50 protein-coding genes and 4 pseudogenes are annotated in these 49,926 nt (G+C 69.7%); 23 read left to right on the top strand and 31 right to left on the bottom strand.

The features are described 5' to 3' along the window. Positions 1–161: 161 nt before the first annotated feature. Positions 162–1,043: pseudogene (locus OTB19_RS27805) on the top strand (LuxR C-terminal-related transcriptional regulator); the annotation flags it as partial. Positions 1,044–1,057: 14 nt separating this feature from the next. Here the strand turns inward: OTB19_RS27805 and bla are convergent. Then, a complete protein-coding gene (gene bla / locus OTB19_RS27800) occupies positions 1,058–1,984 on the bottom strand; it encodes a class A beta-lactamase (protein WP_267801247.1) in 927 nt (308 codons plus the stop codon). Positions 1,985–2,220: 236 nt separating this feature from the next. On the opposite strand from bla, the gene OTB19_RS27795 reads away from it, so the two are divergent. After that, positions 2,221–4,209 carry a bifunctional metallophosphatase/5'-nucleotidase gene (locus OTB19_RS27795; protein WP_267801246.1) on the top strand — a complete coding sequence of 663 codons (1,989 nt, stop codon included), beginning with the start codon at positions 2,221–2,223 and terminating at the stop codon, positions 4,207–4,209. Between the two features lie 98 nt (positions 4,210–4,307). On the opposite strand, the gene OTB19_RS27790 is transcribed toward OTB19_RS27795, so the two are convergent. Further along, entirely contained in the window at positions 4,308–5,324 is a 1,017-nt protein-coding gene (locus OTB19_RS27790; protein WP_267801245.1) for a helix-turn-helix domain-containing protein, read from the bottom strand. A 268-nt stretch (positions 5,325–5,592) separates the two neighbouring features. Between OTB19_RS27790 and OTB19_RS27785 the strand changes: the two genes are divergently transcribed. From OTB19_RS27785 to OTB19_RS27775, 3 genes are all read left to right on the top strand, one after another. Continuing rightward, positions 5,593–8,328 carry a M4 family metallopeptidase gene (locus OTB19_RS27785; RefSeq protein ID WP_267801244.1) on the top strand — a complete coding sequence of 912 codons (2,736 nt, stop codon included), beginning with the start codon at positions 5,593–5,595 and terminating at the stop codon, positions 8,326–8,328. Between the two features lie 236 nt (positions 8,329–8,564). Beyond that, positions 8,565–8,999 carry a VOC family protein gene (locus OTB19_RS27780; RefSeq protein ID WP_267801243.1) on the top strand — a complete coding sequence of 145 codons (435 nt, stop codon included), beginning with the start codon at positions 8,565–8,567 and terminating at the stop codon, positions 8,997–8,999. A 143-nt stretch (positions 9,000–9,142) separates the two neighbouring features. Further along, positions 9,143–9,451 carry an SCO0607 family lipoprotein gene (locus tag OTB19_RS27775; RefSeq protein ID WP_420716922.1) on the top strand — a complete coding sequence of 103 codons (309 nt, stop codon included), beginning with the start codon at positions 9,143–9,145 and terminating at the stop codon, positions 9,449–9,451. A 31-nt stretch (positions 9,452–9,482) separates the two neighbouring features. On the opposite strand, the gene OTB19_RS27770 is transcribed toward OTB19_RS27775, so the two are convergent. Then, on the bottom strand, positions 9,483–9,677 hold the full coding sequence (locus OTB19_RS27770; RefSeq protein ID WP_267801242.1) for a hypothetical protein: 195 nt from the start codon (positions 9,675–9,677) through the stop codon (positions 9,483–9,485). Positions 9,678–10,164: 487 nt separating this feature from the next. Here OTB19_RS27770 and OTB19_RS27765 point away from each other — a divergent pair, with 487 nt between their 5' ends. After that, positions 10,165–10,791: a hypothetical protein gene (locus OTB19_RS27765; protein ID WP_267801241.1), complete on the top strand. Its 627-nt coding sequence runs from the start codon at positions 10,165–10,167 to the stop codon at positions 10,789–10,791. Positions 10,792–10,875: 84 nt separating this feature from the next. Here OTB19_RS27765 and OTB19_RS27760 read toward each other — a convergent pair whose 3' ends face one another. Then, complete coding sequence (locus OTB19_RS27760) at positions 10,876–11,469, bottom strand: TetR/AcrR family transcriptional regulator (RefSeq protein ID WP_267801240.1); 594 nt, start codon at positions 11,467–11,469, stop codon at positions 10,876–10,878. A 98-nt stretch (positions 11,470–11,567) separates the two neighbouring features. On the opposite strand from OTB19_RS27760, the gene OTB19_RS27755 reads away from it, so the two are divergent. From OTB19_RS27755 to OTB19_RS27745, 3 genes are all read left to right on the top strand, one after another. Further along, positions 11,568–12,788: an alpha/beta fold hydrolase gene (locus OTB19_RS27755; RefSeq protein ID WP_267801239.1), complete on the top strand. Its 1,221-nt coding sequence runs from the start codon at positions 11,568–11,570 to the stop codon at positions 12,786–12,788. 139 nt (positions 12,789–12,927) lie between these two features. Beyond that, the gene (locus OTB19_RS27750; RefSeq protein WP_267801238.1) at positions 12,928–13,320 is read left to right on the top strand and encodes a nuclear transport factor 2 family protein; all 393 of its coding nucleotides are present in this window, start codon (positions 12,928–12,930) and stop codon (positions 13,318–13,320) included. A 243-nt stretch (positions 13,321–13,563) separates the two neighbouring features. Then, entirely contained in the window at positions 13,564–13,758 is a 195-nt protein-coding gene (locus tag OTB19_RS27745) for a hypothetical protein (RefSeq protein WP_267801237.1), read from the top strand. 57 nt (positions 13,759–13,815) lie between these two features. Here OTB19_RS27745 and OTB19_RS27740 read toward each other — a convergent pair whose 3' ends face one another. Beyond that, entirely contained in the window at positions 13,816–15,228 is a 1,413-nt protein-coding gene (locus OTB19_RS27740; RefSeq protein ID WP_267801236.1) for a YhgE/Pip family protein, read from the bottom strand. A gap of 135 nt (positions 15,229–15,363) precedes the next feature. Here OTB19_RS27740 and OTB19_RS27735 point away from each other — a divergent pair, with 135 nt between their 5' ends. From OTB19_RS27735 to OTB19_RS27720, 4 genes are all read left to right on the top strand, one after another. Then, positions 15,364–16,032: a MerR family transcriptional regulator gene (locus OTB19_RS27735; protein ID WP_267801235.1), complete on the top strand. Its 669-nt coding sequence runs from the start codon at positions 15,364–15,366 to the stop codon at positions 16,030–16,032. A gap of 391 nt (positions 16,033–16,423) precedes the next feature. Continuing rightward, positions 16,424–17,026: a TIGR03086 family metal-binding protein gene (locus OTB19_RS27730; protein ID WP_267801234.1), complete on the top strand. Its 603-nt coding sequence runs from the start codon at positions 16,424–16,426 to the stop codon at positions 17,024–17,026. Between the two features lie 125 nt (positions 17,027–17,151). Next, positions 17,152–17,547, top strand: a complete 396-nt coding sequence (locus OTB19_RS27725) for a YciI family protein (RefSeq protein WP_267801233.1) — start codon at positions 17,152–17,154, stop codon at positions 17,545–17,547. Between the two features lie 174 nt (positions 17,548–17,721). Next, a complete protein-coding gene (locus OTB19_RS27720) occupies positions 17,722–18,225 on the top strand; it encodes a hypothetical protein (RefSeq protein WP_267801232.1) in 504 nt (167 codons plus the stop codon). 171 nt (positions 18,226–18,396) lie between these two features. Here OTB19_RS27720 and OTB19_RS27715 read toward each other — a convergent pair whose 3' ends face one another. Then, complete coding sequence (locus OTB19_RS27715) at positions 18,397–19,332, bottom strand: NADP-dependent oxidoreductase (protein WP_267801231.1); 936 nt, start codon at positions 19,330–19,332, stop codon at positions 18,397–18,399. Positions 19,333–19,422: 90 nt separating this feature from the next. Next, positions 19,423–20,172 carry a DODA-type extradiol aromatic ring-opening family dioxygenase gene (locus OTB19_RS27710; protein WP_420716923.1) on the bottom strand — a complete coding sequence of 250 codons (750 nt, stop codon included), beginning with the start codon at positions 20,170–20,172 and terminating at the stop codon, positions 19,423–19,425. A 288-nt stretch (positions 20,173–20,460) separates the two neighbouring features. Here OTB19_RS27710 and OTB19_RS27705 point away from each other — a divergent pair, with 288 nt between their 5' ends. Beyond that, positions 20,461–20,934 (top strand): MarR family winged helix-turn-helix transcriptional regulator, encoded by a 474-nt coding sequence (locus OTB19_RS27705; protein ID WP_267801229.1) that lies wholly within the window; start codon positions 20,461–20,463, stop codon positions 20,932–20,934. A gap of 85 nt (positions 20,935–21,019) precedes the next feature. On the opposite strand, the gene OTB19_RS27700 is transcribed toward OTB19_RS27705, so the two are convergent. Continuing rightward, complete coding sequence (locus tag OTB19_RS27700; protein ID WP_267801228.1) at positions 21,020–21,499, bottom strand: protein kilB; 480 nt, start codon at positions 21,497–21,499, stop codon at positions 21,020–21,022. Between the two features lie 395 nt (positions 21,500–21,894). Between OTB19_RS27700 and OTB19_RS27695 the strand changes: the two genes are divergently transcribed. Continuing rightward, positions 21,895–22,662: a hypothetical protein gene (locus OTB19_RS27695; RefSeq protein WP_267801227.1), complete on the top strand. Its 768-nt coding sequence runs from the start codon at positions 21,895–21,897 to the stop codon at positions 22,660–22,662. Between the two features lie 79 nt (positions 22,663–22,741). Here the strand turns inward: OTB19_RS27695 and OTB19_RS27690 are convergent, their stop codons facing one another. Continuing rightward, positions 22,742–23,104, bottom strand: a complete 363-nt coding sequence (locus OTB19_RS27690; RefSeq protein ID WP_267801226.1) for a DUF1330 domain-containing protein — start codon at positions 23,102–23,104, stop codon at positions 22,742–22,744. 537 nt (positions 23,105–23,641) lie between these two features. Between OTB19_RS27690 and OTB19_RS27685 the strand changes: the two genes are divergently transcribed. Then, a complete protein-coding gene (locus tag OTB19_RS27685; protein ID WP_267801225.1) occupies positions 23,642–23,770 on the top strand; it encodes a hypothetical protein in 129 nt (42 codons plus the stop codon). 196 nt (positions 23,771–23,966) lie between these two features. On the opposite strand, the gene OTB19_RS27680 is transcribed toward OTB19_RS27685, so the two are convergent. From OTB19_RS27680 to OTB19_RS27625, 12 genes are all read right to left on the bottom strand, one after another. Next, positions 23,967–24,845, bottom strand: coding sequence for a hypothetical protein (locus OTB19_RS27680; protein ID WP_267801224.1), 879 nt, complete (start codon positions 24,843–24,845; stop codon positions 23,967–23,969). A gap of 177 nt (positions 24,846–25,022) precedes the next feature. Continuing rightward, positions 25,023–25,541 carry a hypothetical protein gene (locus OTB19_RS27675; RefSeq protein ID WP_267801223.1) on the bottom strand — a complete coding sequence of 173 codons (519 nt, stop codon included), beginning with the start codon at positions 25,539–25,541 and terminating at the stop codon, positions 25,023–25,025. 284 nt (positions 25,542–25,825) lie between these two features. Continuing rightward, positions 25,826–26,791, bottom strand: a complete 966-nt coding sequence (locus OTB19_RS27670) for a serine hydrolase domain-containing protein (RefSeq protein WP_267801222.1) — start codon at positions 26,789–26,791, stop codon at positions 25,826–25,828. A 303-nt stretch (positions 26,792–27,094) separates the two neighbouring features. Next, positions 27,095–28,510 carry an FAD-dependent oxidoreductase gene (locus OTB19_RS27665; RefSeq protein WP_267801221.1) on the bottom strand — a complete coding sequence of 472 codons (1,416 nt, stop codon included), beginning with the start codon at positions 28,508–28,510 and terminating at the stop codon, positions 27,095–27,097. A 360-nt stretch (positions 28,511–28,870) separates the two neighbouring features. Beyond that, positions 28,871–30,133, bottom strand: coding sequence for a 2,4-dienoyl-CoA reductase (locus OTB19_RS27660; protein ID WP_267801220.1), 1,263 nt, complete (start codon positions 30,131–30,133; stop codon positions 28,871–28,873). Positions 30,134–30,233: 100 nt separating this feature from the next. Beyond that, complete coding sequence (locus OTB19_RS27655; RefSeq protein WP_267801219.1) at positions 30,234–31,445, bottom strand: hypothetical protein; 1,212 nt, start codon at positions 31,443–31,445, stop codon at positions 30,234–30,236. A gap of 69 nt (positions 31,446–31,514) precedes the next feature. Beyond that, entirely contained in the window at positions 31,515–32,696 is a 1,182-nt protein-coding gene (locus OTB19_RS27650) for an MAB_1171c family putative transporter (RefSeq protein ID WP_267801218.1), read from the bottom strand. Between the two features lie 40 nt (positions 32,697–32,736). Beyond that, positions 32,737–33,942, bottom strand: coding sequence for an MAB_1171c family putative transporter (locus tag OTB19_RS27645; RefSeq protein WP_267801217.1), 1,206 nt, complete (start codon positions 33,940–33,942; stop codon positions 32,737–32,739). A 2-nt stretch (positions 33,943–33,944) separates the two neighbouring features. Then, on the bottom strand, positions 33,945–34,613 hold the full coding sequence (locus OTB19_RS27640; RefSeq protein WP_267801216.1) for a toxin-antitoxin system, toxin component: 669 nt from the start codon (positions 34,611–34,613) through the stop codon (positions 33,945–33,947). Between the two features lie 102 nt (positions 34,614–34,715). Then, positions 34,716–35,327, bottom strand: coding sequence for a hypothetical protein (locus OTB19_RS27635; protein ID WP_267801215.1), 612 nt, complete (start codon positions 35,325–35,327; stop codon positions 34,716–34,718). Positions 35,328–35,640: 313 nt separating this feature from the next. After that, positions 35,641–36,555, bottom strand: coding sequence for a DUF6545 domain-containing protein (locus OTB19_RS27630; protein WP_267801214.1), 915 nt, complete (start codon positions 36,553–36,555; stop codon positions 35,641–35,643). 354 nt (positions 36,556–36,909) lie between these two features. Then, entirely contained in the window at positions 36,910–37,428 is a 519-nt protein-coding gene (locus OTB19_RS27625) for a toxin-antitoxin system, toxin component (protein WP_267801213.1), read from the bottom strand. Positions 37,429–38,301: 873 nt separating this feature from the next. Between OTB19_RS27625 and OTB19_RS43715 the strand changes: the two genes are divergently transcribed. Further along, positions 38,302–38,430 (top strand): hypothetical protein, encoded by a 129-nt coding sequence (locus tag OTB19_RS43715; RefSeq protein WP_420716921.1) that lies wholly within the window; start codon positions 38,302–38,304, stop codon positions 38,428–38,430. Positions 38,431–38,612: 182 nt separating this feature from the next. On the opposite strand, the gene OTB19_RS27615 is transcribed toward OTB19_RS43715, so the two are convergent. After that, positions 38,613–38,930 carry a hypothetical protein gene (locus OTB19_RS27615; protein WP_267801212.1) on the bottom strand — a complete coding sequence of 106 codons (318 nt, stop codon included), beginning with the start codon at positions 38,928–38,930 and terminating at the stop codon, positions 38,613–38,615. 645 nt (positions 38,931–39,575) lie between these two features. Between OTB19_RS27615 and OTB19_RS27610 the strand changes: the two genes are divergently transcribed. Both OTB19_RS27610 and OTB19_RS27605 read left to right on the top strand, forming a co-directional pair. Beyond that, positions 39,576–40,991: a globin domain-containing protein gene (locus tag OTB19_RS27610; RefSeq protein ID WP_267801211.1), complete on the top strand. Its 1,416-nt coding sequence runs from the start codon at positions 39,576–39,578 to the stop codon at positions 40,989–40,991. After that, complete coding sequence (locus OTB19_RS27605) at positions 40,988–42,049, top strand: pyridoxamine 5'-phosphate oxidase family protein (RefSeq protein WP_267801210.1); 1,062 nt, start codon at positions 40,988–40,990, stop codon at positions 42,047–42,049. The genes OTB19_RS27610 and OTB19_RS27605 overlap by 4 nt, the downstream gene beginning before the upstream one ends. A 293-nt stretch (positions 42,050–42,342) precedes the next feature. Here the strand turns inward: OTB19_RS27605 and OTB19_RS27600 are convergent. From OTB19_RS27600 to OTB19_RS27590, 3 genes and pseudogenes are all read right to left on the bottom strand, one after another. Beyond that, positions 42,343–42,819: pseudogene (locus OTB19_RS27600) on the bottom strand (LuxR C-terminal-related transcriptional regulator); the annotation flags it as partial. Between the two features lie 33 nt (positions 42,820–42,852). Then, entirely contained in the window at positions 42,853–43,323 is a 471-nt protein-coding gene (locus OTB19_RS27595; protein WP_267801208.1) for a hypothetical protein, read from the bottom strand. Between the two features lie 20 nt (positions 43,324–43,343). Next, a pseudogene (locus OTB19_RS27590) lies at positions 43,344–43,888 on the bottom strand (hypothetical protein). 359 nt (positions 43,889–44,247) lie between these two features. Here OTB19_RS27590 and OTB19_RS27585 point away from each other — a divergent pair. The 4 genes from OTB19_RS27585 to OTB19_RS27570 all read left to right on the top strand — a co-directional run bounded on the left by OTB19_RS27585 (position 44,248) and on the right by OTB19_RS27570 (position 46,668). Further along, positions 44,248–45,081 (top strand): PIG-L family deacetylase, encoded by an 834-nt coding sequence (locus tag OTB19_RS27585; protein WP_267801207.1) that lies wholly within the window; start codon positions 44,248–44,250, stop codon positions 45,079–45,081. A 99-nt stretch (positions 45,082–45,180) separates the two neighbouring features. After that, positions 45,181–45,561: an NAD(P)-binding protein gene (locus OTB19_RS43710; RefSeq protein WP_420716919.1), complete on the top strand. Its 381-nt coding sequence runs from the start codon at positions 45,181–45,183 to the stop codon at positions 45,559–45,561. Next, positions 45,470–46,123 carry a hypothetical protein gene (locus tag OTB19_RS27575; protein WP_267801249.1) on the top strand — a complete coding sequence of 218 codons (654 nt, stop codon included), beginning with the start codon at positions 45,470–45,472 and terminating at the stop codon, positions 46,121–46,123. The genes OTB19_RS43710 and OTB19_RS27575 overlap by 92 nt, the downstream gene beginning before the upstream one ends. A gap of 98 nt (positions 46,124–46,221) precedes the next feature. Continuing rightward, positions 46,222–46,668 (top strand): DUF6233 domain-containing protein, encoded by a 447-nt coding sequence (locus OTB19_RS27570; protein ID WP_267801206.1) that lies wholly within the window; start codon positions 46,222–46,224, stop codon positions 46,666–46,668. Between the two features lie 253 nt (positions 46,669–46,921). Here the strand turns inward: OTB19_RS27570 and OTB19_RS27565 are convergent, their stop codons facing one another. The 6 genes and pseudogenes from OTB19_RS27565 to OTB19_RS27540 all read right to left on the bottom strand — a co-directional run bounded on the left by OTB19_RS27565 (position 46,922) and on the right by OTB19_RS27540 (position 49,836). Further along, positions 46,922–47,476 (bottom strand): hypothetical protein, encoded by a 555-nt coding sequence (locus OTB19_RS27565; RefSeq protein WP_267801205.1) that lies wholly within the window; start codon positions 47,474–47,476, stop codon positions 46,922–46,924. After that, positions 47,473–47,853 carry an IS3 family transposase gene (locus tag OTB19_RS27560; protein WP_267801204.1) on the bottom strand — a complete coding sequence of 127 codons (381 nt, stop codon included), beginning with the start codon at positions 47,851–47,853 and terminating at the stop codon, positions 47,473–47,475. The genes OTB19_RS27565 and OTB19_RS27560 overlap by 4 nt, the downstream gene beginning before the upstream one ends. A gap of 11 nt (positions 47,854–47,864) precedes the next feature. Continuing rightward, a complete protein-coding gene (locus OTB19_RS27555; RefSeq protein WP_267801203.1) occupies positions 47,865–48,170 on the bottom strand; it encodes a transposase in 306 nt (101 codons plus the stop codon). Between the two features lie 71 nt (positions 48,171–48,241). After that, positions 48,242–49,327, bottom strand: coding sequence for an IS1634 family transposase (locus OTB19_RS27550; RefSeq protein WP_267801202.1), 1,086 nt, complete (start codon positions 49,325–49,327; stop codon positions 48,242–48,244). Between the two features lie 36 nt (positions 49,328–49,363). Beyond that, a pseudogene (locus OTB19_RS27545) lies at positions 49,364–49,663 on the bottom strand (transposase); the annotation flags it as partial. 20 nt (positions 49,664–49,683) lie between these two features. Beyond that, on the bottom strand, positions 49,684–49,836 hold the full coding sequence (locus OTB19_RS27540; RefSeq protein WP_267801201.1) for a hypothetical protein: 153 nt from the start codon (positions 49,834–49,836) through the stop codon (positions 49,684–49,686). Positions 49,837–49,926: the final 90 nt, after the last annotated feature.

Genomic DNA, 49,926 nt, shown 5'->3' with positions numbered 1-49,926 from the left:
GGTTCCCACGTCGTGCCCGGGGACGCCCACCTCGTGGTGGAAGGTGACCTGCCCGCCGGCGTACGAGGTGGCGCCGGCGAAACCGCGACTGTCCGCGTAGAACCGGCCGCTCTGGAGCCACACGACGCGGCGCGGCCGTCGCCGCCCACGCCCACAGCGGACCCTCCAACCGGGACGCCCACGTACTGATGGCACTCGTCCACACCGGCCGCTCGGACGAAGCCCGACGGCTCGCCGACGCCTTCGACCTCAGCCGTGCCCCCGAATCATGGGAGCTGAACCGCTTCCTCTACGCGCGGGGAGTACAGCGCCTCGCCGCCGGCGACCCGGCGGGCGCCCTCCACGACTTCCTGGAGTGCGGCCGCCGCCAGAGCGCCCGCGAGGTGTACAGCCCGGTCGTCACCCCCTGGCGGACGGCGGTCGCCCAGTGCCGCCTCGCACTCGGCGGCAGCCAGGAGGCCCTGGCCCTGGCCACCGAGGAACTCCGGCTGGCCCGCGTCTGGAACACCCCCCGCACCGTGGGCCGCGCGCTGCGCGTCCTCGGCGCCGCCACCGGAGGCCGCCGAGGACTGCACCTCGCCGAGGAAGCGGTCGAGACCCTCAGGGACGCGCCCGCCGACGCCGGCATGGAACTCGTCGAGGCCCTCCTCGCCCAAGGCCGTCAACTCCACGCCGCAGGCGAACGCGGACGCGCCCGCGACCGGCTCCGCGAAGCCGCGGACCTGGCCGAACGCAAGGGCGGCCTACGCCTCCTCGCCCTCGCCGAGCAGGCCCTCCGCGAGGGCGGCGCCCGCGTCCCGACCGCGTCGCGAACCGGCTCGGGGGCCCTGACCGCCAGCGAGCGCCGCATCGCGGACCTGGCCGCCGCCGGCCGGACGAACACCGAGATCGCCGACCTGCTGCACCTCGCCCGCCGCACCGTGGAGACCCACCTGACGAGCACCTACCGAAAACTCGGCATACGCCGCAGGTCGGAACTGCCCGCGGCCCTGGACCACCCCCACCCCCCGGCCGCCGACACCGCGAAAGTGACGACGCCCTAGGCAGGGCTCGTGCTCTACGTCAGCGCCTTGGTGACCAGGGACGCCGCTTCCGCGATCAGCTTGTTGTCGTGGTCGGCGTCCTCCGCACCGCGATTCGACATGATGGCCATGACGAGGGGAGCGGAGTCGGGGGGCCAGACCACGGCGATGTCGTTGCGGACCGCGTGGACGCCGCCGCCACCCGTCTTGTCCCCGACCACCCAGCTTTTCGGGACACCGGCCCTGATGAGCTCGTCGCCGGTGGTGTTGGTCTGCAACCACTTCACGAACTGTGCGCGTTCGTCCTTTCCGAGCGTGTCTCCGAGGGCGAAGGCCCGTAGGTCCTCGGCCCAGGCTCGGGGGGTGGTGGTGTCGGGTGTGGCGCCGGGGGACCATTGGTTGAGTGCCGGCTCGCGGCGCTCCACCCGGGTCGTGGTGTCGCCCACCGCTCGGAGAGCGGCTGCCAGGCCCTGCGGACCTCCGAGGGCATCGAACAGCAGGTTGGCCGCGGTGTTGTCGCTGTGGCGGACGGCGGCGTCGCACAGCTGACGCAAAGTCATCCCGGCTTCGACGTGCTTCCCGGTCACGGGTGAGTGGTCGATCAGGTCATCCCTGGAGTACTTGATCACCTCGTCCATGTCGTGCGGGGAGTGCTTCCGCAGGACCGCGGCGGCGGCGAACGCCTTGAACGTGGAGGCGTAGGCGAACCGCTCGCTGTCGTTGTAGGCCACTTCCCGCCCGGTGCCGGTGTTCACCGCGTAGACCCCGAGTCGTGCGGCGTACGTGCGTTCCAACCGCTTGAAGTCCGCCGCGGACGCCTTCCCGGCCGGAACCGGCCGCGTCGTCGCGGCGGGCGGAGTCGGTGAAGTCGGCGAAGTCCGGGTACTGCCCTGGCCGCAAGCCGCCATGGAGAGGAGGACGAGCCCGGCCAGGGCGGCGTGTCGAACACGTGCGTACTTCATCCTCGAACCTCCGGGAAGCCCATGACGCTCGGGTGCCCGCCGCGTCCCTGGTGCGAGACCCCGCTCGGCCGGGACCCGCTCTCCCGCAAGGCTACGACTTCGACGAAGGCCGGCGCCGTAAGGTGAACGACCTCCAGGGGCATCGGAAGTTGCAGCCTGGCGCCCTGCGGATGAAGACCTGTGGGGAACGGGCGAACGGCCTCGTCCGCGAGGAATCGCCGCGCGATAGTCAGGGCATGAGTCTGCCGAAGACAGTCAAGTCGTGGAACGACGTCGGGGCCGGTCGGCGTTCCTTCCTCACTGCCATGGGCGCCGTCGGCGCCACCGTGGCAACCGGCGTTCCCGCATACGCGTCGGACCACGCCCGGGACGTCCGCGACGCCGACGGCCACGTGGACGTCCAGTTGCTGAACATCACCGACCTGCACGGATATCTGGCCGCAGCACCCGGCGGCGACTCCACCATCCATGGCAACGGCGGCCAGACCTACACGGTCGGCGGGGTCGCCTACATGGCGGCCCACCTGAAGCGGATCAGGGACGGGAAGGCGAACTCCCTCTTCTTCAGTCCCGGCGACAACTTCTCCGGGTGGGAGTTCGATGCGGCCGTCTTCGCGGACGAGCCCACGATCGAAGCCTTCAACCTATTGAAGCTCGACTTCTCCACCGCCGGCAACCACGAGTTCGACAAGTCACCGGCCATGATCACGCGGCACATGGAGGAGGGCGTCCCCTTCCCGGTGGTGGGTCAGGACACGTCGTTCATCGACTCGGCCGGCCGGCGGTTCCCCGGCGCGGACTTCCCCTTCTACAGCGGCAACGTGCAATGGCGGGGAGACGGGGCCGACGTCCTCCCCGCGTACAACATCAGGTACGTCGACGGTCCCAGGGGGGAGAAGATCCCGGTCGGTTTCATCCACCTGACAGCCATCGGCACGGAGTCCTCCAGCACGGCCTACCTGCCCGCCGTGAAGACACGCGACGAGCTCCAGACCGTCAATCGGCTGGCCGCTCTCCTCAAGAAGCGCGGTGTCAACGCCATCGTGCTCAGCATGCACGACGGCGCGGTCGCGGGCGGCGACTTCAACGGGGGACTCAACCCCTCGGGCCCGGCCTACGAGCTCGCCCTCCAGGCCTCGCCCGACATCGACGTCATCGTCACCGGCCATTGGCACACCCGCTTCAACATGATGCTGCCCGACCCGAACGGGGTGCCCCGGCCCTTCGTGGAGGCCGGCTGTCACGGCCAGCTCATCAACGAGATCAACCTGAAGCTGGATCCACGTACCGGCAAGGTGGTTCGCGAGCTGACCGTGTCGACCAACCACCCCAACACGCGGACCGGCATCGCCCCGGACCCCGAGATGCGGCAGGTCGTCTCGTACTGGAACGGACAAGCGACCACCCGGGCCAACTCGACGATCGGCCGGCAGCGCGGCTCGTTCCTGCGGGCGCGGAACGCCGCGGGGGAGAGCACCATGGGCGACCTGGTCGCCGACTGGGCATTGTGGGCCGGCAGCCGGCCCACGGACAAGAACTTCAACGGCAACTGCCACCCGAACATCCCGGCGCAGCTGGCCATGGTGGCACTCGCTCCCCGGGTCGGGCAGACAGTGATCGCCGGTGACCTGGTCCACGACCCTGCCACGAACGGGGCGATCCCGTTCGTTCGCGCCTGGCGCGGCGTGGGCTACGGCGACCCGGTCGTCAGCGTCTGGGTCACCGGCCAACAGATCCACGACGCCTTGGAGCAACAGTGGACGACGAAGGAGGGCGGGGGCATACAGTACGCGCCGTTCGCCGTGTCGAAGAACGTGCGCTACAGCTTCAACTCCGGCGCCGGCGTGGGGAACCGCGTCGATCCCCGCAATGTCCACATCGACGGCAAGGCGCTTGAGCCCACGAGGCGCTATCGGCTGGCCACCCTGGCCTACACCCTCGTCGGAGCGGACGGATACCCGGCGCTGACGGACTTCGAAGAGCCGTTCACCCACCAGCGCGACTTCGAGAGCTTCGTGGCGTTCGTGAGGCAGGCGGGCACCCTCATTCCCGCGCCGACCAACCGTGTGTCCGTGTTGTCGTCGTCCGGCGCGCTGCGATCAGAACTCGGGGAGATCGTGGACCCGGTGGAGCCCCTGCTCTCCGACGGCACACCGATGTCCCGGCCCCAGGCGGCGATCGTGACCGCGGCCAGGTCGCACGACATCCCGTACCCGCCCTGCTGAGGGGCGGCGTTTCGATGAGCACCCCACCCGACACCCCGTACCCGACAACGTGACCGGAATCGACGGGCGAGGCGACCCGGGCAGCTGCCGGCCGAGAGTCAGGCCTCCGCGGCCCGGTCGAGCCAGCCGCGGATGACGGCCTGGGCGCCCGCCTGGAAGCGGGTGCCCGCGTCGAGGTCGTCGAGCATGCCGCTGATGCGGCGGCGCGCGGTGTGCACGTGAATGCCCAACCGGCGGGCAATGGCCTCGTCCTTCAGGCCCGAGGCGAGCAGACTCAGCAGTTCCCGCTGGGACGTGGTCAGATGGCTGTCGGGGTTGCCGACCGGTGTGGCACGGTCCCACAGGGTTTCGAAGAGCGGCAGGACGGCTCTGCGCAGCAGGGCTCCACCCGGTACGAGCGCGGGTTCCGCGCCGTCGCCGGCAGCGGACGGCGGCAGCAGGCAACTGTGGCGGTCGACGACGATCAGCCTCGTCGGGAGGTGGGCGCCCACCCTGGCCTGAAGGCCGCGTTCGGTCAGTGCGCCCAGGGTCTGTGGCCGGCCCGGATGCTTCATCCACTCACGGTCCAGGACGGTCCGTACGATCACGCCCCGGTCGAGCAGGTCCCCGATGGCGGGCCCGAGCGCCTCACCGTCCGGCGCCGGATCGGGTAATCCTCTGATGCCCGGGGGTCTGTCGAGGATGAGTACCTCGCTCCGGGCGGCGGCGAGCATGTGCCGCACGCGCGTCGTGATGTCCTCGGCGCCCGACAGGATCTCGGGCGTGCCCGAGCGCCCCGCTCCGAGGACGGCGGATGGCCGCTCGGCCAGTCCGTCGGCGTAGGTGCACAGGCGCTCCAGTTCCGCGGACTCCTGACGAAGCAGTGCCTGGCGGCGTCGGACCAGCAGCCGAAGGGTGGTGGCCGGTGAGGTGGCCGGCTCCGGGGATTCTCCCGGCAGCGGTGTGGTGACGACCTGTCCGGCCGGACGGGCCGGCGTCCTGTCAGGTCCCGGCTTGCCGACGCCGGTCAGGGCGTCGAGCTGAGCGGCATCGCCGGCACCGGCAACGAGGAGCGCCTTGTGGGCGTCCTCCTCGGGCCATCCGAGGCCCGGGTTGTACGGGTCGGTATGGATCATGTCGGGGATTCTGACCTCTTCACAGACTGCCCACAAGTGTGCGTGGCCACTTCTGAGGGGCGTCGAAGGCTGTGCAAAGGCTGTGGAGCGGGCTTGCATGACCGTGACGTAACGCATTGATCCAAGCACCCACCGTTGAGGAGACGTCTTGCGCAAGCCCGGCACACGTTCATCGGCACCGGCCGCAGTCGCGAACAGAGGATGGCGCGTATCGCTCCGTTCCGGCACCGGAATCGCGGCTCTGCTGGCCGCCGCGTTGACACTGACGGTGTCACCCGCGCAGGCCACCGACCCCACTGACGGAGGGTCAGGCGTCCTCTCGGGACGGGACACCGACACCCCCGTCCTGGTCGAGGGCATACGTGAACCCGTGGACGCCAAGGCGGCTCCCGCCGACGCGGCGCGTCAGCACCTCGCCTCGAAGAAGAGCCGCTACAAGATCCCGCAGGCGGTCGGTGACCTGACTCCCGTCTCGACGGTGAACAGCGGCGCGGACGAGACGGTCCGCCTGCAGCAGAAGCACCACGGCGTGCAGGTCCTCGGCGGCCAGTACGTGGTGCGGATGCAGAAGCAGGACGGCAAGCGGGTGGTCACCGGCACGTCCGGGCACTACTTCACCGGCCTCACCGCCGGCGTCACCCCGCAGGTCGGCCAAGAGCTCGCCGTCCAACGAGCGGTGTCCGCCACCATCCACCAGCTGGGCGGAGCCGTGCTCGGCAAGAGCCAGGCTCCGCGGGCCGGCGGCCACGACGCCGCCCAGGCTCCGCTGGCCGGTGAGGCCAAGGGGCTCGTCATCCTTCCCAAGGGAGACGGTGTCCTCGCCTACCGCGTCACCGTGCGCGGCAGCGCGCCCGGCACCGGGGAGCCGGTGCTGCGCGAGGTGTACGTCGATGCCACGTCGGGCTATCCGGCACTCCAGTACAGCGCCCTGAAGACGATGACGGCGCCGGACGCGGTGAGTGGCAAGGACACGAAGGACGCCCCGGCCGCGGACGGCCCGGCGGGTGACGCGTCCGGACTGTTCCCCGAGGCGGGATCGGGTACCCGGCTGAACGGCGGCAAGACCCCGCTGTCCATCGCCTACGACCAGACCGCCGGATCCTTCGTGATGGCCGATGCCGTCCGCATGCGGGGCACGTCCAAGAACCTGCTGGCCACCTGGGACGCCCGCGGCCGGTCGGTCTCCGAAGTCTCCGGCAAGTGGCCCGGCAACCTCAAGATGTTCTCCTCGCCCACCGCCGAGTTCGACGCCGCGGCGACGGACTCCGGGGCCGTCGACGCCCACTGGAACGCCGAACAGGTCTACGACTACTACAAGAACGCCCACGGGCGCGACAGCCTCGACGGCAGCGGCATGACCGTCAACTCGCTGGTCGGTGTGACGTACTACGGCATGCCGTACGCCAACGCCTTCTGGGACGGCGCCAAGATGGTGTACGGGAACGGCGACAAGGAGTACAAGCCGCTCTCCGCCGACACCGACGTGGTCGGCCACGAGATGACCCACGGCGTCATCGAGCACACGGCGAACCTCGTCTACGCCGGTCAGTCCGGTGCCCTGAACGAGGCCCTCGCGGACTACTTCGGCAACGCGATCGACGTCACCGCCAACGGGATCCCGATGACCGACCCCACCGCGGGCCTGATCGGGGAGAACCTGTGCCGCACGAAGGCGGCCGCCGACTGCGCCCTGCGTGACCTCAACGACGGCGCCACCACGTCGAAGAGCTTCCTGGGTGTTTCCTTCGCCACCGACAACGGAGGCGTGCACCTGAACTCGACGATCTTCTCCGGCGCACTGTGGGACATGCGCGAGGACCTCGGCGGCACCCTCGCCGACAAGATCGTCTACAAGGCCCTCACCGAGTACATGACTCCGGTCGACGGCTTCACCGAGGCCCGCAACGCGGTACTCGCCGCGGCGAAGTCGATGGGCGTCACCGCCGGCCAACAGAACACGGTCAAGCGCGCCTTCAACGCCCACGGCGTCGTTCCCGGCTGGGAGCAGGCCCTGGGCGTGGACAGCGACTCCCTGTTCGGCAAGCTCAACACCACCGACAGCGGCGTGGGCGCCGGCGGCGGGTGGTGGACGGTCTCGAAGTCCAACGACGACGGCTCCGAGCCCTACTCCGTCTACGCCGGCCGGATGGACGGCAAGGGCGCGGCGAAGGTGATCAGCCCCAACGACGGGCGCTTCCACACGGCGCCCGCGACCGACGGCAAGACGGCCGTCTGGACGGCCTACGGCACCACTTCCGTCGACATCCTCTCCCGACCGATCGCGGGCGGCCCGGTCAAGAAGCTCTACAGCTCGACCACCGGCGTCTCGGGCCTGCGCATCGACAAGGGCGTGGTCGTCTTCGAGGAGTACGACATCTTCGGCGGCCGCCACGTCGGCTACCAGCGCCCCGCCGACAAGGCGCCCGTCTTCGTGGACGGCCAGGACTGGGACATCATCACCGCCCTGCCGTCCGTCAAGGGCGACAAGCTCGCCTACGCCAAGCTCTACCCGCAGGACGGCACCTACCGCCTCGGGGTGGAGATCCTGGACCTGGCCTCGGGCAAGACCACGCAGGCCGAGCAGCTCGACGAGGCCGTGAGCCTGGGCCAGACCGGGGTCAACGGGAACCACGTGTTCTGGCTGAGCGACACCAACGAGGGCGACAGCGGGCAGATGACGATCCTGCGCTCGGCGCTGGACGGCACCGGGACCGTCATGGTCAGCAGCGAGCACAAGCCCGGCGCGCTGATCGCCTCCGACCTCACCGTCTCCGAGGAGGCGCTGACGGTCGTGGCCCGGACGCCCGACACCCAGTACCGCAACGAGTCGCTGCCCAAGCTGTGGCAGCTGACGACCGACGGGTCCCGCCAGGACCGCGTCTCGTGCAACCGCGGTGAACAGAGCTACCCGGCGGCGGGCGCCGGCCGCCAGGTCGCCTGGATCGACGCGACCACCGGCTCCACGGACCTCGTCGTCCGCGACCGGCCGGCCGGTCGCTGCTGACCCGACGCACTCCAAGGGGGGCCGGGGGCTCGTGGCACACGCCATGAGCCCCCGGCCCCCTCGCGTCCCGCCCCACCACACGACCGTGGGACCCGTGGCCGGTCGGCCCACGGGCGGAGCGAACCGCCCAGGAGGCGAAGTCCGGTACACCGCGCCGCGGGTGGGGCCGTCAGCGCGACCATCGGCCGGGGGCGTAGCGACGCATGCGGCCGACCCCGGGCCTCTACGATGGCCCGATGGTGTCGATCAAGCAGTTCCAAATCACTTTCGACTGCGCGGAGCCCGAGCGGGTCGCTCGTTTCTGGTGTGAGGTGTTGGGGTACGTCGTACCACCGCCGCCGGAGGGGTACGCCACCTGGGACGACTTCGATCGCGCACTGCCGCCCGAGCGCCAGGGTGCGGCGTTCGCATGCGTCGATCCCTCGGGAGTGGGCCCGCGCATGTTCTTCCAGCGCGTCCCCGAGGGCAAGGTCGTCAAGAACCGGCTGCACCTCGACGTCCGGGTCGGCACCGGGCTCGTGGGGGAGGAGCGGGTGGCCGCCCTTGAGGCCGAGTGCGCACGACTGCTCCCGCTCGGCGCGGCACGCGTGCGACTGCTGCGTGCCGACGGATTCAACGAGTCCTGCCTCGTGATGCAGGACATCGAGGGCAACGAGTTCTGTCTCGACTGACCCGCCGCGCCCGCGGCACCTTCACTGTTCGAGACCATCCGGCAGCCCCATGGATGGGAACAGAGTGCACCGTCCGTCGTGCGCCGGCTCGCGCGTGCGCCGGCGCACGCTGGGCATATGTCCCCGGACGACAGGAGACCGACGTGATCACATTCCGTACGCGCCGTCACCAGAGCGGCATCAGCGTCCTCTTCGCCGCTGCGGCGCTCGCCGCGACGTTGGCCGGGTGCTCGATGAAGGACGCCATCTGCCGTGGCGGGGAGTACCCGGTCATGACGGTCGGGGGCACCGGCTCCGCCTGCGTCTCGGACGGGAAGCCGCCGCCCGAGGGGTTCACGCGGTACCCCGACGGCAAGGTGCCCGAGCACGTCGACGACTCCTGGGACGTGTACTGGCGGACCCACACCCTCGACGACAAGGGCAACATCATCGACGCCCCCGCCCCGCGATAAGGGGCCGGTCCGGTGAAGGACGGTGCCCTCGTCAGGTGGTCTGCCTCGCGCGCAGTCGTCGCACATCGCGTACAAGCACGCAGAGAGCGCTGAAGAAGATCACGGCACCGGCCGCGATCCACACCGCCGATGCCCCCGTGCGATGCTCCCGAAGGGCGCCGACGAGCAGCACCGCGCCGGCAAGAACGCCGAAGGCCGAGACCAGGGTGTCGATGCGGCGGGTCACACGGACATCATCACCGACCATCCCGGCCGGCGGGAGTGATGCAGAGGAAATCTCCCCTCACTTCCCGGTTCCCGATTCCCGATCGCATGGTGCCCGCGTTCCGCTGCAGGACCACATCCCGGTCTCACGTCGCTCCACCAGAACAGGGGTTACCCATCGACCCGCGGGCGCCCGATGGTCGCCGCCACCCTCCGGTAGTGGTGGAGGTGGACGTCATCGTCACGTCATCGGCGTCGGCCTGCGCACGGCCCGTCCGCGACGGAGTTCCGGCTCTGCTGGACTTCCACGTTGCGTCGGGTGATGGAACGGAGCTCCAAGCGTCGTGTCATGAGGACTTGGCAGCGGCGTGGCAGCTCGTACGCGTGCGGGCAGGTCCGCCCCGGGGTTGGCGCGTCTTGGCGTCGCGCCCGAGTTCCTACATGATCATCAAGAACACGCAAGATCGCACCCCCCCGTCAGCGGTTATCGCGAGACAAGGAACCGGCCATTGAATCCTTCGCCGGCGCGCCTGGCGCGCCTACTGGCAACCCTCGCAGCGGGTGCGGCGATCGGCGCATTGGGAGCCCTCGCGGCCAAGGTCGACAACCCGGTCTTCCACGTCGTGAACCACGTGTTCTCCGGGGGTTGGTCGTGGGCCTGTTTTGCCTTTCTGGTCGGTTGTTCCTGTCAATCAAAAGTCAAGGCGGCGTGGCTGTCCTCCTCGGCATTGGCCATCGGCGTGGTCGTCTACTACCTGTGCAAGGCTTTGAGTCCCGTGGCCCCGATCGGCATGGACGGCGCGCCCGAGCCGAACTTGGGGAGTGCTTCATCGGGGATCCTGGTCTGGGGAGCGGCTGCCTTTGTCTTCGGCGCTCCGGTGGGGCTCGTCGGAAACCTGGCGCGCATACCCGGCATCGCAGGCCTCTCGTTCCGCCTGCTGATTCCGCTGATCGCCTTCTATGAGACATCGCTGCGCCTGGACGTGGAGGCGGCCACTGCGGGGCGCGTTCCCGAAGTCACCTGGAGCACGATTCGCGTGCTTGCCGTCCTCGCCGCCGTGGCACTTGTGGGACATACGCTGTGGGGTTTGCGTACTCGGCGCGACCGTCCGAAAGTCGGGGTTGAAGCAGACTGAGGGGCAGGTCGAGCCTCACTCCGGGCGCGGGCGCGGGCGCGGGCGCGGGCGTGAGGCCGGGGGAGTGGGAGTGGCCCACGGCCCTCAGGCAGGCCGCGGTGTGGTCGTGCTGCCGAGCAGGCGGTTCACGAGGAGTTCCGGGTAGCCGGAGGCCGGCGGGTCGATGCCGAAGATCGCCCGGAGGTAGAGCGGCGCGACGAGTTGGTCGAGGATCTGGTCGAGCGGCGGGGGGACCTCGCCGCGGGCGGTGGCGCGGTCACGGATGCGCTCGATCGCCCCGATGCGGCGCTCGAACTGCCCCGCGCGTTCCCCCTGCGCCGGGGCGCTGCCCGGCATCGACAGGGCGACGGCGCGAATGAGGAGTCGCCCCTCGGGCGTGCGGATGCTCGCGACGCCCGCTTCGACCCATGCCGTCAGGTCGCCGCGCAGGGTGCCGGTGTCGGCGAGCGGCCAGTCCCGTTCGAGACGGGTGACGACCACGTCGGCGAGGAGCGCCTCCCGGCTGCCCCAACGCCGGTAGACGCTGGTGTGGTTCACGCCGGCGCGCTGCGCGACGGCGGGGATGGTGAGGTCCGCGCCCTGGGGGTCGGACAGCAGGTCGATGACGGCCTGGTGGACGGCTGAGCGGACCTGCTCGGGGCTCTTGCGCAGGCGCGGGGCCGGTTGGTTCGAAGTCACGCACCCATCGTAAGCGCTAAGCACAACTATTTGCTTATTGGTGCCCGGGGGGTCTACAGTCCTGCCATACGCACAGATCTGTGCTTAAGGAGAGTGTGATGAAGCCGCTGCTGTTCCCCGGCAACCCCCAGTTCTGGTACGAGACCCTGCGCTCGATGAGCCACATCGCCTACGGCGGCGCCGACTTCGGCGAGGTCGTCTCCACCAGCGCGCGCATCAAGGAAGGCGACTACGACAGCTGGTACGAGGAGTGGACGGCGACCGCCGACCGGGTGGCCGACGAGGCACAGCGAGCCCTGGACGCGGGCCACACCGTCAGCGCCCGGGACGGATTCCTGCGCGCCTCGAACTACTACCGGTCGGCCGAGTTCTTCCAGCACGGCTCCCCGTGCGACCCCCGCCACGACCACGCCTACGACCGCAGCGTGGCCTGCTTCCAGGCCGCCGCCGCGCTGCACACGCCCCGTATCGAACCGGTCCTCATCCCCTACGAGGGCACCACCCTGCCCGGCTACCTCTACCGGGTCGACGACACCGGCAGGCCCCGCCCGACCCTGATCATGCACAGCGGTTTCGACGGCACCGCCGAGGAACTCCACTTCAGCGGCGCGTTGGCGGCCGTGGAGCGCGGGTACACCGTCCTGACCTTCGACGGTCCCGGGCAGCCCGGCCCCCGCCACCACCAGGGCATGGTCTTCCGCCCGGACTGGGAGAACGTCATCACCCCGGTCGTCGACTTCGCCGAGGCACTGCCCGAGGTCGACAACCACCGCATCGCACTCTTCGGGAGCAGCATGGGCGGCCTGCTCGCCCCCAGGGCAGCCGCCTTCGAGCACCGCCTCGCCGCCGTGATCGCCGTCGACGGTGTGTACGACCTCGGCCAGATATCCGTCCGCAACATCCCGGGAGACCGGGACCAGGCCGAACGGCTCCTGCGCGCGGACTCCGCCCCCGAACTCGACGGGAGCTTCGAGGAGATCATGGCCCAGGACGCCACCGCCCGGTGGGCGATCAACCACGGCATGTACGTGATGGGCGTCGACACTCCCCGGGCCTTCAGCGCCTCCTACCTCGACTACACCCTCGCCGGCGGCATCGCCGAGCTGATCCAATGCCCCACCCTCGTGTGCGACGCCGCCGAGGATGAGTTCTTCAAGGGCCAGCCCGAGCAGCTCTACGAGCGCCTGACCTGCCCCAAGACCCTGATGCTGTTCACCGCCGAGGAGGGCGCCGGCGCGCACTGCCACCCCGGCGCCATGCGCCTGGCCCTCGCCCGCATCTACGACTGGCTCGACACCACCCTCGCGACCGCCGCCTGACCACCCGGCCGGCCGACACCTGACACCCGACTCCCGGCACCCGACCGACTCCCGGCACCCGACCCGGCACCCGGCACTCGCGCATCCCCGTCCGCAGGCCCGGTCCTCCCGTACGACCCCACACGACAAGGAAGTCCTGATGAACCGCACCGGAATCGAAGCCGCCCTCAACGACCTGCTCTTCGACCGCGACATCACCCTGGAGGAGGCCGCCGAGCGCCACTTCACCCCCGGGTACCGCCAGCGCACCGACGGCCAGTGGGCGGACCGCGCGGAGTTCCTCGACCACATCGGCCACCTGCGGGGCATCGTCGCCGGCGGCAGGGTCGAGGTCCACGACGAGCTGTACGACGGCGACAAGTACGCCGACCGGCACACCTGCCACATCACCAAGAACGACGGCAGCACCGTCACCATGGAGGTTTACGTCTTCGCCGACCTCGCCCCCGACGGCCGCTTCCACCGCATCGAGGAAACCACCTTGATGCTCAGCGGCTCCGACGCCGACCGCGCCATCGGCAGCGCTCGCTGACCTCCCCCAGGGTGACTGCGTCGCGGTCCTCGTCCACCGCGAGCTCTGCCCGTCGTCCTCGCGCTTCGACCATGCGGGAGGGGTTGGCAGGGCCGAGTGGGCCGGTCGGGCACCCGAAGCGGAGGCGATCCAGGGCGGCCGCACCGTCGCGGACACCCGTCGTTGGGATCGGTACGAGTGCCGGCAGGGGGACGGGCGCCGCGAACGGGGCGGTTGCGCGGTTGCGGCAGCTCCGTATCGCCGATGACGCCGAGCGCCACATCGAGCCGGCGCGGGGTCCGCGCCGAGCGCGGACACCTCGCCGCCGCCCCGCTCCCGGTGGCCCCGGAGGATCTCCACCGTCGTGCTCCTGCCCGCTCGGTCAAGCCCGGGGAGGCCGAGGGCCTCGCCCCGGCGGATCGTCAGGCCGATCCGCCGACCGGGGTGACCTCGCCGTAGTGCCTGCGAGGCCCTCCACCTCCACCGGGCTCTGTGTCACGGCGCTCGGTGCGTCCCTCAGGCCGTGGCAGGAGCCGAGGCCTCGGACTTGGTGCCCGTGTCCGTGCCCGCTCCAGTGCCCGTGCCCGTTTCCGTGCCCGAGTCCGTCTCCGAGCCCGAGCCTGAGTCCGCGCCCGAGTCGGTGCCGGTCACCGGCTCGGGGTGCGGGATGCGGTGCAGTCCCCTGCGGTCGTAGAGGCGGGTGACGGCGAAGCCGAAGACCAGTGCGGCGACGAGGGCGACTCCCATGGAGGTCCACGCCCGGGTCAGGCCCGCGTCGGCCTGGGCCCCGTAGTAGAGCAGGGAGCGCAGGCCCTCGGTGATCTGGCGCAGCGGCTCGAACTCGGAGAGGCCCCGGAAGAACCCGGGCAGCGCCTGTACGGGCACGGTCGCGCCGGAGGAGGGGACAGCCATCGCGACGAACACGATGGTGGCCAGCAGCATGCCGGGGGTGCCGAAGGCGGCGAACAGGGCCAGGCTGCCGACGCCGACGACCGCGATGGTGGCCACCGAGTAGAGCCACAGCAGGCCGAGGTGGGAAGCGTCCATGTCGAGGATGCCGACGGTGGCGACCTCGACCAGGCTGCCCATGACGAGGGACAGGCCGAGCATGAGCGCGATGCCGATGGCCAGGGTGCGGACCCGGCTGGTGTGTTGGACGGGTTCGCGCTTGCGGACCGGGCCGAAGTCGGTGTGCAGGTAGCCGAGCGCGGTGTCGACCTGCGAGTTGACCACGTTGGCGCCGAGCATGCCGCAGACGACCAGTACCAGCGCGTAGTAGAAGGCGCTCAGGCCCATGGCGCTGCGGGAGCCGACGGGGTGGCCGTCGGCGACGTTCACGGTCACCGGGTCGGCCAGCTTGAGCTGGGCGGCCGTCGGGATCGGGGCCTTCTGGGATCCGACCTGCTTGAGGAGTTCCTGACCGAGCTGGGCGGAGGCGGCGTGAGCGGCCTTCTGCGCGGCCTGGGAGGACATGGAGGAGCCGATGCTGCCGGCGGCCTGGTTGGTCAGCACGGTCAGCTTCGGCGCGGTGGCCTTGCCCTGGGCTGCGGGTTGCGGGGCGGTGAGACCGGTCATGGAGGCGGAGAAGTCCGCGGGGATGACGAGGGCGCCGAAGAGCTTGCCCTTGCCCAGCCGCTTGTCGGCCTCCTCGCGGCTCAGGACCTGCCAGTCGATGCTCCGGTCGTCCTTGGCGGCCTTCTCGATCCCCGACACGACCTGCTCGCCCAGGTTGATCCGGCGGCCGTTGACGTCGGCGCCGCTGTCGCTGTTGACCAGGGCCACGGGCAGGTCGCGCAGATTGCCCTTGGGGTTGACGTTGCCGCCGACGTAGAGCAGGGCGAACAGCATCGAGACCACTGCGGCGATGAGGCCCGTTCCGATCCACAACTGGGGTCGGCGGAGCACGGACGGAGGTATGGGCTGAGGCATCGATTCTCCGGTGCGGCGGCGGCGTTCGTACGTTGGATACTTAAGGTATCCAGCTACTGGATACTGGCAGTATCTTGTTGTGGTGTCCAATCGCCGCCGACGGCCACTGGACCGCGAGACCAGCAGGGAAGCCGCATGAAGATCTCGGAGCTCAGCCGCCGCACCGGCGTGCCGGTCGCCAGCATCAAGTACTTCCTGCGGCAAGGGCTGTTGCCGGCGGGGAGAGCGACCGCCGCGACCATCGCCGAGTACGGGGAGGAGCACGCGCAGCGGCTCCGACTGATCAAGGCGCTGACCACGCTCGGCGGTCTCACCATCGCCGCCACCCGCGACGTGCTCGGGGCCGTCGATCAGGCCGAAAGCTCCGAGGGCGCCCTCGGAGCGATCAGCTACGCCCTCCCCGTGCCGGTGGCGGGTCGTCGCCCCGCGGGCGACGAGGAAAAGGCGGAGGAAGGGCAAGCCGACACGACCGTCGGGACCGAGGTCGCCGAACTGCTCGCGGCCTTGGACTGGCAGGCGCCCGGCACGTCACCGCACGTGAAAGGGCTGACGGCGGCCTTGGAGGAACTGCGCCGGCTCGACGCGCAGTACGCCCCGGGCGAGCTCGCCGCCTACGCGAGGCTCGCCGAGTCGGTGGCCCGCCTGGACCTGGAGCGCGCGGCCGGCCTCGACGACCCGGTGGCCCTGGCGGAGCGGGCGGTCATCGTGTTCGCGATCTGCGCCCCGGTCTTCGAGCTGCTGCGCCGTCTCGCACAGGAGGACCAGGTCCGACGCCGGGTGGCGGGCGACGCCGCCGAGTCCTGACCGGACCCAACCTGAGCCCCGGCCCACGTCCGGCGTCCGTGACCTACGGGCTCACGCACTGCCCGTGGGCCGGGGCCTGCCCTTGAGCCTTGGTTCGGGGCCTGCCCCTCAAACGGCCCCGACGCGTCCGAATGCGGCCCACCCGAAGCCGCGCCGCGCGCCGCGCACCCCGCGCTTCGACCGGCCCGCGGGGGTCGGTCCCGATCGTGGCGAGGGTCGTCGCCACGATCACGGTCAATCCGGCCCTTACCACGGCCGTGTCCCGGCGGCCCCAGGCGGCGACCATCGCCCCCGCCGGAGTGATCGGCAGGATTCACCGCCCGCGCGCCGATGAGTACGGCCCTCGCCGTCGGTCTACCGTTCAGACCCATCGTCCCCGGAGGAGCGACCGATGACCGAAACGACGATTCTCGACCTCGGGGCCCAGACCCGGATCCTCGCCCGGCTCGCGGCGAGCGTCCCGGACGCCCGGCTCACCGACCGGACCCCGTGTCCCGACTACACGGTCGGTGACCTGCTGGGCCACCTGCTGGGCCTCTCCATCGCTTTCCGGGACGCCGCCCGCAAGGACCTGGGCCCGACGACGGACACGGCCCCCGACTCGGTCGCCCCCTCACTGCCCGCCTCCTGGCGCGAGGACCTGCCGCGAACCCTCGGTGAGCTGGCCGAAGCCTGGCAGGATCCGGCCGCGTGGACGGGCATGACCTGCGCCGGTGGCGTGGACCTGCCCGGCGACATCGCCGGCGCCGTGGCCGCCGACGAGCTCGTGGTGCACGGCTGGGACCTGGCACGCGCCACCGACCAGGAGTACGCACCCGACCCCGCCGCGCTGAGCGCCTCGTACACCTTCCTCCTGGCAGCGGCCGGAGAGCAGGGCCGCGACGGGGGCATCTTCGGCCCCGTCGTGCCCGTACCGGACGACGCCCCGCTCCTGCACCGGGCCATCGGGCTGAGCGGACGCGCCCCGGACTGGACGCCGTCGACGCTCCGCTGACGACGGGCATCGACGGGACGTGACGGCGGCCGGCTCCCACGAGTCCGCGCGATGCGTGAACCGGACCGAGGGACCAACTTCACCGAGACATCCGAGCGACCAACCAACCGAGAGGATTCAGAACGATGAAGTACATGATCCAGATGAACATGCCCGCCGCCGAGTGGGACACCATCATGTCGGCGTACCCCAAGGACGCCATGCAGGCCGTGCTCGACCACATGGACGCCCTCAACGACGAGATCACGTCCGCCGGTGAATGGGTGGAGGCCGAAGGCCTCGGCGGTCCTTCCCGCGTCAAGACGGTACGGGCCGGGAGCGACGGACGGCCGCAGGTGACCGACGGACCGGCCGAGGCAGGGCAGAACATCCTGGCCGGGTACTGGGTGGTCGACGTCCGGAACGAGGAACGGGCCCTGGAGATCGCCGCACGGGCATCCGCCTGCCCCGGCCCCGACGGCAAGCCCGGCAACGATCCGGTCGAAGTACACGCGATCTCCGACGGCCCGCCCGAGGCCTGAGCCGGTCCGCCCGCCGCAACCGAGAAGGTGGCGAGGGGGCGGAGCCGGTCCGGCGAACGGGTCGGCCCGCAAGGAATGACGGTCACTCACATGCACTGAACAGCAGCCGACTTCGAGCCATCCGGGCACTTCCGCTCGATGCCGGGACGAGTGGGGTGTCGCTATGATCGGGTCATGGGACCCCTGAAGCCGAATCTCGTCGAGCTCATAGTCGGCCTCATCACCTTCTGTGTGGTGTTCGTCGCCCTTGCCAAGGTCCTCCTCCCCAGGATCGAGACCACCCTCGCAGAGCGTGACGAGGCCACCGCGGGCACGCTTGAGCGGGCCGAGGCGGTCCAGGCGGAGGCGCAGCGCACTCGTGCCGAGTACCAGGCGGAGTTGGCTGCTGCCCGTCACGAGGCCTCGCAGATCCGCCAGGCTGCACACGAGGAGGGGGTCGCCCTCCTCGCCGCCGTTCGCGCGGAGGGGCAGAAGGCGCGCGAGGAAATGATCGCCGCGGCCACGGTGCAGTTGGAGGCCGACCGGGTGATCGCCGCGGCCGAGCTCCGCGAGGACGTCCTCGGGCTGGCCGCCGAACTCGCCGGGCGCGTCATCGGCGAACCGATCACCGACCTCGACCGTGCGCGCGCCATCGCCGACGCGTTCCTCGACGACGAAGCGGCCGCTGCCGAGAGCTGAGTACGAGGCGGCTCCCACACACCCAGGGCCGATCGGCGCGGTGTCCCCCGGAGCCCCATTGAACGTCCGGGCCACCCACCGGCGGGAGCGCTGACGGCGGGCGGCCCGATCCGGCGATCAGGGTGCGGCCAGGGTGCACCCAGGGTGCGGCCAGGTGCGATCAGCGTGTGCTCAGGGAACGAGTACGACCGTCTTGCCGGGCAGCCGGCCCGCGCGGGCGTCCTCGTGTACGGCGGCCAGATCGGCCATTGGGCGGTGGGCGGCCACGTGGAGCCGGAGCTTGCCGGCATCAACCTTGGCGACCAACTCGGTCAGTTGGGCTCCGTCGCCGCGAACCCACAGGCTCGCGCTGCGCACCCCCCGAGCGGGATCCTCCGGGATCGGGCCGGCCGTACTGGCGGCGACCCCGCCGTCGGCGATGTAGCTCGTGAGCTGCGCGAGTTCCTCGGGGGAGACGCGTACATGGTTCACCACGACCTGGAACGGACCTCCCACGGCGGCCGGGCCCGCGCCGAGGTCGAGGGGGCCGACGACCCGGTCCACGCCGTACCCCCGAAGGCGGTCGGCGTGCTGCGGGCCGTCCACGGCGGTCACGTGCGCTCCCGCGTCGACGGCGAGCTGTACCACGAGGCTGCCCACCGCGCCCCCCGCCCCGTTGACCAGGACGGTCTGACCGGGCTTCAACCCGGCGAGCTCGAACACCGTCTGCCAGGCCGCCAGGCCGGTCAGCGGCAGCGCCGCGGCGTCGACCAGCTCGGTCGTCCGGGGCGCCGGAGCCAGGGACTCGGCCGGGGCGAGCACGTACTCGGCGGCGCCGCCGGCGGAGTCCAGGGGCAGCATCGCCACGACCCGATCGCCGACCTCCAGGCCGGTCACGTCCGCGCCGAGTTCGGCGACGGTGCCCGCCAGGTCGATCCCCGGCACGTACGGGAGAGCGATCGGGATCATCTCGGCCAGGACACCGGCGCGGATGGGGTCGTCGACGGGGTTGAACGACGTGGCCGCCACCCGCACCAGCACCTGTCCGGCGCCGGGTACCGGGCGGTCGATGTCCTCCTGGCGCAGGACCTCGCTGTCACCGAACTCATGGAAACGCATTGCCTTCATGGCACTTTCCTCCAAGGTGTGTTGATGGCGTGTTGATGTCGTCGCCCGCACATGAGGCGATCAGACGGAAGGTGAAGCGCGTCGACGCGCTCAGGTCAGCTGTACCGACCGGGTCGAGTTGCCCATCACCATGCGGTCGATGGCGCTCACGGCGCTGCCGGGGTCGTCGGCGGCGCCGACGGCGAGCAGCAGCGGGACGAAGTGGTCGGCCGTCGGATGGGCGACCGCGGCGCCGGGAGCCTTGTCGCGGTAGTCGGTGAGGGCGTCGGCGTCGCCCCGGGCGAGGGCGTCCACGGCCCATTCGTCGAAGGCCGTGGTCTCGGCGGCGAGCTCCGGCCGGCGGAAGACGGCGAAGCTGTGCGTCATGAAACCCGAGCCGAGAACGAGGACGCCCTCGTCGCGCAGCGGCCGCAGGCGTGCCCCGAGCGCGAGCAGGGCGCCGGGATCGAGGCTGGGCATCGACACCTGCACCACCGGGACGTCGGCCGCGGGATACATCGCCATGAGCGGGATGAAGGCCCCGTGGTCGAGGCCGCGGTCGGCGAACTCGTGCACCGGCGTCCGGCCCAACAGGCCGGTGAGTCGCCGAGCCAGGTCGGTGGCGTCCGGGGTCGCGTAGGGAAGGCTCTTGTAGCGGGGATGGAAGCCGCTGAAATCGTAGAAGAGCGGGGTGCCGGCCGCGGCTGCGGACATCGCGACCGGTGCCCGTTCCCAGTGGGCCGAGACGACCACGATGGCCCGGGGTTTGGGCATGGACCGGGCCCAGTCGAAGAGGTCGCCGAGCCACTGCGGATCGTCGAGGGTGAACGGGGCGCCGTGGCTCACGAACAGGCTGGGCAGCGGCCCGTCGGAGGGTTCCCACACCCGCTGCTCGCGCGCCTGTGGCAGGGCCCGGGCCAGGAGGTCGTCGTACGCCGCGGCCGGTGGTCGCGAGGGCACGGGGGACGTCAGGCCGTTCGGGGAGGTGAGGCCGTTCGGCGAGGTCAGGCTGCTCGCATGGGTCATCGAAATCAGCTCCTTCAGTTGCCCAGGCAAGTATTTTGACTTGCCCTGGCAAGTGAAAACGTAGCCCATTGAGACTTGTCTGGGCAAGTGATTCGAGTTGCCCGGGCAAGTATGATGGGGCTCATGGACACTCAGTCGCCCTGGCTCGACGACGACCAGCAGGACCTGTGGCAGGCGCTCCTCACGGTCGTCATCGCCCTCCCCGCGGCCCTCGACCGCCAGCTACAACGAGACGCGGGCATCTCCAACTTCGAGTACGGGGTACTGGCCCAGCTGTCCATGGCCGACGAGGGCACGATGCGGCTCAGCGACCTGGCCCGGGTCAGCGACAGCACCCAGCCCCGCCTGTCGAAGTTGATGGATCGCTTCGAAGCCCGCGACTGGGTCGCCCGCCGCCCCGACCCCGGCGACGGTCGATACACCCTCGCCGCCCTGACCGACGCCGGCCGGCAGAAGCTCGTCGAGAGCGCACCGGAACACGTCGCGCAGGTGAAACGGCTCGTGTTCGATCCCCTCAGCACCGCACAGCGTCGCCACCTGGAGACCGCGCTCACCCGCATCGCCGCCACCGTGCGCCGGGAACTCGAAGGCGGGTGACGAAACCGCGCTCCACCCGGACCGGGGCGACGACCCGCCGGCCGGCCCGGAGCGCATGATCGTCAGGCGACAACGCCCTTGAGGATCAATGGTGGTCGGGGGTGAGCAGCGCGGCAGCCGAGGCGACGAAGGCGACCGCAGTGGCTTTCGCGGCCCGGCGCAGCGCGTTCAGCTCCGGGGTGGTCGTGGCATTGCGCAGGGCGTACGTGGCATCGGCTGCGGCCTGGGCGGGCGCGGTCAGCTCGGGCACCAGGACCTGGAGCCGGATCAGGGGCGCGGTGATCGCCGCGCGGGTGTCGTGGGAGGTCGTCTGGGCTGCCAGCCGCGCTTCGGGGTCGGCGGCGCCGTCGGGACCATCGGTCATGCTCAGGCGCTCCCGGTGGAACATCGCTGACCGGTGGGCGTCCAGGGCGGTGGCAAGGTTCGTGACTGCGGCGAGCTTCTCCTGACGGCGGGCATCGGCACGGTCCTCGGCGCGGGCGGTCCGGGCGGCGCGATGTTGGAGGAGTCCGGCGGTCAGGACGCCGGCCAGGGTGCCGACCACGGCGACTATGGAAGACCACATGGAGCGAATGTCCTCTCGGTGAGCGACGGATCAACGCCGCACGCGGGCGCGGCCGGCCCGTGGAGAGACCGGTCCGGCTCGTATCCTCGCGGACTCCGACACCTGCCGTCCTGTCCTGGACCTGCCCGCCAAAACCTCCCGCCCGTCACCGCTCCCACCACGCACGCGGACCCACATGTCGCGCTGCCGGCCAGGGACCCGGCGCTTTCGGTCCCGATGACAGGCGCCCATCTCCAGCGCCATGCCGATGCCGTCACCACGGCGGAATCGCGAAGCCCCGTCAACGGGACTCGTTCGTTGACGGCTTGAGGAGTCGCCGCGGAGGCTCCTGCCGCGATCACCTTCACGATCACGATTACGGTCACGGTCAAGAGCCGGCTTGTCATACTTTTCGTATGGAGACGCAAGCCATGGAAGACGCGCGGCGTTGGCTCGCCGAGCGGGGCGTTGTCGAGGTCGGTGACAGGTGGGTCGACGCCGAGGCGCCAAAACGGCCCCTCACCGCCAACGAGATCGCGCACTCCTGGGCCTGCGAGGTGTTCGCCGATGAAGACATGGACACGGCCGAGCAGGTGCGGATGGCCTTCGGAATGCTGGACCTTCTCGACGAGTACTGGGTGACGTGCGAGATCCGGTTCGCGGACCGGGGCTCGGAGGGGCCGTTGCCCGCCGAGATGCTGTGGGACGGCTATCGCCGACGGCTGGAGGCGGATCGGGACGCCGAAGCCGTCACCTACTCGCTCTGGGTCGACTGGTTCGAGGATCACGACACCGCCGCGACGGCCTTCGCCGAGGTGCTGGGGAACGACATCGACCACGTCGTGGCACAGGGATCGGACGACCTGCTCCGCCGTGCCGGCCGGGTTCTGGCCTGCTCGGGCCCCGTGCCCTGGCTCATGAAGCAGAAGGCGTACGACGCCGCCGTACAGCTCCACGACCTGCACATGCCGCTGTTCAAGGGCTTACTGCCCTGCTACCACGACGTATACGGCGACCTGGAGCCGACGGCCGCACTGGCCCTCCTCGCGCGACTGCAACTCCCCGCGGACACCCGCCATCTCCCGGAACTCCGGTCCGTGCTCGCCGCAGGACACGGGAACCACTACCGGAGCCCCCACGCCTGGGACGACGCCGTGGCGGCCTCAACGGGCTCATCGGACTGAACCCGGTCGGCCTCGGGCGGGTACGGGCGGGTACGGGCCGCATCTCCTCGTCCGCCCCGGATGGCGCATCGCGTGTGGACTACGAGGTCGATTGGCTCGCTCGGCCGGCTTCCGTCTGCAGCTTGCGGGCCCGTTCGGCCGGGTGGTAGTTCGGGCCGACACCTTCGATCAGCAGCAGGTCGCCTTCGATGTGGTCGGTACGCAGGTGCAGGATGGCCCGGTAGGCCGGAGAGTCGTACCAGGCACGGGCTTCGTCGAGCCCGGGGAACTCGATCAGCACCATGCTGCCGGGCCACGTGCCCTCGACGACCTCGGCCGGCGCACCGTGGATGACGAAGCGACCTGCGAAGGGGGCGAGGGTTTCCTGGATGCGCTCCAGGTACTCGATGACGTCGGAGTGATTCCGGCGGCTGCGGAGATGCGCGAAACCGTAAGCGGGCACCACGGGGCTCCTCTTGTTCAGGGGTGTGAGCGATGGCCAGAACGTAGCCGAGGGCGCTTGGGCGGTGCGATTACCTCAGAGGTAAGGAGCCCCCTCCTGGGACGTTCTCGGGCTGGCTTGGTGCCCGCCAGTTCAGATCCCCGACCGTCCATGCTGGTCCACGTCGATCCGTCCCGCGCCGCCCCCGGTGGCCCCCCGTTTGGCTCCCGGCCCGTTGCTCCTGCTTCCTGTTGTGCAGGAAGTGACGCCCCTTCTGCCCACCAGGCGGTCCTTCTGCCAACCCCACCCCAACCAGTATCTGAGAGGCTGTCACTGGCCATTTCTGGTGACCCCGACGCCCCAGAGATGGGCCGGCCTGTCGCGCCTGCGGCCTCCGACGACTTCAACACACGGCTCCGGAGGGCATGACGGGGTGAGGCTCCGGCAGCGTCGTGACCAGCGGAAACCTTGAGACTCTCCCAACTGCTCAGACGAAACCACGCGTCGGTCACACATGGGCGCTGTGGACCAGGCCGACTGGTGTCAGTGCTCAGGCATATGGTCGCGCTTGATGGTGGCGCCACCCGCGGGATGCTGTACTACCGCCGGCTCGTGACGGACCTCCCCATCGACGAGTACGCGGTGGACGGCCTGCTGGCGATGTTCCTGGCGGCGTACGCGAGGTAGCCGAAGACCGCCCCCGGACACCCGCACAGCAGCGACGCGAGCCGGGCGGCGAGACTACGGGACGTCCGGCAGATGGCGCCGTGACCGCGACGGAGAAGGTCACCACCGGTCATGCCCACCCCGACCAACTCGTCGCCTGGGCACAGGCTGTGCACTTCGAGGTCTGGCCGCGGCCCGCTCGCAGGTTCGGCCGCTGTCATGGCCCCTTGCGCGACGGCCCAGCGTTCGTGGTCTCTCCCATCGCCGTTGATGAGCCGGACTTGTCCGGTCGATCACGTTCGGAGCCGGAGGGCGACGGCGGCTGCGGCGGGAGTGCCGAGGAAGACGCAGACGTGGCCGTGCTTGTCGTGACACAGTCCGCCACGGCTTGCGCGGCGTGGGCGATGAACGGTGCCGGCAATTCATCCGACGTCCACGGTGACCAGCCGTCCCAGGCCTGCTCGGCGATCTGTTCCACCCGCTCGGCAGCTTGGGTCGGCCTCACCCCGGGAAGTTCCAGCGCTGCCGTCGTCCAGCCGATCAGCTCGTTCACCTCGATGTACTGGTACCACTCGGCGTCGTCCCAGCCGAGCCTGTCGGAGTGCCGGGCCCACGCCCACCGCAGAGCCCCCGCAGTGGCCCGGGCAGCCCGCTGCCGCGCTGTACCCGTCGTTGTTCGGGCGGCCTGCTCGGCGTACCTCACCAGGTCCAGCGTGGACTGGAACTCGAATCTGGCGAAGAACTCCAGGTTCTCGGCGATGGTGTGACGGAAGGCCCTGCCCGGGGCGCGGCTGCGCGAGGCATCCAGCCATGTCCCCAGCGAGGGCGACCGGCCCCAGTCGTGTGGGGGACGGGGGAACACAGGGCGGATCACGGCGTCGAACCAACCCTGGGTGTAGGCGTCACGGGCGGCGACGATCGCATGGACGTCGGTGTCGGTCGCCGGTTTCTCCGGATCCACGTGGCCCCACAGCACCACAAGCGAACGTTCCACGGCGGCCCTCACCGCACTGTGAAGGCCGCCCTGAGGGGAAGCCTGCGCCCACGGCAGGAGGGCGGGATAGCAAACAGCGAAAGGATCTTGATGGTCGGACACGGGTAGAGCCTAGGTGTATCGATTCGGCCGAGCCTCGTGACGTCGACGGGGACGGGGACGTCACCGGGCCTGGCTCAGGTCGCAGCCCTCGCCTCGACGGCGGCCCGGGTACGGTGTGGCGTCGTGGGAGGCCGGCTGCACCCGCCGATAGCCACTCCGCCGGGCATCGCCCGCACGTCAGTTGTGTTCGGCGGCCATGGCGTCGAAGGTCTCCCGCATCATCCGGTCGATGGCCCCCGGTCGTCCGATCGAGGAATCGAAGAGGTCGGCGAGCAGCCACAACACGAAGCCGTGCACCAGAGCTTCCTCCGCCGGAATCTGCCCGAACCGGTCGCGCCACGCCACGGTGTCCATGCCCATCGCCGCGGCCATGAGAACGCCGGTGACCATGGGTACCTGAGCTGGGTCGGCCATCTCGAAGGTGGGGAGCCGGCGGATCACAGCGGGGATCAGATCGCTGAGCGGATCAAGCCGATCCTCACCGCCCGACTGCTCGGCGATCAGGTATCCGGTCAGCACGCCCACCAGGAAGACCGTGCCCCGGGACACCTCCTCACGCCCGTACGCGTCCACCGCGGCCTTGACCCGCTCCTGCGCCTCCTGGCGCTCCTTGTTCGAAGTCCGCTTCTCCAGGACCCGGTACGAGTCCCAGGCCGCACGGATCGCCTCATCCACCACTACGCCGTCACTGGTCATGGAGCCACCGTAGGCGAGATAACGCGCCCGCCCGGGATCCCCTTCGAGGCGCGCCACGATCCCGTGTACCGCGCGTCTGGAGGAGGCGCCCTGATCGGACGGGCGTTCCGGTGAGGGGCGCCTGAGGCGTTCGAAGCGGAGGAGCGACCGGGGCGGAGCTCAGTCGCTTCCTTGAGTCGTACGAGAAACCGCAGGTCAGGCGACAATCGCTCACCCACAGGGCGACTGTAGCGACTCCGCCAGGCCCGTGGCCCAGGCCCGGCCCCCGACCCCGTGATCGGCGTTCAGGTACCGCTCCGACGGCAGAACTTCGCCTGGAGGAGATCGGTGAACATGCCAATGGGGTCGTCCCAACCGCCGTCGCCCCAGTCCCCGTTGACGTTGATGGTGACCATCCGTTCGCCATCGCCATCGCCATCGCCATCGCGAGCGCCGTAGGCGTAGGACCACGATCCGAAGAGCGCGCCCCCCATGCCCCAGACCGTCTCCCCGCAGGGCAGTCTCACTGAGGAAACTCCCAGGCCGTAGGCCGCGTTGGAGATCCGGTCGCGGGTGGGCACGGTGGTGAACATGTCGCGTTGCTGGTGCGGTGGCAGTATCCGGCCGCCCAGCAGCGCGCCGAAGAACCGGTTGAAGTCCCCGGCGGTGGAGATCATGCCGTCGGCTGCCCAGAACATGGACGCATCGAGCTCGGTCGCGTCGTGGACCGGCGCGCCGATGTCGGTCCGGAACAGCTTGGTGTAGTGCCGGGAGTGCGGTCCGAGGATCGTCGGGTCGCTGCCGTGCGGCAGGTACGTGCCGGCCAGGCCGAATGGACGGGAGATCCGCTCCGTGATCTCATCGGCGAGCGCGCGGCCGGTGACCCGTTCGATGATCATGCCTGCGAGGACGTAGCTGGTGTTGGAATACGCCCAGCCTGAACCCGATGTGAAGGTGGGCGGATGAGACATCGCGATCTGCACCAGTGACTCGGGCGGGTGCGGCTCGCATCGGTTCAGTGCTGCCTGGTCATCGGTGTAGTTGAAGATCCCGCTGGTGTGGTTGAGCAGCATCCTGATGCTCACCCCGGCACCGTCGTGGTCATGGCCGCGGACCATACCGGGCAGCCATTGTTCCGCTGTGTCCTCCAGGCTCAGCCTGCCTTCCGCCGCCAGTTGCAGCACGACGGGGGCCACGAACGTCTTGCTGATGCTGCCGATGCGGAAGCGGTCCTGCTGTGCACGCTTGCGGCCGGTTCGGGTGTCGGCCACGCCCGCGGTCCCGAACCGGAGACCTGCGGCCAGCTCCAGCCCGCCCGCATGGCCTGCTCGACAGCGGCGTCCTCCAGTTGATCGGCAAAGCGCCGCAAGGCCACGACTGCCGCCAGGGCGTCAGCGGGCTCACGGGGAAGGAGATTGCTGCCAACAGGCATGTAAGCATCTGTAGTTGACTACGCAGTCTAGTCAACCCGGGTTGCTTATGACCGGGGCGCGGTGTGGCGAACCATCGGAGGCTCGCGATCACGGTCCCCACGTCGGCCACGGTTCGAGCGTCACCCGGGGCCGACACGGCGGTCAGGATGTGGCGGTCGGGACGGGGCGGCCACGGAGTACCGCTTCCTCCGCGGGGGTGAGGGCGGGTCCGCTCAGAGGCGGAAGGCGTGGTCCGCGGACTGCTGCGAGTACAACTCGCGGGTGGGCGAGGGACGCACCGCTCGTCTGGAGGGTCATCACGTCGCTGAGGGCCTCGACCGCGGTGAAGTCCGAGCACGAGGTCGTGATGAGGCGGTTGATGTACCTGGTGGCGAGGCGGTCGGCCCATGTGCGTGTCCCTCCGACCGCGTGGGGGAAGCAGGCGTCCTGGCTGACGGCCAGGAGCCAGGCGGCGGCCGCAGGACGGGAGATCGCTCGTTGTGCGCGCCGCGCGAATCCCTTCGACGTGACGTCGCTCTTGGAGGCGAGATCGCGCAGGGCCCGGGCACCCTGGGCCGCCGCGGACATCCCGTGCGCGTAGATCGGGTTGAGAGCGGTGGCGGAGTCCCCGAGTGCGATGAAGCCCTCGATGTGGGCCTTCTCGTAGTGGCGTCGCCGGTTGGTCGTGTTCCGGGTGACGGACACCGGTCCGAGGGGCGTGGCTCGGTCCAGATACTCGGCTATGAGCGGACTACGCATCTGGCGGGCGAACGTCACGAACTGCGCTTCCTCGCTGGTGGGTTCGCCGCCACGCGTGCCGGAGAGGACGACCATCCATTCATCACCCTCGATGGGAAGGATGGAGCCGGCCGTGCCCGGTCCGGCCAGTCGGGCGTCGGCCTGGACGTTGATGACGGGCCAGCCGGCGGTTTCCACGGGCGCCTTGTAGCGGCGACTCGCGTAGGTGACCCCTGCGTCGACGATCGTCTCGGGCACGGCCGGGAACCCCAGCTCGGCCAGCCAACTCGGGGCACGCGAGGCGCGGCCCGTGGCATCGACGATCAGATCGGCTTCGATGCTCTCCTCACTGCCGTCCTTGTGCCGTATGGCAGCACCGGTGATCCGGGTGCGCGTGCCGAGAAGGCGAACGGGCTCGGCTTCGGACCGCAGCCGTACGCCCGGAAGTGCCAGGGCCTGGGCGCGGACGGCCCAGTCGATGAGGTCGCGACTGGCGCTGATGAGGTACTGGGCTTCGGGCCAGCACCGTCGATACCAGCCGCCGGGGGAGAAGGAGATCATGCCGTTGGGTATCGACACCCGCCGCGCGTTGGCGCTCAGCCACATCTCCGTGGTTCCGGGGAGGAGCGATTCGATCGCGTCGGCACCGCCCGACCACAGCATGTGGGCGTGGCGGGCCTGGGGAAGCCCGCGGCGGGGCTGCGGGGTGTCCGGCAGGGCGTGTCGTTCGACGATGTCGATGCTGCCGCTGTACGGGGCGAGGGCGGCTGCGGCCAGGGTGCCGCTCAGCCCGCCTCCGAGGATCAGGACTCGGGGACGAGGACGGGGTGTGGCGGCCATGCGGGTCTGCTCTCTCTGCCCCGGCGTTGGCCGGTGTGGCGGAAGTCGAATGGAGCGTGGAGGGTGCGCTCTGGGATGGGATGGTGGCCACTGTGCGGTCTGTCGGAGGCCCTCTGGAGGGCACGGAGGGGATCCAAGCCACGGAGGTGACCTTGGCCGCGCACAGTGGTACGCGCGAGATCGGATGCCATGTGCGGGGCCCCGATCAGGACGGAGTGTCGGTCTACCCATGGGTGCCGATCTCGGAGGCACCGGAGCAGGCCGAGCAGGCCGATGCAGGACGAACAGGCCGATGGAGGCCGATGCCCGCGATGACGCCCTGAGAAGCCCGGCGGGTCAGCCGCTCAGAGGCCCGGCGGGTCAGTCGCTCAGGGGCGCGGGTGCCTCCGGAGCGGGGTTCTGGGCCAGCCACTGCCCGTACGCGCGGATCATCCCTCGATTGCGCAGGGTGTCCAGGACGAGGGCGAGGCGCGCGGAGGTGCGGGGACGAGGCGGCAGGCCGCGGGAGATTCGGCTCATGTGTGTCCGTACGACGGCCAGGACGCCCGCACTGGCGATGTCCCTGTCCCGCCAGTTGAGGCGTGGCGCGGCAACCTCCACGTCGTCACCCTCCGTCCAGCGTGCGGGCAGGTCGGGGCGCAGCGCGAGGGCGGTGGCGAGCCCGACCATGGCGAATCCGCCGGCCAGGACCCGCTCGGCGGATGCGCGACGACCGATGCCTCCGGTCAGCATGAGCGGCATGGGCGCGGAGGCGACGAGCCGTTCGGCGATGGCCAGGAAGTACGCCTCCCGGTCGAGTTTCCTGTCGTCGGCGGTGCGGCCCATGGTCGCGGCGCTCTCGATGCTTCCGCCGGAGAGTTCCACGAGGTCCACATCCAGGCCTTCGAGGAAGGCGAGGACCTGTTCCACCTCGTCGACGTCGAAGCCGCCGCGCTGAAAGTCAGCCGTGTTGATCTTGATGCTCACCGCGAAGTCCGCCGAGACCACGGCGCGGACGGCGCGCACCACCCGCAGGAGCAGCCTGGCCCTGTTCTCCAGGCTGCCGCCCCACTGATCGGTGCGCCGGTTGACCAGGGGGGAGAGGAACTGGCTGAGCAGGTAGCCGTGCGCCGCGTGGATCTGGACGCCGTGGAACCCGGCCTGCTCCGCGAGCCGTGCCGTCGTCGCGAACCGGTGGATCGTGGCCTGGATGTCAGCCTCGTCCATGGCGGTCGGGCGGGCGAAGGCGTTCGTGTGCTTCCCGAGGCTGACGCCGATGTCGGACGGCGCCCATGCGACACCCGGCAGATCTGAACGTACCTGCCGTCCAGGATGGTTGATCTGCATCCATACCTGGCCGCCGCCGGAGCCGGCTGCCTCGGCCCACCGGCGAAAGGGGCCCAGATCCGTTTCGGCGTCGAGCACGATCGTTCCCGGAGAAGTCAGGGCACGACGGTCCACCATCACGTTGCCCGTGATGATCAGTCCGCTCCCGCCGCGGGCCCAGCTGCGGTAGAGCTCCTCGATCTCCGGCCCCGGCAACTGTCCGGGTTGGCGGGCCAGGCTCTCCTCCATGGCGGCCTTGGCGATGCGGTTCGCGATGCGGGTGCCGTTCCGCAGTACGAGAGGTGTGGACAGATACATGGAAGTTTCCCTTGGGATGTCGTCGCGTGAGGCCCGGTTGTGCCCGCGCGCACGGTGCGATGCCCGGTCAGTGCCCGGGCCGGGCTGACAAGTTGCCAGGTCAGAGGGTTCGTGAGGGCAGCATTCGGCTCAAGGCCGCCCGAGCCCGGGAGAGATGCGTGGAAGGCTTCGAGGCGACGGGCACGTGCCGGCTCGCGCCCATCCGGCCCGTTCGGGGATCGGACCACAACCGGGTGACCTCTTCCGCGATCGCCTGCTGGGCCCTGCGGGACGTCGTCGGCCGGCTGATGCCCTGTCCGAGCGCCTCGCGCAAGGCCCTGGCCGCGGCCTCGGTCGCCAGCGGCCCGCGCGCGTCGAGGGGGCTGAAGGTCGCCAGGGCGTCGCCGATGACGACCATGCCGCGGGGCCCGCGGATGCGCTCATGGCGATGCCGGCGCAGGGGCGACGTGGGTGACACGGTCACGGCACCGACGGGCTTCGCCTCGGCGATCAGCCGGCCTACGCTCGGGTCCCACAGGTCCAGTGCGGCATCGACGAAGGCGTCCGCGCCGGCGAGGCGTTCCCGATCCGGGGAGGTCTGGGTGACGGCCCACATTCCGTTCTCGATCGGGACGAGCACCGCGCTACGGGCGCCGTCCGCCACAGCCGTGACGAGGATGTCCGCCCGTCCCTCCGAGGCCTGGTAGCGACGGCCGGCCATGAACTCGGATGCGCCGCGCGTGGTGACCGGGACGGCGGCAACACCGAGATCGCTGAGCCAGGTCGTCGTACGCGCGTCGGCGCCACTCGCGTCGACGACCAGCAGGGCGGTGATCTCCTGTTCGGTCCCGTTGTCGAAGCGCACCCGTGCGCCGAGCACCGCGGACTCGTCGCCGATGAGCCCGACGGCCTGCGCGTCATCGAGGATTGTGGTGCTCCGCTCGTGGTTGGGGTCGGCGACGACGAGCTCGCGCGGCACATCGGCCAGGAGGTCGCGGCTGCACGTCAGCAGTTCGCGCGTGCCCCAGGCCCGCGGACGTGTCCGGGTCAGGTGGTCGCCGGCGGGGAGAGGGAAGGTCCGGGCACCACGGTGCCGCAGCAGAGCCCCTGAACCGTAGGCCAGGTCGTTGACGTCCCACATGCCTCCGATGTGGAGGACCTCACCGTGCTGAGCCGGTTCGGAGCCCGTTTCCTCGGAGCGGGCTGCGGATCGCCCGCCCGCGAGCACGAGTACGTCGTAGCCGGCCCGGGCGACCACCGACGCGGCCGGCATGCCTGCGTACCCCCCGCCGATGATCAGGGCGTCGACATGCTTCGGGTGTGTCGTGGTCATGGCCATCTCTCCGTGAGTGACTTCGGTGCGGCGGACGGGAATCGGACTCTCGCAGCCTGTTCTCCGCTGTCATGCACGGTGCTCGCCCCGTGCCGTGGACTGCCGTACCAGCTCCACCCGTGGGGAGCGCAGCATGGCGGCGGACATGCTGAGGAGGTCATCGGAGTCCTCGGTGGAACTGACCGTCCATCGAAGCTCCGGCGCGACTGCGGGTGCGGCGGAACTCCTCTGCATGACTGCGCGCGCTATCACGGAGGCATCGGCCTCACTGCGGGCTCGGCGACTCTCGGAGTGCTCGGCCAAGGCGAGCGCGTAGACCGTCGCCCCGGTCGCGCGTTCGAACCAAGGCGTCAACCGTAGGACCGCGTCGAAGATGTCCCTCTCACGTTGCATCAGACGGTGCTCCACGGGCTGCCACCAGGGCATGGGCGGCGGGCTCGTGGCGGGTATCTCCGGACGGATCTCCAGCCACAGAGGCTGGAGCAGGCGAAATCGACGAAGCGCCCTGAAGCGGGAACCGACGCCTTGGCCGATGGAGGGGAGGAGGAAGCCGGCGGCAACCAGGAAGGCGCTGAAGCCGGCCAGGGAGAAGGCGACGTTGGTGCTCAGCCAGTCCCAGTCGTGGCCGAACCAACGGGCAAAGATCGCCGTGTACTTCAACAGGTCGTAGGCGAACGTGCATGCCGCGCCGACGGCGATCAGCTGTAGTCCGAGCTTGAGGGTGCCGGGGACCTTCCTCGCCCAACGCCAACTGAGGATCACCATGGTGACGGCAGCCACGCTGTGCGCCGCCAGGTAGAGAAGGATCATCTCGCGGATCCAGGGCGTGCCGGCGTAGTAGGTGTCCAGGTCACGGAGCCGCTCGACCGGAGCATTCCCCAGCGCGAACAAGACGAAGATGGCCACCACCACCGCGGCATACGTCGTCAGGCAAAGCCGGGTCTGCCGCAGGGTGACACGCGGATCGTCGTTCCCTCGCCAATGGATCAGCAGCACGATGGTGACGCCGTCGAACGTGGTCAGGATCGAGTACACGATCGGTGCGGCTATGTTCGGTATGCCGAGCGCCTCGTTGATGACCGCGAGATTCGGGGGAGCGGCAGTGACGAACAGGAGCGCGCCGATGAAGAGCGTCGCGGTGACGGCCCTCAGAAGCGGGTCTCGTGGGTTCTTTCGCAGCGCCAAGAGCTTGATGACAGTGGCGAAGAACAACCCGCCCGCCGAGCACAGGTATGCCGTTCCCGCGTTCACCGACGGTTTCCGGAAGCCTTGTGGGGGAGAGCGCGCATGGTCAGTTGCTCTCCGAGGGGACGGCGGTGACGGGCGAATCGGAGCGGTGGATCTTGGAGAACTGGACGCTCAGTCGGGCGAGACCGTTCGTTCCGGAGACACGGGTGGGAATCGCGGCGCTCGACTCCACGGCGACAGGCGTCTGTCCGGACGCCGGCACCCGGGAGCCCTCCGCGGCGAGCAGCGCCGCATGAATCGCGGCCGCTTCGGCGAAGATGACGGCGGCTTCCGGCGTACAGCCCTGTGAGGAGGCATACCGCTCGGCTGCCGCGCGGTGGCCGTTGTCCAGATGGGGCGCCAGATTGAGCAGCCGATCGGCGATCTCGGTGGACCTGGCCATGGCCCGGATCTCCAGCGACGAGGTGGGGCTGATCCGCATGGGCTTCCCGGGCCCCGCGAACGGTTCGAGCGCACGCCAGAGGGGCTCCATCGCCCGGTAGGCCCGCCAGGACACCCACATCGACTCCAGACGCGGTCCGACGACCGGCACCAGGAAACCGACGGTGGTCATGGCCGCGCCCAGCCCCGCCAGGGGAGGCGCGACGTCGGTACTGAGCGAGTCCCAGGTGTCCGTACCGGCCCAGCGGGCACCGACGGCCACGAGCTTGACCAGGGCGAACGACAAGGTCAGACCGAACGCGGCCACGAGAATGAGCAGGCCCCAGTGCGTCCACGCGGCCTGGAGGTCTCGAAGTTCCCGAGCCCACCGCCAGCACTTCGTCGCCACCACGAGACTCGTGGCAGTGTGCGCGGTGAGATAGAGAACGATCATCTCTCGCACGTACGGGGTCGTCGCGTAGAAGGTGTCGAACTCACGCTGCTGCTCGACCGGCACGTCACTGAGCGAGAAGAGCACCCAGAACGTGGCGATCGCCACGGCGGTCGCCCCGATCCACATCCCGGTGTGGCGCCGAATGGTCTCCTCGGTGCCCCCACGCCAGTGAATGAGGAGCACGAGCGAGGCGCACGACAGGCACGACAGGCAGCAATAGACAATGGGCGCCGAGATGTTGGCGACGTCCGTGATCCGGTTGACCCGCTCGATCGTCGGCGGCGCACCGAACACGAAGCCCGCTACGGAAGCCGCGAGAATCACGAAGATCGACTTCGTCATCGGCGAGCGCCAGGTACGCCAGAACGAAGGCGACTTGACCACCAACGCGATCGCCAGGACGGCGGCGGGTACGTAATAGTCTGATCCGGTCATGCTCAGTAGCCTCTGCCCAAGCTGGACTGGATCCGGCCCGCCAGACCGGTGATCGGCACGGTACCGTCACCTTGCAGGTGTTCCCGCAGTCGCGCTCCCAACTGCAGGCCGAACTTCTCCGCGTCATTCTCCTCCGCGGAGTTCTCGTGGCTCCTTGCGGCCATGGCGACGAGGTCGTCGCTTGCCAGTTCACCACCGAGTGACCTTGCGGCGGCAGTGGCGACGTCGCTGTGACCCCTGTGGGAGAGGCACTCCCCCTTCAAGGCGTGCCACATCTCGTGAGCAAAGATCACGAACTGATGCAGAGTGTTTGTCTTGCTCTCGACAATGATCACGACGCGGTCGTCGAACCTCGCCGTGAGACCACTGGCCGTCTCCTCGGGAAACTCACGGAAGAACAGGAGGACAGGACGGTACGGGAGCGCCCCGCGATCCGCGTTGAAGCGCTGCTCGACATCGGCCCTCAACACCGCGAACAGGTGGTCCGGATCCGAGGGGATCGGCCTCGCGAGACCCGCGAGGACCACGTCGCAGAACTTCGCGATCCGCCGCTCGGTCGACCGCCGCGCCAAGTGGGTTCTCGGCGCGACGAGCAAGCTCTCGGGACGGAGGAGCCTGCCGAGGACCGGGCGTACCCCCTCGCGGAAGTCGACCGTCCGCCGCTCGTTCATCCGAATGCTCCCACTGTGCGTTCCCTCCGAAAACTGAAGCCGCGGTCGGTCATGCCGCGTTCGTGACCGAGGCCGGGTCAGTCGCCCGGGCCACGCCCGACCTTAAGAGCCGCTGCTCTCCCGTGTGATCGCGTCCACGAAAGTCATCAGAGCCGTCTCCAGGTCCGGCGGCAACTCCTTGTCGCCCAGGCGGAGCTGGAGCTGCATCGCGTGACGATTCCTCACAGCCTCGGAAGGCTTCCTCAGAAGGGCCGTGAGCTCCGGGATGACCTTGCTGTCCAGGACTCGCTTCACGGCCTCGGGTGGCGTGTGAGTGAAGTACTCCATCGGAACGTCGAAGAACTTGGCCAGGCCGGCGCCGTGCCAGATGTTCGGCGTGCTCCTGTTCAGCAACTTGCCGTGCCACTGCGGCGTCATCCCACTGCCCGCGGCGATCTCCGCGGTGGTGTACTGACGCCGGCGACCCGAGTCCCGGTCCACGGTCAAGCGAGTTTCCGTGAGGAAGGCGATGCGGCGGGCGAGTTCGGCCGGACCGCTCGTCGGCGACTCGACGAGCTCGCCGTCGAGCAGTCGCCGGATGTCGGCCTCCGGCAGCGAGGTGTGGAAGGAGAGGTCCTTCAGGTTGAAAGCCGATGCCCGGTCAAGCCCCGATTCCAACTGGAGCTCTTCGACCGCTCTCACGGTCTCGGCGAGCCGCGCGTACCCGTCGCTCATGGGCCCCCCAGCCAGGAAAGAATCGGAATGTGCTGTTCCGGACAGGTCTGAGCCTGCGCGTGCAACTAGACCACGGAAACGGTCGGATCTGCAATGAAACGATCGTTTCCTGAGACGAAGCGGGTCGAGGTGAAAACCCGGTGCAGGGTTCTGCGCTCGACCCGACCTGGGCCACCGCCACCGCTGTCCCTGTCAACGGTCTGCCCGCGGCCTGTGGCGCCCTCGCCATGACGGGCACCTGGAACGGCCGACACCTGGACAGAACCGCCGGTGAGGGTACCCCGCGGGGGTGGCGTACCCTCACCGGCCCAACTCATCGGCGTACGCGGCCTCCGAACGCCGCGGGCAGCCGGCGTGAGCCGGGGGTGCGGGCGGAGGCCGCCGCCAGGGCACGGGAGATCGACACCAGGAGGTCCCGGTCGTCCGCCTCCGCCGAGCGCACGGCGGCTACTGCGAGGAGGTTCTGCTCCGCAGCGGGTGCCACCGTGTGCGCACGCGCGTCCACCGCCGCGGTGAACATGGAGGCCAGACCGGCCGTTACGGCTTCGCGCTCCGTAGCCCCGGTCTCCTTCGCCTGCCGGCAGGCCGCTTCACGTACATCGTCCGTGGAGTGGGCGCACAGTTCGAGCATCCAGTCGTGAATGGTCGTCATCCGGTACAGCAGGACCTGCTCGGGTCCCGCATACCAGGGCGGGGGAAGGAACATCCTGCTTCCGGGAGTCAGCCCGGACCTGCGGACCAGTCGCCACAGGGGCCGCAGGTCCCTGATGCCGAGCAGGGGGTGCCACACGCGGTCGATCAGCCCGGGTCCGTAGGCCGGAACGAGCAGCCCGGCGCCGATCATGATCCCGCTGGCCGATATCAAGGGCGACACGCTCTCGTTGAGCGCGTCCCAGTCCCGGCCCGCCCAGCGGGCGGCGATGGCGGTCAGCTTGAACAGGCCGAAGACGATGTTGGCCAAGGCCGCGATCACCAGGACGAGCAGCCCGATCCGCAGGGGTCTGGTGACGGCCGTCTTCGTCCCGTGCGCCGTCCTTCTGTCGATGTCGAGTAACCAGCTCCAGCACACGATGGTCATGGCCGCGCCGGCGGCGATGTACGCGAGCAGGTAGAGCACGAGCATTTCGCTGATGAACGGGGTGGTGGCGTAGTACGTGTCGAAGTCCCGCGGGCACTCCACGGGTACGTCGCCCAGGGCGAAGAGTCCCACCAGGGCCACGATCACCACGAAGCAGCCGGCCTTCCACACCCGTGTGCGTCGACCCGTGCGGGCGTGCTCCCCTGGCCTGGCTCCCCTCTCCAGTAGTCCAGCAGCAGCAGGGACGCGCACGCGTATGCGGTCATGATGCAGTGGACGAGGAGGGCTGAGAGGTTGCTGATGCCCGTGAAGCGGTTGACGGCGGTGATGGTCGGCGGGGAGGAGGGGAGGAGAGGATGAAGCCCGCGCAGGGCAGGAACAGAAGAGCATTCACCGTCCGGACGGTCGCGCAGCGCCATCCCCGCAGGAGGGCGGGCGACTTCGCGAGCAGGGCTGCGCCCAGTACGGCGGCGGGAAGGTAGTAGTCGACCCCTTCTTTCATGATCAGCCCTCCAGGGATGCCCAGATGCGCCTGTCCAACTCGTCGGAGGGCGTCCTGCTGCGCGTGCCGAGCAGGAAGGGCCGGAACTTCGCGGCCAGCAGACGGCCGAACCGCTCCGCCCGCCGTTCCTCGTCGAGGTCGTAGTCGGTGCGCGCCGCGACGTTGGCAACCGCGTCGTCAATGCGCCATCGGTCCCCGAGGATCCGGGCGGCCGCGGCTGCGCCTGGCGCACCGGCCGTACTGCCGGGCCGGCCCTCCTTGCGATGCCACAGCTCGTGCCCCAGTATCACCATCTGATGGACCGGCAGGGTGTTCTTCTCCACCGCGATCACCTCGTGATCGCCCAGGTCGAGCCAGAGTCCACTGACCGTGCCAGGGGGGAACGCCTCCAGCATGAGACGGACTTCGCTGCCGCTGCTCTCCGACACGTAGGTGCAGACCGCCTGTATCGGCAGCTCGTGCGGATCCTGTGCCACCCGACGCATCGCCCCCGCGAACAGTTCGTCCCGATGGCGTCTCATTGCACGGGAAATGCGCACCGCGTCCCACATGTCTTCCCCACCCGGACGCATCCCTTGCCGGCACCCTGCTCGTCGAGCCCTTGAACGCGAGTGCGGCACTCTGACAGTCGTGCGCCCGCACAGTAGTCACTTCGATACGGCGCAGGCAAACTGCCGCCGGGCGCATACGTCGCACCTGGCCAGAGGCCCCTTCACGGCTCTCTCGGGCGCGCTTCTCGCGCGAGCGCCTGGCGATGGACTCGATCAGGTCGATGATGGGCTGCGCGGTGTCGTCCGGCACATCGGCGAGTGCGCGTGCGGCGTGGCTGACGATGCCGAGATCGGAACCGGGAGAACCGGCGCGACCTTCGGCCCCGTGGCACTGGCCGTCTCCGTGTTCCTGAGGCGCTCGATGTCCGCATCCTGGCGAGCGACGGTCCGCTCCAGCAGGTGCTTGTGGATCCGCTGGAGCACCCGGTCCGACGGCAAACTGGTCGAGGTCGAGGGGACGAAGCCGCCGGAGCCTCTTGTGCGTGAGTCGGGTCGTGGTGGTTGTCGACGTCCGTGTCTTGTGCGCCGAGCGCAACAAGGTCGGCCTGTGGATGACGGTGGGAGCGATCAGCCGTGCGCTGCCCCGTCGCGAGGGTGAACAGGTCCTTCACGCCGGCAGTGCGTGGGTGACGGCAGGGCCGTTCGGTGATGTCCTTTCCCCCACACGGACATGATCAGGGATCAACATCCAGCGTCGCACGCCAAGCATGCACGAGCTCCGTGGCAGCGCCGTGCGAATGGCCGTGTAGCCGTCCTGCCGATCGGCAGGTACGGCCCGTACCCCGAACGGCCGCGGCACAGTTCGATGGGGTAGGCAACTCGCCAATTCCCAGTGGGAGTTCATTGAGCAGGCGCCCGGGGGTGCCCACCGGCGGCGAACGTCACTTCAAGCCCCAGCGCTTCCACGCCGACAATGCCTACGACAGGCGGCTCGGTGGGAGCCGTTGGGTGATCGAGCGGACCATGACCTGACGACTGATCGGCTACCACCGGCTCAACGGCCGCTACGAACGGCACCCCCCCGCAACTTCCTGGCGTTTCCCGGTCCCACCACAGCCATCTGCTGCTACAAGAGGCTCATCCGCCCCCACCACAACGGTCCTACGCGCAGGCGGTGATCCGTCCCCGTCCGGCGCAGGTCGCGGCTCACGGCATCAATGGGTACGGGTAGCGACATCGAGCCTCTCGCGGTCCCGTCGGGAGAGCCTTCGGAACGGCTTCTCCCCTACGTCCGCCGTGACTTGCTGGAACGTATCTTCGTGAGCCAGGATAAGGATCTTCAACGGCTGCGCACTCATCAGGAATGTCCGAAAAATCACACGCGGTCCCGGCGTCACCGACCATGCCGCCCGGACCTTGCCGACGTTTGCGATGACACAGCGCAGCCGCTGATGGCACTCATCGAGCCAGTGGACCGACGGGCACGCGAGGAACGGAAGCGCGAGCTGCGGAACGTGAAGAAGGTCGGACACGGACACGAGTGAGGGGCAGACTGCTCACGGCTGGGGAGCCTTGAGCAGTATCGGCCTGCCTCTCAACGTTCCGCAACGCGGTCGTCCACCGAACCGCAGGCTGCGGCCTTGAGGGACCCCCCCCGGCCGGGGTTCGCCCCCGATTCCTGCTGCAACGCAGAAGGCCCGTGGTGATCAATTCCCCCCGGTCCTCGCTGCGCGATCCTGGGCGATGACAGTTCGCGATCCATTGGGACGTGGCAGAGGCGTGAAGATCCGAAGCATTTCCTGTGAGGGGTTCGCACCGCCGTCATGCCTTGATTTGGGCCTATCCAATAAGCGTCTCGCAATCGGCTCGTGCTATCGATCCAACTCGTTGGTAACTCGTTGAAGAAGGCGAGGCGCCGACCTCCAAGGTGCTCTGACCAGGCTCGGATCCAGGCCGATCGGTCAGTTCGGGGCCGTGGTCGGAGATTTCCGCAGTCGGGGTATGGTCGAGCCCGTTCGAAAGTCCGGACCCCGTCGAGCGCCAAGTGTGCGACGGAGCCACTGCCTTGAAGGAGACCGCACATAAGAGCAACGGCGAAGATTTGAGATGGAAATTCGGGGCATACGCGGACCCGAATCCGCAGGCCGACCGAAATACGCTCGAGGTGAGGCGAACCGATGGACACCCCGACCAACACGTCGGCTGACAGCGGCAGCTCCGAAGAAGAGGCGCGTGGCGGACGCTGGTTCGGTCCGAGCCCGGTCAAGAGACCGGCCGCCGGAGGAAGCGACCCGCAGGCCCCGGACCGGATACCCGGCCGGCCCGTCACACCGATCCGTCCCGTGGGCAACGGTGCGGGCAGGAGCCGTACGGACGCCGCGACACCCGCACCGCGCACCGGAACCCCCGAGCCGCCCGAAGAACGGGCACCGGAGCCGGCAGCCGGGGTCACCGCCCCGCCCGAGGACACCTCGGACGCCGCTCTGTTGCGCCGCACCATGGCCGAGATCGAGCCCATCGCCGACCAGGTCACCTCGCACTTCTACGCCCTGCTCTTCGTCCGACACCCCGGTCTGCGGGCCCTCTTCCCCGCAGCGATGGACACCCAGCGCGACCGCCTCTTCAAGGCGCTGCTCACCGCCGCGACCCACGTGGACGACCCGGCAGCCCTGACCGCGTACCTGTCCCATCTCGGCCGCGGCCACCGGAAGTACGGCACGCGCCCCGAGCACTATCCGGCGGTCGGCGAGTGCCTCATCGGCGCCCTGTCCCGCTACGCGCAGCGCAACTGGGGTCCACGGGCCGAGGCCGCGTGGGTGGCCGCCTACACCGCGATCTCCCAGATCATGATCGATGCCGCGGCCAAGGACGAGCTGCGTGCGCCCGCCTGGTGGCAGGCCGAGGTGGTCGCCCACGAGATGCGTACGCCGGACGTCGCGGTCGTGACCGTCCGCCCCGACCAGCCCTACCCCTTCCTCGCCGGGCAGTACGCCTCCCTGGAGACCCCGTGGTGGCCGCGCGTGTGGCGGCACTACTCCTTCGCCTCGGCTCCCCGATCGGACGGCCTGCTCTCCTTCCACGTGAAGGCCGTGCCGGCGGGCTGGGTCTCCAACGCCCTAGTGCGGCGCGCCGGCCGAGGGGACGTGATTCGGCTCGGGGCCCCCGCCGGGTCGATGACCGTGGACCACGGCACCGACAACGGTCTGCTGTGCCTCGGCGGCGGCACCGGTATCGCGCCCATCAGAGCCCTGGTCGAGGACGTGGCCCGGCACGGGCGCCGACGCTCCGTCCAAGTCTTCTACGGAGCCCGCCGCGATCACGACCTGTACGACCTGGACACGATGCTCCGCCTGGAGAAGACGCACCCCTGGCTCTCGGTCCGCTCGGTCGTCGACGACGGGCCGGTCGGCGGCCCGGGCGCCGGCCTTCCCGAAGCAGTGTCCCGGCACGGCCCATGGCACACCTATGACGCGTACCTGTCCGGTCCGCCCGGGATGATCCGCCAAGGTGTCGACACCCTCGTGGGCATCGGCATGTCCACCAACCGCATAAGGCACGACTCCATCGAGGAACTGGTCGGGGCAAGGCATTGAGCACATCCGAACAGGCCGGTCACCCGCAGATCGCGCCGGCTCGCACCGCACGCCCCGGCAGCCTCGGTGAACACGTGCTCCAGCAGCGCACCGGAACCACCGAGCGCGCGGACAGGTTCTACGCCGAACAGGTCCTCGACCGGCTCAACACCCGTATGCGGAACTTCGTGGTGCGGCAGGAGATGTTCTTCCTGGCGACAGCCGACGGGTACGGCGAGTGTGACAACACCCTCCGTGCCGGGCCACCCGGGTTCCTCCACATCCTGGACGACCGGACCCTCGCCTACCCCGAATACCGTGGGAACGGCGTACAAGCCAGCCTCGGCAACATCGAAGAGAACCCCCACGTCGGCGTCCTGATGGTCGACTTTCTGCGAGACCGCATCGGCCTGCACGTCAACGGCAGGGCGAAGCTCGTGGCCGACGACGAGATGCGCCGCGCCCACCCCGGCCTCGCGGCGGACCCCGTGCCCGGCCGCCGGGCCCGGGTGTGGGTGGAGATCGCCGTCGAAGAGGCGTACGTCCACTGCGCGAAACACATCCCCCATCTGCAGAAGGTGCCGCCGCAGGGCCCCGGCCGCGCCTGGGGGACGGACGACTTCAAGCGCAAGGGCGGCGACTTCTTCGGAGCCGCCGCCGAAGCCCCCGATCGGGGCCACTTCGAGCCTCCGCCCCGCGCGGACGCGCCGACCTGGAGGGCGGAGGCCGAGCGGGCTCTGGAGCGGGCCGAGCGGCGCGGTTCCCACACCAGGGGGCGGGTGTTCAGCGGCTGGTTCAGCCCTCCGGACCACCGGGCCGCGGACTCCGGGCCGCGGAACCGGCACGCCGACCCCCACGGCCGAAACGCCGACTCCGCCGAACGGCCTGGCAACGTGGCAGAACGTGGGGAGGCGGTGGGCGGCTCCCCGAGCCCCTCGCCTCCCCACGTCGGGCCCCCTTCACGGATGCCCCCGACACACGATCGAGGTTCCTCCGGTGTGCCACGGCTGCCGGGCCTCGAACCCCCGGGGCGAACCACGCAGAGCGAAGAGGGGGCTGCCGGGGCACGGAGGCAGTGACAGCGCGGGCTTTGAGGCGCCCACTGCCCTGCCCTGCCCCGCGTCGCCCCGGGCCAGTGGTCGACCGGCCGGCCGGAACTGCTGTCCCCGCTGCGGCGCAGGGGCGGCGACAGTTCGACGACGATCGAGGCGTGCGCCGCCGGCGGCACGTGCGCGAAGTGCAGCGCGGCGGCTCGGCCGACGGCCGCCGGTGCTCGTGTACGCCAATACGGGCGGCCCCGCACCCTCCTCCGAGACCGCAAGCGCAGGCAGGGCGGGGGCCCCACCGATCGATGCGCCGCGCGGGTCGCGGGTCAGGCCAGTCCCGCCGCGATCGCCCGGCGTACCGCGTCGGCGCGGTCTCGGATGTCCGCTTTGGCAAACAGGTTGTTGATGTGCGTCTTTACCGTCGCCTCGCTGATGAAGAGCTTTTCGGCGATCGCCCGGTTCGGCAGTCCCTGGCCGATGAGGGTGAGGACCTCACGCTCGCGTGAGGTGAGGTCCTGCGGCAGCGGCGCAGGCTGCGCCGTGGTCGTCGGCCGCGCGCGGGCGGTGGCCAGGAGACGGTCCTGGACCTCCCGGTCGAGCACGCCCTGTCGTCCCGCGTTCTTCGTCAGGTAGCCGCGGGCGCCGGCGCCCAGTGCGGCCAGGATCGAATCGTCGTCGGCGAAGGTGGTCAGCACCACGACGGCGACCCGCGGGTGCTCCTCGCTCAGTCGGCGGGTCGTCTCGATGCCGTCCATCACGGGCATGCGCAGGTCCATCAGGACGACGTCCACCGCCGCTGCGGCTCAGGATTCCGGCCACGACCGGGACCGCGACGGTCAGGCCCAGGGCAGCAGTTCGTGTCCGGGACCGAGGCGGAAGAACAGGACGCCGCCGCAGAGCAGGCCGGCCAAGGCCGCGAGCGAGAGGGCCTGTCGGAGGGGGAGCCGGTAGCCGATGTGGCCGACGAGGAAGTACGCGAACAGGTAGCCGGAGCCGGTTCGGGCGGTGCCGATCAAAGCGGCGGCCGCCACCACCCCGAGCGTCAGCCACAGGAGGGCGGCGCGCGGCGGGAGCCTGGACTCGGAAAGGTGGCGTGCCATCAGCGCCACCGCGTTCACGGTGATCAGCGCGGCCACCGCCAGGCCGCGACCGTCGACTCCCAGCGGGCGGACCGTCACGACCGCGCTGGCGATCACCGCCAGGGTGACGGCCCCATGCAGCCGCGGGTCCTGGCGGGGCGCGACCCGGGGGCCGGGCCCCGAGTCCGGGGCCGACCCGGGGCCGGTGGCACTGACGGATGCGGACACGCCGCGACCGTAACCCACCGTCAGGCGGCGCGATCGAGCACGGCCTCGCGAGCACGCGCACCCACGGGCAGCTCCTGCTCCCGAGCCGCCCGGCGGCTCCGTACGAAGATCGTGGCCAGCGTGTGACCACCTCGGTGAGCGCCATCAGGACGAACGCCGCCACCCAGGCATCGGCGGTGGTGATGTCATGGGTCGCGCTGAACCGTGCCACGTCGTCGCCACCGCCGTGGTCGACCCAGACCTGGAATCCCATGCGTGCGCCCATGCCGAGCACCCACAAGGCCGCCGAGACGGCACCCGCCTTGATGAAGAGGTGCCCGTCCGTACTGCGGATCCGGGTGTACACACCGCCCGCGATGCCGAGCGCCGCGCCGGCCGCGACCAGCGCGCCGATCAGCACGAGGTCATTGCCCGCGGTGGGGACGCTCGTCAGGTACCGGGAGGCCACGAACGCCACGATGCCCAGCGGGAGAAGGTAGGACTTGGGACCCAGACGGCCTTCCCGCAACTGCCGGAAGACGATGAGTACCAGGGCGATGTCGGTGATCCAGTCGGTTGTGGTCATGCCCTCAAGACTGCTGTCGGGGAGCTTGTCGCGCCTGGACCCACGGGTGGAGGTACGGGTGGAGTTCGACCCGCCACGGCGTCTCGTTGGACCTGCGGGCCCGGTATCCGGTGGGCCGTACGGTCACCTGGTGGCGTGTCTCCTCCCACACCCGGCTGTTCGCCTCGCTTGCGCGTCATCGCCCTGGCCGGGAACAACCGGTCGGGCCGACACCGTTGCACCGACAGGAGCACCGGTGCCGCGCGGGTGGCAGAACACGGGGGTCGAAATGCCATCCGCCCCGCAGTGCCCGGCCCCCTGGACGGGGCCGCCCGCCGCGCACCCAGCCACGACCACGTACTTTCGCAGGAGGACTTCTCATGACTGGCCGGCCCTTGACGCTCATGGCAGTGCATGCACACCCCGACGACGAGGCCACCGGCACCGGAGGGGTCCTCGCGCGGTACGCGGCGGAGGGCATCCGCACGGTTCTCGTGACGTGTACCGACGGCGGCCGCGGCGACGGGCCGAGGGGCGTCAAGCCGGGCGATCCCGGACACGACCCCGCGGCTGTCGCCTCGCTGCGCCGACGAGAACTCGAAGCGAGCTGCGAGGTCCTCAAGATCAGCGATCTTGAGACGTTGGACTACGCCGACTCCGGGATGATGGGCTGGTCGAGCAACGACGCCCCTGGATCCTTCTGGCAGACCCCCACGGAGGAAGGCGCCGCCCGACTCGCCGAACTGATGCGGCACTACCAGCCCGATGTGGTCGTCACCTATGACCAGAACGGCTTCTACGGCCATCCGGACCACATCCAGGCCCATCGCATCACGATGGCGGCGCTGAAGATGACCGAACTGACACCGAAGGTGTACTGGACGACCATGCCCCACTCGGGCATGCGGCGGTTCGGCGAGATCATGCGCGAGTTTCATGAGGACATGCCGGAACCGGATCCTGCCGAGGCCGCCGCGATGGCCGAGATCGGCCTCCCCGATGGAGAGATCAGCACGTGGGTCGACACCACCGCGTTCAGCGGTCAGAAGTTCGACGCGCTGGCCGCGCACGCCAGTCAGGGTGAGAACATCTTCTTCCTCAAGATGGGCAAGGAGCGGTTCGGCGAGTTGATGGGAATGGAGACCTTCGTCCGCGTCCAGGGCGCCACCGGTGCGGCCGTACCCGAGAACGATCTCTTCGCCGGACTGCGCTGAGACCCACTGTCCGTGCGGGTCGGGACACCGGTTCGTCGGCGAGTGCGCCGACCCCTTGGAGGTGGCCGGTGGCCGGCCACCCTCGTACGGGCCGAAGGGATGTCGACGGGCGCTCACCAAACGGTCCCACACGCACTGCAGTTCGTCATGCTCCTGACAGTCCACCCTGTGGGTGGGTGCTCCTGCCCGACGGCGCCGGACCCCGGAGGGGGCGAACAGTGCATGCCCAGGCCTGACAGCACGGGACCCGACTATGACGTCGTCATCAGCGGAGCCGCCCTCGCCGGCAGCGCCGCGGCGATCCTGCTCGCTCGACGCGGCGCCCGCGTCGCACTTCTGGAACGCCGCTCGGACCCGGACGGCGTACAAGGTGCTGTGTACCCACTCCTTGACGGCCAACGCCTACCCAGCCGGCTACGGCTGCACACGCCCCGAGTGCGTGGCCGCAGCCCGTCGGGACCGTGCCCGGCGTACCAGTGAGCTGAAAGCGGGCCGACCGGCCCGGGTCTCCTCCGACGACGCCAGCGTCCGCGCCCGCCAGCTGCGGGAGACGGGCCTGTCGGCTGCGGACATCGCCGAGATCTCGGGCGTCGCCGTCACCCTCGTACGGCGCCTGCTCCGCCCGGCAGGAGAGCGGCCCGCCCGCATTCACCGGTCCACAGCGGACGCGATCCTTGGTATCCCCCTGACCAGCGTCTTCCGCCGCGACCGTCTCCTGCCGGGACTGGCTGACGCGGACAGGGCCGCCACCAGCCTGCAGAACCTCGCCGAACGCGGATGGCCCACCAGCTTCCTGGCCGCAGAACTGAACATCAGCACACACACGCTCGCCGCGATCCGCAGCCGGGAACGCCGCCGCATCACCCTCGACCTCGACCGCAGAATTCAACAGCTTGCCGCACTCCTGCTCGCGAGCCAGCCAGCGGATCACGGCATCGCCGCGCACCGGAGCCGCCGGGCGCAAGGCGCTGCTCTGCAACGAGCTCCGTTGGTGCGGCCCAGGGGTCCCGACATGGCACGTCAGCCGGAAGCGGTGTCGTGATCGGCTCGTCCGGCAGCCCTGAGATCCCGTCCCGTTCTGGGGCTGAGAGCGCGACGCTGCGGGCCGCATTGGGGAATCGCTGGTGATGGAAGGGGGAGATGGTGGGAGCCGGTGCGCGGGTGATCGTGGTCATGCCCGACGGGCAGGAACTGCGGGCCTCCCTGTATGAGCGGCGTCGGACTTCGGCGGGCTGGGAGTACCGGGTCGGGGTCACCGTCTGGGGGACCGGGGCTGAAGGCCGTCCGGAGTCGGTCGAGCACCGCGTGTGGCTGGGCGCCGGCCACGTGCGTCCCCTCGAGGGCGGCGACTACAGCAGGGTGCCGACCCGGCCGGCCAGCACGCCCGCGGCTTTCGCCGGCGGTCGGCAGGCGTGGACGGTGCAGCAACTGCCCCACCGGCCCGGCCACCCCGGAGCGACCCTGATCCACGTCATCGGATGCCAGCCCGGCGGGATACCCCTGGACTTGGACCAGATTCTCGACGCCCTCAAGCAGCCCCGCGCCGTCCATTGCCGCGAATGCAACGCCTCCTCCTCCCTCCCCTGACGCCCCACCCGGCCGACGCCACGGGCGGGCAGGGGAGTGCGGGCCTCGGCATCCGCCGGGATGCCGAGGCCCGGAGGCGGTCCGGCTGTACCCAGAGCGCGGGAAACCGGTCCTGACCCACGCACCCATACGGCGCGGACTGATCATGAACTTAGCGGGGGCAGCGCCACTCTGTACCCCGAAGGCGGTCCCTGACGGCCAGACAGCGCCGATCGACGCGGCCGGTGCCAAAGGCCGAGAGGGGCACGGAAGGTCAGAAGAGCCGCCGGTGCACCGACGGGCCCCGTTCACGCGGCGCCGAACGGGACGGCACCCGGTTTCCGTGAATGTGTCGGCTCCTGTCAGTACCAAGGTTCCCCACATAGAGCATCGGGAGCATGATGGATCGACGTCTCATCCAGACTGCGGTCTTCTTCGCCAGCGGCTTACCGACCGGTTGGCCTTCCCAGGCCAGCACGTGCAGTTCGCCGAGCTGGGCGAGAGCGGCGAAGGCGGCATCGGCGGAGATGACGGTGAAGTGCCGCACGCCGTCGGCGGCGGCTTGCCGGGCGCAGGCCAGCAGGAGCTTGTCGGCTGCGTCCTTGCCGGTGGTCGCGGCTAGCAGTTGGATGCCGCGTTCGGCCAGGGCGCGCTTGACGTCCGGGCGGATGCGGGCTGGTGGACAGGCGGCGGTGATGCGGGCCTGGGCCGGGATGCGATCCAGCAGAGCGGAGAGCCGGGCAAGGGCGACGGGGGCCTGCGCGTGGGAGCCGATCGCGTTCTCGATATCGATCAGCACCACCGCGGCGTCTGGGCGGCGGGCGGTCATCGGCTGGCTCCTTCGAGCTGGGCGATCAGACCGCGCCGTTTGCGGCGCGTGATGCCGTGGATGTCACGCTCAGCCATGATCCGCACCACCTTCTTCCTGTTGACCCTCCGGCCTCGTCTGCGCAGCTCGGCATGGATGCGCGGGGCGCCATAGGCTCCCCGGGATCCAGGGCCTGTGTGGATCGCCCGGATCTCGTCGGCCAGCTCGTCCTCGGCGGCCTGCCGCTCCCGGGCTGCCGGGCGCGCGGCCTTCCAGGCGTAGTACGTCGAGCGCGGCACGTCCAGCACGCGGCACAGCAGCGACAGACCGGGTATCGGCTGGTCACCGGGGGTGGCGGGGTCGGAATCGGCTCTCTGCGCGTCGATGAAGCCGCACACCGTGTCGGTGTCTACTTCAACGTGTCCGTCGCGAAGAGAGCCGTAACTTTTTTCAGGATGGTCACCGTCTGCTCCAGCTCGCGGTTGCGCCGGCGGAGCCGGCCCAGCTCCTCCCGCTCGGCGCTGGTCAGCGCCCCGGAACTTCCCTGACCTCGGTCAATGGCGTCCTGCTTGACCCAGCCCCGCAGGCCTTCGGGGCTGACCCCGAGGTCGCGGGCGACCTCGGTCACTGTCTTGTCCGACGAGCGGGCCAACGCGATGGCATCCCGCTTGAACTCCGCCGTATAGCGCTTGCTGCTGTTGCTTTTCTTACTCACTACCTGGAACTGCTTCCTCCGGAACGAATCGTCCCAGTATGAGGCTGTCCAAGTTCAGGGGAGAACTTCATTCACTTCCTTGACCCGCATGTTGTGCGCGATGTCCTGGTAGCGGCCCTGCCGCGAGAGCGCGGCCTTGACCTCGGGCGAGTTGGAGCGGAGCTTCTCACCGATGTGTAGTGGTGATCGCCCGAGCGGAGGTAGCGGCGGTTGGCCGCGGAGGCGAAGCCCCGGTCGGCGACCCACACGATCTTGGACAGGGTCCAGTCCCGCATCTCGTCCTTGACCTGACGGATCAACGCGGAATCGCCGGTGTTGCCCGGCCAGCACCATACCCGCACCGGGATCCCGTCACGGGTGACCGCCATCCCGATCACGATCTGCGGCAGGTCGTCGCGGGAGTCTTTCGACTTCCCCCAGGTCCGAAACCCGCCCATGCTCACACCGTCGCCGTCGCCGTCGCCGTCGCCGTCGCCGGTTTCGGGGAGCGGGAGGCCGTGTTCGTCGCGGGCGACGGGCAGGTCGGCGTCCTCGAGTTCGAAGTAGGTGCTGGTGGTGTCGAAGAACAGCAGGTCGACTTCGAGGTTGAGTAGGTGGGCGGCCGAATCGAAGACCTGCTGTTCCAGCTTCTCGCGTATCTGGTGCGGCCAGTCCATCGCCCGGTAGCAGGTGTCGTCGTCGATGGGGTCCAGGCCGTCGATGCGCACGTCGTGGTTGACCCACTCGGCGGCCGCCAGTTTCGAGGACGGTGCCAGAGCTCGGTTGGCGACCAGCGCGAACAGGGCGCGTTCGGTGGCCTCGACGTTCCGTGGACGACCTCGCCCCCGGGTGCCCAACGCGGTGACGATGCGCGGGAGTTCCAGCCGCTGCCACAGCTGGTCCAGGAGATACGCGCCGCCGAAGGGGCGGGACTCGACGAAGTCCAGCTCCGTGTTCGCCTCGACGGTAGCCGCCAGAGCGGCAGCCGGATCGAGCAACTTCGACAGTGAGCCGACCAGGCGGCGCACCGCGTCGGCGTCCAGCTGGTCCTCGCGACCGAAGCCGTACAGCAGCTTCGGCACCGACCGCCCCGCCACCGCGTCCCACGTGTTGTGGGCCAGGTGCAGGTAGCGAACCGTGCCGCTCTTGGTCTTCCGGCTCGTCGTCTTCACATACATCGCTCTAGTGTCCCGAGTCTCAGGAGCGCTTCATAACTATGGTTTGGGCTCTGGCAGGCGGTTCAGGTAGCCGGCGAGGCGTTCGAAGATCTCGTCGGCGGACTTGGTCCAAGTGAACGGCTTGGGGTTCTCGTTCCAGTGGGCGATCCAGGTGCGGATGTCCTTCTCCAGGGCTTGAACGTTCTTGTGGACGCCGCGCCGTATCTGCTTGTCCGTCAGCAGGGCGAACCATCGCTCGACCTGGTTCAGCCAGGACGAGCTGGTGGGCGTGAAGTGCATGTGGAAGCGAGGGTGCGCCAGCAGCCACTTCCGGATCGCGGGAGTCTTGTGAGTGGCGTAGATGCCCCTATGTTTCGTCAAGCGGCTGAAGGTAGCTGTGCGGCCGCCGGGGACTGGATGTGCCGGTAGAGCTCGCGGGCCACATAGCGTTTGAGGCAGCGGATGATCTCGCGCTTGGACATGCCTTCAGCGGTGAGAGCGGACAGCGCAAGATCCTTGTAGGCGGACATTTCGGATCCCGCTTGGCGGACAGCTGATCTCCCCGTCGATACGGCCGTTCGTGTGTCTTCGAACCCAGGTTCCGAACTGGTGATCCCTCC

Source organism: Streptomyces sp. H27-H5, assembly GCF_026627505.1.
Lineage (GTDB): Bacteria > Actinomycetota > Actinomycetes > Streptomycetales > Streptomycetaceae > Streptomyces.
Note: the sequence above shows the minus strand (reverse complement) of the source record. Positions and strands in the feature narration are given on the sequence as shown.

What these genes read in the sequence shown, in the direction of transcription:
- bla (WP_267801247.1), bottom strand. Translation starts at nt 1,984, where the DNA reads ATGAAGTACGCACGTGTTCGACACGCCGCCCTGGCCGGGCTCGTCCTC.
- OTB19_RS27635 (WP_267801215.1), bottom strand. Translation starts at nt 35,327, where the DNA reads ATGAGCGACGGGTACGCGCGGCTCGCCGAGACCGTGAGAGCGGTCGAA.
- OTB19_RS27685 (WP_267801225.1), top strand. Translation starts at nt 23,642, where the DNA reads ATGGTCGCGCTTGATGGTGGCGCCACCCGCGGGATGCTGTACTACCGC.
- OTB19_RS27645 (WP_267801217.1), bottom strand. Translation starts at nt 33,942, where the DNA reads ATGACCGGATCAGACTATTACGTACCCGCCGCCGTCCTGGCGATCGCG.
- OTB19_RS27740 (WP_267801236.1), bottom strand. Translation starts at nt 15,228, where the DNA reads ATGCCTCAGCCCATACCTCCGTCCGTGCTCCGCCGACCCCAGTTGTGG.
- OTB19_RS27585 (WP_267801207.1), top strand. Translation starts at nt 44,248, where the DNA reads ATGACTGGCCGGCCCTTGACGCTCATGGCAGTGCATGCACACCCCGAC.
- OTB19_RS27780 (WP_267801243.1), top strand. Translation starts at nt 8,565, where the DNA reads ATGGTGTCGATCAAGCAGTTCCAAATCACTTTCGACTGCGCGGAGCCC.
- OTB19_RS27735 (WP_267801235.1), top strand. Translation starts at nt 15,364, where the DNA reads ATGAAGATCTCGGAGCTCAGCCGCCGCACCGGCGTGCCGGTCGCCAGC.
- OTB19_RS27730 (WP_267801234.1), top strand. Translation starts at nt 16,424, where the DNA reads ATGACCGAAACGACGATTCTCGACCTCGGGGCCCAGACCCGGATCCTC.
- OTB19_RS27725 (WP_267801233.1), top strand. Translation starts at nt 17,152, where the DNA reads ATGAAGTACATGATCCAGATGAACATGCCCGCCGCCGAGTGGGACACC.
- OTB19_RS27715 (WP_267801231.1), bottom strand. Translation starts at nt 19,332, where the DNA reads ATGAAGGCAATGCGTTTCCATGAGTTCGGTGACAGCGAGGTCCTGCGC.
- OTB19_RS27565 (WP_267801205.1), bottom strand. Translation starts at nt 47,476, where the DNA reads ATGACCGCCCGCCGCCCAGACGCCGCGGTGGTGCTGATCGATATCGAG.
- OTB19_RS27660 (WP_267801220.1), bottom strand. Translation starts at nt 30,133, where the DNA reads ATGTATCTGTCCACACCTCTCGTACTGCGGAACGGCACCCGCATCGCG.
- OTB19_RS27705 (WP_267801229.1), top strand. Translation starts at nt 20,461, where the DNA reads ATGGACACTCAGTCGCCCTGGCTCGACGACGACCAGCAGGACCTGTGG.
- OTB19_RS27700 (WP_267801228.1), bottom strand. Translation starts at nt 21,499, where the DNA reads ATGTGGTCTTCCATAGTCGCCGTGGTCGGCACCCTGGCCGGCGTCCTG.
- OTB19_RS27625 (WP_267801213.1), bottom strand. Translation starts at nt 37,428, where the DNA reads ATGAGACGCCATCGGGACGAACTGTTCGCGGGGGCGATGCGTCGGGTG.
- OTB19_RS27540 (WP_267801201.1), bottom strand. Translation starts at nt 49,836, where the DNA reads ATGTCCGCCTACAAGGATCTTGCGCTGTCCGCTCTCACCGCTGAAGGC.
- OTB19_RS27640 (WP_267801216.1), bottom strand. Translation starts at nt 34,613, where the DNA reads ATGAACGAGCGGCGGACGGTCGACTTCCGCGAGGGGGTACGCCCGGTC.
- OTB19_RS27750 (WP_267801238.1), top strand. Translation starts at nt 12,928, where the DNA reads ATGAACCGCACCGGAATCGAAGCCGCCCTCAACGACCTGCTCTTCGAC.
- OTB19_RS27550 (WP_267801202.1), bottom strand. Translation starts at nt 49,327, where the DNA reads ATGTATGTGAAGACGACGAGCCGGAAGACCAAGAGCGGCACGGTTCGC.
- OTB19_RS27655 (WP_267801219.1), bottom strand. Translation starts at nt 31,445, where the DNA reads ATGACCACGACACACCCGAAGCATGTCGACGCCCTGATCATCGGCGGG.
- OTB19_RS27790 (WP_267801245.1), bottom strand. Translation starts at nt 5,324, where the DNA reads ATGATCCATACCGACCCGTACAACCCGGGCCTCGGATGGCCCGAGGAG.
- OTB19_RS27795 (WP_267801246.1), top strand. Translation starts at nt 2,221, where the DNA reads ATGAGTCTGCCGAAGACAGTCAAGTCGTGGAACGACGTCGGGGCCGGT.
- OTB19_RS27755 (WP_267801239.1), top strand. Translation starts at nt 11,568, where the DNA reads ATGAAGCCGCTGCTGTTCCCCGGCAACCCCCAGTTCTGGTACGAGACC.
- OTB19_RS27745 (WP_267801237.1), top strand. Translation starts at nt 13,564, where the DNA reads ATGACGCCGAGCGCCACATCGAGCCGGCGCGGGGTCCGCGCCGAGCGC.
- OTB19_RS27695 (WP_267801227.1), top strand. Translation starts at nt 21,895, where the DNA reads ATGGAGACGCAAGCCATGGAAGACGCGCGGCGTTGGCTCGCCGAGCGG.
- OTB19_RS43710 (WP_420716919.1), top strand. Translation starts at nt 45,181, where the DNA reads ATGTCGACGGGCGCTCACCAAACGGTCCCACACGCACTGCAGTTCGTC.
- OTB19_RS27665 (WP_267801221.1), bottom strand. Translation starts at nt 28,510, where the DNA reads ATGGCCGCCACACCCCGTCCTCGTCCCCGAGTCCTGATCCTCGGAGGC.
- OTB19_RS27720 (WP_267801232.1), top strand. Translation starts at nt 17,722, where the DNA reads ATGGGACCCCTGAAGCCGAATCTCGTCGAGCTCATAGTCGGCCTCATC.
- OTB19_RS27570 (WP_267801206.1), top strand. Translation starts at nt 46,222, where the DNA reads ATGGTGGGAGCCGGTGCGCGGGTGATCGTGGTCATGCCCGACGGGCAG.
- OTB19_RS27675 (WP_267801223.1), bottom strand. Translation starts at nt 25,541, where the DNA reads ATGACCAGTGACGGCGTAGTGGTGGATGAGGCGATCCGTGCGGCCTGG.
- OTB19_RS27610 (WP_267801211.1), top strand. Translation starts at nt 39,576, where the DNA reads ATGGACACCCCGACCAACACGTCGGCTGACAGCGGCAGCTCCGAAGAA.